Origin of the sequence: Algoriella xinjiangensis (genome assembly GCF_900115015.1) — a bacterium.
Classification (GTDB): domain Bacteria; phylum Bacteroidota; class Bacteroidia; order Flavobacteriales; family Weeksellaceae; genus Empedobacter; species Empedobacter xinjiangensis.
The window spans coordinates 173,015-230,685 of record NZ_FOUZ01000003.1 but is presented as its reverse complement, the minus strand read 5'-3'; the positions used below and the strand labels follow the sequence as shown (position 1 = coordinate 230,685).

Sequence of the window (57,671 nt, the reverse complement as noted above, 5' to 3'; positions counted from 1 at the left end):
ATAGAAATCGTTTCATTTTAATGTTTTGACCAAATTAATCAATTTTATTTGACGTAATAAACTTTTTGAGCTGTTCTTTTGCTTGTAAACTTTCAGGAAAACGCGTTACATTTAACTCAAAATAATATTTTGCAAGCTCATTTTTATTCTGTTTCATCAAATAATTCGCTACTAAATTAATGTATGTTTCCGAAGGTTGGAAAGTATAATTTAATCGTTTAGAAAACTTTTCAAATGATGATTCAATTAAATTAGATTGACTTGGAACAGCTTTTATATTGATGCGATAACCATCAAATATCCAACGTAAAAAATCTATAGAACCAATCATTGGAATAGATCCATGTTCTTCATCTGCATATTGCTTATAATTATAGTTTATCGATTGATTATTTGACGTTTTAATCAATTCATTAACTGCTCTAATTCCTTCATAATGTCCTTTTAAATCTCCATTATTCTGTTTTTCACCAACTTGAGTAATCATCAAAAAATGATTTTTAAAATCAACTAATTTTACGTTTTGATACAACTTTTTTAATTCAAAATCATTAAACCATATACTTGGATCATGTGCAACATACGCATTAAATGTTTCCGGATAATTGTACATCGTTTTTAATGCAAAATAACCACCTAACGAATGCCCAATTAACATTTTAAAATCATTAACACGGTAATTATTTTCTACAAAAGGAAATAATTCTGATTGAATAAAATTTAAAAAATTAACATCATTTACATGGGTAAAATCTTTTGAACGATCACCATTTTTATTGGTAATTCCAACAATAATAAATTCAGGAATTTCTTGATAATGTCCAGTTTCAAACTTATTCACAACTCCTGTTAAAAACGTAAAGTTTGCTTCAGCATCTAAAACATAAATAACAGGATAATTAACTTTTTGTAAGTTTGGGTTTGAATACGATTCGGGAAGATTAACCCAAATTTCGCGATTAGTATTTAATTTTTTCGAATTGATAATATTAATATCGGCGATAGTTAATTTTTCTTGTGCAAAAAGAATTTGTGTCAAAAAAATGAAACACAAATAAAGTATTTTCTTCATTCTATATGTTTTGATAAAAATAACTATTTAGAATTATTCTACACAAAGATTTTTATCATAAAAAAACGACCTCATCAAGAAGTCGTTTTACCGATATAATAATCATAAATACCTGAATAGTATAAATTAAAAAGATGCAACCTAACATCATCATTTTTTAATTTTGTTTTCATAATCTTTTCTTTGATTGTTTCTGTATAATTGAGTAATTGTTGATGTGTGATATTAAAGTATACAATAGATAGTGAGTATATTTTAAATTCTAATTTAGGACATTTTTAAGCTAAAAAAAATATAAAAACCTATTTATTTCAATTTAAGCTATCCAAGTTCTTTTAATTTTATAAACAACCCATTTATTATTTACTTTTTTTAACCATACATCATATCCTTGTCCACATAATTTTCCACACAAAGCACCAACACGTAAAAAACCTTTATCTAAATTTTCATTAAAAACAATTCGTTTAAATTCTACGACGAAATAAATGTCTTTTGGTATAAATTCTTTCTCTTCATCATAGGTTAATAACTCTTTCAACAATGATTTATGATTAGATGTAAAATATATTTTATTTTTTTTATCAAAATTTTCAAACTCTTTAGGAAAAACAGCAATAGAAGAATCTTGTCTTTCCCATTTAGTTTTGTATCCATTTTCTTTAACAATACTGATATATGAATTTTTACTAATAGGCATAATTGTATCAAATATCAATGTAGTTTTTGTAAGATTAAGCACACTATCTTTTAATCTTTTATTGTAAATAGGATCATCAAGCTCCTGATATATATCTAAATGTAAAGAATCCAATAAAACTGGTAAGAAATCTTTAAAAGCTTTAATTTCTTCAGATTTATTTGATTTTTCGGAACAACCAATTATCAATATCAGAAAGGTTATAAATAAAATTGTATTTCTTTTCATAAGACCTTTTTAAATTTATTTTTAAGATACAAAAACTTTATTGTTTAATAATCTGATATAATTTATTAAACCTTTACACGATAAAAAAACGACCTCATCAAGAAGTCGTTTTATATATTTTATTCACTTGTGGGAAGCTGAAATAAATTCAGCTTGACAACTCAGAATGTCATATTAAAATTATAATTAGCTAAAAATATTCCATTTTAGACCTAACTGAAATTTAAAATCTCTGTACGGAACATTTGGCGCCGCAAAATAATCGGGTTGTTTTGTAAACGAAGCATTAATATGTTCGCCACGAATGTAGAAACGCATATTCTGAACTTTGAAATTGATGAATATATCTAGAATTGGATAACCTCCAATTTCTTGCATAGTTGCAGGATCTTGCAAAGCAAATTCGTTAATTACCGGAATATAGCGCAAACCGTTATATTTTGTGAAATAAGTCGCGTTAATACCAGCTTGTAATTGTGCTTTTTTATTGAATAATTCTCCTTGCCAATACAATGTTTCGCGAATCAAGAAATCTGGCAAAGGCATATATGTTTCATTCTTAGTTACTTTTTGATACTGCGCTGTAGACACCAAATTAATCTTTCCGAATTGTAAATGATTAATTCCTTTTATCTTAAAATAATTTACGTTATCACTTAATTGTTTATATATCAAATCTTGATCTAAATAAACATGATTATCAATATTATAAAGCGAACCTTCTACCGATGTATTTACTTTTTCTAAATTAAGTTTTGCAAATAATTTCTGTGTATTTTCTGTTTCAAATTGATGTGCATAATTAAAATCTTCGAAAAAACTTTGGTTATAAATCTGATTCAACGATGGAATTTTAGATTGTATCAAAGCTCCCGCAGACAACGTATAACCGTTTATAGGTGTAATATCCAAAACGGCGTCTACATTGTAGACACTTTTGTAATTATCGCCTTGTAAATACTCTACATTACCGTAAAGTTTTAATTTTTCATTCCAATCAAAATTTACTTTTCCAACAACTCCAAACAGATTTTCTTCGATTTGTTTTGGATTAATAACATTTCTTGAAACTAAGTTTTGATAATTTGAATCAAAAATTTGATAATTTAAAGCTTCATCCGAAAAAACGCGTAAGTTCTGAAACTTAACACCAGCTTCTATTTGCACACGATCTGTCCATTGGAAACCTGCAGTTGTTACGTTATAAAAATCGGTCGACGCTTTTTGATTACTTTTTGCTAATCTTGTTAAAATTTCGGTATCGTATAATTCTCCAACTGGCGAAGAATCTTCGTATCTAAACTTTTGTTTTTCGTACGAAATTGTGTTTTTAATAACGATTGGATTGTAAAAAGTAGAATCTTTTGCATTCATTCTTTTCAAAATACCATACGACGCATTCATCTCGATACGACGCGCATCAAACATTGATTTTGCCGTTTGCGAATTTACTGGAATGTTGCGCACATTGGTCATTCTACGATCATCTTGCAAAATAAAATCGTTGATATCTTTTATTCCTCCGTTCTCATTATTATTTAGCCTTTGTGCCGCATAATGCCACCACAATTTGAAACGCTCACTTTTTGTTTTATAGTTTGATGAAAAAACAAATGTGTTATTTTGCGCTTTTTCATTACGATAATGACCTTCTGAAATTAATCCACGATAATGAAATGTGTAATTAAATTGTTTGTTGATGTTATGCGAAAATGTTGATGATAAAAAACTTCCTTCTTTTACTCCGTTTTCGTAAACAAATTCGGTATAAGGCGTTTTTACATCGTAATATTTGATATCCGAAGCACGGTAATAATTGTATTTTTTACCCGTTGGCAACAAACTTGTCGAAAATGGTTGATCTTGATATTCTAAATCAGTAACAGCACCTCCTACGTTCGGAAAAAATAGTTTTCCAAAAGCGTCGCGTCTTATAAAATTTTGGTTGTAGTAATTTTTGATATTTAAAGTTGTATCAATAATTTCTGGCTTTTGACCGTTGTTCCAAAATTTATAATCTGTAATTTTTGTTTTAAAATTTATGATAGAATCGTTAGCTGAAGATCCTTTAAGTGGTTTCAATATTCTTTGAACTGAATCTTGTTGTGCTTGCGCTATAACAGTTCCTAATAAAAATAGACCAATGATTGTTTTTTTCATCCTCTTGAATAAATCGTTACAAAAGTAAACTAAAATTGATAGATATAAAAAACCCACTTATTTCTAAGTGGGTTAAATGTTTTAACAAAAATAATTTTAGTTATTTCCAAAGAGGATGTTGAACTGCCAATTCATTAATTATAAGTTGACTATTTGAGTATGGAAAAACAAAGTACTTACTACCAGCAGGAACGTCACAGTTTCCTGGACAATTGGTTCCTTTAGCTATTGGTAAATTATAACGTTTTAAATCCAAAAATCGTTGACCTTCTCCAAAAAACTCTTTGTTTCGTTCAGTTAAAATATCAGACAGCAAATTTGCACCTGTATAAGTATTTCCTTTTCTAGATAAAGCAAATTCATTTAGTTTTAATAATGCTTCAGTATTATTGCCTAATTGATACAAAGCTTCTATTCTATTTAAATATGCTTCAGAAAATCTTAGAATTTTATTATTTCTAGTATAATTACCTCCACTAGAAGCTCTTTCAAATTTTTTCATCCAATATCCTTTTGGATTATCTTCTGTTGGTACAGATTGATTTGTTAACAATACTCTTCTTGCATCTGTACTCTCAAAAGTTTTATAAAAACTTTCTTTTGCTAATAATCCTTTTTTAGATCCAGTTCTACTATAAAAAACACTTAGTGATAAATTTACACCTGGATTATTTTGACTATTTAGGTCTAATTCCCAAACTGTTTCTGGTTGATTTTCTGCTAATTCATCATTATTAGATGCAAAATAATTTTCGTATTTATCATTTGTAATTGGAGCAAATGATGCAGGAGAATTATTAACTATTTCATTAGATAAATTAAATGCTAATTGCGCATCACCTTGATTTTGTCTTGTTAAATAAACTCTTGACAACAATAATTTAGCAGCAGTTTTACTTGCATAAATTTTAGAACTTGGTACTGCATTTGTATTTTCTATTGCATAATTTAAATCCTCAATAATTAATTTATAAACATCTGCTACAGAAGATCGTGCTATTTTATTATCCGCATTATATGGATAACCTGCAATTGGAACTCCTAATTCTTGAAATTGCCCAGATTTTGGAGATGATGCATAATAATTTAATAAATTAAAATAATTTATTGCTCTTAAAAAACGTGCTTCTCCTTTGTATTGTTTATTTAATTGAGTGTCTTCTAACTCATTATTAATAACAAATCCTGTATTTTGAATAGCATCATAGGCTGATCTATAAAAACTAATTTCTCCTGTGTTATTAGGATCATAATTCATAATAACAAGACTTGTAAATCCACCGTTGTGTTTGTTACTCCTGAAGAATGTATCTCCTAGTAAATCTCCAAAGTAAAAAAAGTTTGCGCCATATAATGAACTAGATGATGTTTTTAAATAACTTCCTAAAAGAAATTTATTTACATCATTTTCTGTTTTTATTGCATCATCTAACGTTTCCTCGTAGGGAGGTTTCAAATCTAAGATATCATCACTACACGAATTAAATAAGTTTAGTGCTAAAATACCGACTATAGTAAATATTGTTTTTTTCATTTAAATAAATTTTAAAAATCTAACGACATACCAATTGATAAACTCTTAATGATAGGTGTTGTATAATTAAATACCCCTTTTCCTTCAAAAGACCACGCGTTTTCGATTGATTCTGGATCAAAGTTTAGATCTTTATCAAATGCGTATGTCCACATATTAAATCCTTTTACATAGAACACTAAATTTTTAACACCTGTTTGTTGTTTAAATTTATCACCAAACGAATAAGCTAATTTTACTTCTTTTAATCGGATATGATCTCCTTTACGCATCCATCTATCAGACTCTAAGCGGCTATTGTTCGGATTATTTAACTGTGGTTTTGGATTTGCTGCATCTGTATTTTCGGGTGTCCAATAATCCATTGCATCTGCAATTTGGTTTCGACCTGGGAAATTTCCGTCATTATAAAAGAATGAGTGATAACCATTATGTACATAAAAATCAAATTGTCCTGTAAACAATACACTTAATGAAACTCCTTTGTAAGAAAAGGTATTTGATAAACCTACTAGATATTTAGGAAATGCTGATTTTCCTAACCATGCTTTTTCTGCTTTACTTTTGTCTGTTGTAGTTGCAGTTTTTGTACCGTCAGTATACCAAGAACCTACTCCTAACTCACCTACATTTGGATCATTATTAGGTCCAGCCCATAACCATGTATAGTATTCTCCTAATAATTTACCAGCAGATAAGGCAGTCATGTCAGAGATAAGATAGATGTCTTCTTCGATGTTTAATTTCTCAATTTTATTAATATTTCGAGAAAAGTTTCCGTTAATATCCCATTTAAACTCTTTTCTAAATGGAGAACTTGTTAAAGTAACTTCAAAACCCTTGTTTGATATATCTGAAACATTTGCGATATAGCTTGTAGGATTCCCAGATTCTGATTTTGTTACTGCATTAAACAAAGCTCCTTCTGTTTGTTTGTCATAATAAGAGAAAGAGATGTCTAAGGCATTTTTATACAAACTCATCTCAAATCCAACATCTAATTGTTTTGAAATCTCCCAATCTAAATTAGCGTTTCCTGATGATGAAATTTGTGAAAAGAAATTATCTCCATATGGATATGGTGTTGTTGTAGATGATGAAACTAATGAATAATAATCATATTGTCTACCCCACATATCGGCAAATGGCACGTTACCTAAACGACCATAACTTGCCTTTAAAATTAAGTTATTAACAACTGATGATCCTTTTAAAAATTCTTCTTTACCTACATTCCAAGTACCCCCTAATGACCAGAATAAACCTCCTCTGTTCTTTTTAGGTAAAACTGAAACTCTATCATATCTAAACTGTCCTGCAAAAGTAAATTTGTTATTGTAGACATAACTTAATTTAGAAAAATAAGAATCTTGTCTCCATTTATAAAACGTTCCCGCTCCTGTTGTTACATCTACAAATTTATCTGGATCTGAATATTGAAAATCTGGAATAGGTTCTGAGAAATCTCGTCCTTGTCTTTGTCCTAATTTATATTCGTGATCTTGATAATCCGTTCCAATTGCAAAATCAAAATCATGTATATCATTAAATTTCTTTCTGAATGACAACGTGTTTGTCCAGTTCCAGTCCCAAATTCTAGTATCACCTGTCTGCATTAATCCATTTTGAGCAATACCATCTCCATACTTTGGATTCCACCAAACTACTTCATCCATTATTTGTCTTTGCCCTCCAAATACAGTATTAAAAGTAAGATATCGAAGAAATTTATATTCAGCAGTAAAAGATCCTAAATAAGTGTCTACTTTTCCTTTTAAATAGTTATTATTTAGATTTCCGATAGGATTAAAACCTTCTGTTACTTCTCCTAAATTAGTTTGATTATATGTACCATCCGCATTATAAATTGGCTTACTTGAAGGTATAAATAATGACGATAACCATGGATTTGCCGAAGCATTTGCATCAGGAATTGTTTTTCTTTTAACACCTGTATAATTTATAGAAAATCCATATTTTAAATTTTCTGTTATCTTTTGATCAAATGCAAGAATTGCACTCTTTCTATCAAAATCTGTTGTTTGAATTAGTGGTTTATTCTTGTAATAAGTTAAACCTGCTCTGTACGAAATACCATTTGTACCACCTGCTACAGAAAAATTATACGTATTTACAAAAGATTGATTACGTTGTACTGCTTTTCTCCAATCCGTTTCTTTACCATCCCAACCAGCATCTTTATCTGTTATAAACTTAGCTGTTGCATCTTCTAAAGAATTAAATGTTGTTCCTAAAGCTTGTTGAGAATTAAAATATATCTGCCCTCCATATTGGTGATATTGATTGGCATTCATCATATTAATTTTATCAAAAGCGATATCTTGTATGGCCATATCCGAAGAATAATTAAAACGTGGCTTTTGACCAAATTTACCTTTCTTTGTTGTAATCATAATTACACCATTTGCTCCACGTGCACCATATAATGCTGTTGCAGAAGCGTCTTTAAGAACGGTAACATTTTCAATCATATTTGGATCAATAGAAGACAAAGGATTCCATGACTCCATCAAACTTGCATTATCTGCTCCTTTACCAACCACAATACCATCTACAACGTATAATGGATTTGGAGTTCCTAAAATAGACCCAACTCCACGAATCACAATCATATTAGATGACCCTGGATCTCCGCTGGCTGTAGAATAATTAAGTCCTGCAACACGACCATTTAAAACCTCATCTACAGATGAAACTGGTGTACTCTCAAAATTATCTCTTGAAACAATTGTATAAGAACCTACTTTTTGAGCAGGATCAAGTTTAATTCCTCCAATAAGGTTTACAGTTTGTAATTCAATATTATCTGCATCAGATTTAGAAAAACGTACTACCCCTAAATTAGTTGAAGTAACTTTTACTATATTCTCTTTTCCATTAGAATCAATAATCTTAAGTATATCGCCAACTTTGGCATCTACATTAAAATTACCTTCTCCGTCTGTGTAAACTTTTACTCCAGTACTCTTTACAACAACTTCCGCTTCTTCAACTGGAAAATTATTAGAATCTCGTAAGACTCCTGAGACCTGAGCATAAGTCAATCCTCCCATCATAAATAATGACAGGACACTTAAAGATGTAAATCTTTTCCTCATTTATGTTAATTTTTAGTGCTAATTATTACAAATATGTGAAATATTCTTAAACTTTACAAATGTTTTGTTAAAAAATCAATTCCAATTTTGAATATTTAGAAATAAAAAAAACCGCTTAAAAAGCGGTTTTTTATTTATATGAGAATAAAATTACTTTAAAAAGTATAACTTGTTCCTTCGGATCCGTCTTTTAATTGGATTCCTAAAGCGCTTAATTGATCGCGAATTTGATCTGATAAAGCCCAGTTTTTATCTACACGCGCTTGATTACGCATTTCGATTAGCATCTTAACAACACCATCTAATTTATCAGAATTTACGTTTGTATTTTCTGTCTGCAATCCTAAAACGTCAAACACAAAACCATGCATTATTGTTTTTAATCGTGTAAGATCTTCAGCAGAAATATCTTCTGAATTATCTTTTATAGAATTAATCATTTTAACTGCATCAAATAAATGTGCAATTAAAATTGGCGTATTAAAATCATCGTCCATTGCAGTGTAAAGCTTTTGCTCTAAATCTGCAATATGAACTGTAGATGTATTTTTTGGTTGAAGAATTTCTAAGGTTTTTATCGCTTCTACTAAACGTGTAAATCCTTTTTCGCTAGCTAACATTGCATCATTCGAAATATCTAAAACACTGCGATAATGTGCTTGTAAGAAACAAAAACGAACAACACTTGGATGAAAAGCTTTCTCAAAAAAATCGTTTTCTCCATCTACCAATTGCATTGGTAAAATGTAGTTTCCTGTCGATTTACTCATACGCTGACCATTCATTGTCAACATATTAGCGTGTAGCCAATATTTTACAGGTTCGTGACCATTAGATCCTTTTGCCTGTGCTATTTCGCATTCGTGGTGAGGGAATTTTAAATCCATTCCTCCTCCATGAATATCAAAATAATCACCAAGATATTTTGTACTCATTACTGTACATTCTAGGTGCCAACCTGGAAAACCATCTCCCCAAGGAGAATTCCAACGCATAATGTGTGCAGGCGAAGCGTTTTTCCACAGTGCAAAATCTACTGGATTTTTCTTCTCTCCTTGCCCATCTAAATCGCGCGAATTACTGATTAATTCATCAATATTACGGTTACTTAATTCACCATAATCTAATCCCTTCTTATTGTAGGCTTCTACATCAAAATAAACTGATCCATTTACTTCATAAGCAAATCCTAAATCAATTAATTTTTCTGCTAAAGCAATTTGCTCTAAAATATGTCCCGTTGCTGTAGGCTCTATTGTTGGCGGTAATAAATTAAATTTTTCTAAAACTTTATGAAAATCAACAGTATATTTCTGTACAATTTCCATTGGTTCTAATTTCTCTAATTTAGATTGTTTTACAAAACGATCATTTTCTACATTTCCGTCATCAGTTAAATGCCCAGCATCTGTAATATTACGAACGTAACGTACTTTATATCCTAAAAATTTCAGGTAACGATAGATCATATCGAAAGACATAAACGTACGCACATTTCCTAAATGCACATTACTATAAACCGTAGGTCCACAAACATACATCCCAATATTATCTAAATTAATTGGTTCGAATGTTTCCTTTTGTCCTGATAAGGAATTATGTACTTTTAATTGATGTTCTTTTACCATCTATTTTGGGTTTATATTTTTTAGACGTTGAAAGCAGTTTTCATTCCAATATAGGCAATCAACTCTTTTCTTAATTGTTCACTTTCTTTAAATGCACCACCATATTCGGCAGTCACCGTGCTCGATTCGATATCTTTGATACCACGCGAATTTACACACAAATGTTTTGCATCTATAATACAAGCCACATCATCTGTTCCTAATGCATCTTGCATTGCTTTTACAATTTGCATTGTTAAACGCTCTTGTACTTGTGGTCTTTTCGAATAATACTCAACAATACGATTCATTTTAGACAAACCGATTACTTTTCCTTTCGAAATGTAAGCCACATGCGCACGTCCAACAATTGGTAAAAAATGATGTTCGCAAGTCGAATAAACCACGATATCCTTTTCAACCAACATTTGATTGTACTTATATTTATTTTCAAAAGTCGACATTCCTGGTTTTCTTTCAGGAAGTAAACCGCCAAAAATTTCGTTTACAAACATTTTTGCAACACGTTTTGGGGTTCCTTTCAAACTATCGTCTGTTAAATCCAAACCTAAAGTTTCCATGATTTTACGAAAATCTCCCTCAATCATTTTCACTTTTTCTTCTGCAGACAACTCAAATGCATCAGCTTTTAAAGGCGTTTCTAAATTAGCTGAGAAATGGTCGTCTTCCATTTCGTCATGAAGATGTTTATCACACATTACATAAAAATTTATGCAAATTTATAAAAGTTAGTCTTATAAAACCTTATCAAACATCAAATATTACTTTAGAAATGATTTCTATCTTTTATCTAATCAAGGAAAAGTTTATCTTTGAATTGACACAAAATCAAAAAAATGATCAAAAAGACTTACGGAATCGATTTCCTTTCTTTTGAGGACTACAAAGGAATTAAGCAAGGAAACATCGAAATTGAATTGAATGAAGAAAGCAAAAAACAAATCTTAAAATCGCAACAAAATGTTGCTAAAATAGTTGCTTCTGGACAAACAGTTTATGGTATCAATACTGGATTTGGTCCATTATGCGACACTAAAATATCCGAAGAAGAAACACGCCAATTACAGCACAATTTACTTATAAGCCATGCCGTTGGTGTAGGAAACCCTATCAAAAAAGAATATTCTAAAACTATGTTAATTGCCAAAGCGCATGCATTATCAAAAGGCTATTCTGGTGTAACATTAGAGGTTGTAGAACGTATTTTGTTAATGGTAGAAAAAGATATTATACCAGTTGTTCCCGAAAAAGGATCGGTTGGTGCATCTGGAGATTTAGCACCATTATCTCACTTATTTTTGCCATTATTGGGCGAAGGAAAAGTGTGGGAAGGTGATAAAATTATCACGACAAAAGAAGCTTTAGCAAAACATAATTTAGAGCCTTTGCATTTATCTGCCAAAGAAGGTTTGGGATTAATAAATGGAACACAATTTATTTTATCTCATGCGTTAAATGGGTTAGAAAAATTTGAATATTTATTAAACTTAGCAGACGTTTCTGGTGCTTTATCATTAGAAGCTTACGAAGGTTCGCCAAGTCCGTTTAGAGAAGAATTACACCAAATTCGTCCATTTAAAGGAACTTTATTGGTTGCAGAAAGAATCAGAAAATTATTAAAAGAATCAGAAATTGCTTATTCGCATCAAGATTGCGGACGCGTACAAGATCCATATTCTTTACGTTGTATGCCGCAAGTACACGGAGCTTCTCGCAATGCCTATTTTCACTTAAAAGAATTAGCTGAAACCGAATTAAATTCTGTTACAGACAACCCTATTGTAATTTCGGATGAAGAAGCAATTTCGGGTGGTAATTTCCACGGACAACCATTAGCAATGGCACTAGATTACGCAACTGTAGCAGCTTCCGAATTAGGAAATATTTCAGATCGTCGTTCATATTTATTATTAGAAGGAAAATATGGTTTACCTAAATTATTAACAGAAAGTTCTGGTTTAAATTCTGGTTTCATGATTCCTCAATACACAACTGCGGCACTTTGTACAGAAAACAAAACATTGTGTTTTCCTGCTTCGGCCGATTCTATTCCAACATCACTAGGACAAGAAGATCATGTTTCGATGGGAAGTATTTCAGGACGAAAATTCAATCAAGTTTTAGAAAATGTAGAACGAATTTTAGCAATAGAATTAATGTACGCTTGCCAAGGTTTAGAGTTTAGAAGACCTAAAAAATCAAGTCCATATTTAGAAGAAGTTTTTGCAGCAGTACGTTCTGTTTGTCCAAAATTAGAAGAAGATCGATTAATTGGAGATGACATCAACAATATTATTGATTTGCTACAAACAGACGATTTTATAAAATTAATCATGAGATCATAAAATAAATTTGTGAAGCTGAACGAAATTCAGCTTCACATTTTAGAATTTAGCATGATGCGATTCTGAAATAAGTAAGATTCTTCGAGTAGCTCAAAATGACAAACAAAATATATGTTCAAATTCGATAAAAAATCATTTTGCATTGCAATCATCATCTTTATAATAGAAGTTTTGATAGCGCTCTACATTCACGATCAAATTATCAGACCATTTGTTGGCGATATTTTGGTGGTTATTTTTATCTATTATTTTATCAAAGCTTTTCTTAGAATTCAACCAATTTACATCGCCATTTTTACCTTACTATTTTCTTTTTTCGTAGAAATTTTACAGTATTTTAATTTTGTCGAATTAATAGGTTTAGGTCACAATAAAGCTGCACGAATCATTATCGGAACTTCGTTTTCTTGGATTGATTTATTGTGCTACTTTATTGGTTTTATCCTTTTATTTTTCATCGATAAAGATTTGAGAAAAAACGATGTTACAATAACTTAAAAACTTTGTCATGTAGAACTTGTTTCAACATCTCATCATAATAAAAAAATAAAACACACAAAAAATGACATTTCAAGACCAAATAAAACAAGGAATTCCTTCAAAATTACCATCCATAAAACCTTTAAATACTCAATTCAGTCACGCCCCAAAACGTAAAGAAATATTATCTGAAGAAGAGAAAAAACTGGCAATTAAAAACGCCTTGCGTTATTTTGAACCACAGTTTCATGCCGAATTAATTCCTGAATTTAAAGACGAATTACAAAAATACGGTCGTATTTACATGTATCGTTTACGTCCAGATTATGAGATGTATGCGCATCCAATTACAGATTATCCAGGTGCGTGCGATCAAGCAAAAGCAATTCAGTTAATGATTCAAAATAACTTGGATCCTGCTGTGGCACAACATCCCGAAGAATTAATTACCTATGGTGGAAATGGTGCTGTTTTCCAAAACTGGGCACAATATCTTTTGACGATGAAATATTTGTCTGAAATGACAGATGAACAAACTTTGGTGATGTATTCTGGTCATCCGATGGGTTTATTTCCTTCGCACAAAAATGCACCAAGAGTTGTGGTAACTAATGGAATGATGATTCCTAATTACTCGAAACCAGATGATTGGGAAAAATTTAATGCATTAGGTGTTTCTCAATATGGACAAATGACTGCCGGAAGTTATATGTACATTGGGCCACAAGGAATTGTACACGGAACAACAATTACAGTTTTAAATGGTTGTCGAAAAATTAGCGAAGATGGCACGGCTGGAAAATTATTTGTAACAGCAGGTCTTGGCGGTATGAGTGGCGCTCAACCCAAAGCAGGAAATATTGCTGGCGTTATCTCGGTAACGGCAGAAGTCAATCCTGCAGCGACTTACAAGCGTCATGAGCAAGGTTGGGTAGACCAAGTGATTACAGATTTAGATGAATTAGTAACACGCGTTAAAAAAGCAAAAGCTGATAAAGAAGTAGTTTCTATCGCTTACGACGGAAATATCGTGGATGTTTGGGAAAAATTTGATCAAGAAGATGTTTATATCGATTTAGGATCAGATCAAACTTCTTTGCACAATCCTTGGGCTGGTGGTTATTATCCAGTTGGATTAACGGTGGAAGAATCCAATCAAATGATGGGCGAAAATCCTGATTTATTCAAAGAAAAAGTACAAGAAACCTTACGTCGTCATGCGGCAGCGGTCAATAAACATACAGCAAAAGGAACGTATTTCTTCGATTACGGAAATGCCTTTTTATTAGAAGCTTCTCGCGCAGGTGCAGATGTGATGGCTGAAAATGGTATCGATTTTAAATATCCTTCTTATGTTCAAGATATTATGGGACCGATGTGTTTCGATTTTGGATTTGGACCATTCCGTTGGGTTTGTGCTTCAGGAAAGCCAGAAGATTTACAAAAAACCGACGAAATTGCGTGTCAAGTTTTAGAAGAAATCATGAAATCTTCGCCAAGAGAAATTCAGCAACAAATGCAAGATAATATCACTTGGATTAAAGGTGCGCAAGAAAATAAATTGGTGGTGGGTTCTCAAGCCCGAATTTTATATGCAGATGCCGAAGGTCGTATCAAAATTGCCAAAGCATTTAACGATGCAATTGCGAATGGTACAATTGGAGCGGTAGTTTTAGGCCGTGATCATCATGATGTCTCGGGAACGGATTCTCCTTTCCGTGAGACCTCTAACATTTATGATGGTTCAAAATTCACAGCAGATATGGCAATTCATAATGTAATTGGCGATAGTTTTCGTGGCGCAACTTGGGTTTCTATTCACAACGGCGGCGGCGTTGGTTGGGGAGAAGTAATCAACGGTGGTTTCGGAATGTTATTAGACGGAACACAAGATGCCGAAAACCGTCTGAAATCTATGTTACATTGGGATGTAAATAATGGAATTGCGCGCCGTTCTTGGGCAAGAAATGATGAAGCTATTTTTGCCATAAAACGTGCGATGGAAGCAGAACCTTTGTTGAAAGTTACTTTGCCGAATATTGTAGACGAAAATTTGTTGTAAATTATCAATAAAAATGCAAAATAAAGTTGTTTGGATTACGGGAGCTTCTTCGGGAATTGGAGAAGCTTTGGCTTACAAATTTTCTAAGGAAAAATACAATGTCATCATTTCTTCTCGAAATGAAATCGCTTTACAAAAAGTGAAAGAACAATGTGTTTTTTCAGAGAATATTAAAATTTTACCTTTGGATTTAGAAGATTTAGACTCTTTAAACAACAAAGCAAATGAAGCTTGGGAACTATTTGGTAAAATAGATATTCTCATCAATAATGGTGGAATTTCTCAACGCAGTTTAGCTTTAGAAACTAATCTAGAAACCGAACAACGTATTATGAGAATTGATTTTTGGGGAACTGTGGTTCTCTCAAAATCAATTCTTCCTAAAATGATTGCAAATAATGGCGGTCAAATTGTAACCGTAACAAGTCTTGTCGGAAAATTCGGTACAAAATTCCGTTCTTCTTATTCAGCTGCAAAACATGCTTTGCATGGTTATTTCGATTCGTTAAGATCTGAAGTTTGGGACAAAAATATTTCTGTAACCATCGTTTGTCCAGGTTTTATCAATACCAATGTTTCTATAAATGCATTAGTTGGTAATGGTAAAAACCAAGGAACAATGGACGATGCGCAAGTAAAAGGAATGCATGTAGATGTTTTCGCTGAGAAAATGTATAACGCAATTTCGTCTAAAAAAGAAGAAGTTTATATTGGCGGAAAAGAAATTTATGGTGTTTATATCAAACGTTTTTTTCCTCGATTATTCTCTAAAATGATGCGTAAACAAAAGGTAACTTAAAAATGTTTTTCGCAAACTTAATGTGATTCTGAAATGAATTCAGGATGACTACTGAATTTAATATAAAATCTTGTCATGTTGAACTCGTTTCAACATCTCATCATAACAAAACAACATGTGATCCTGAAATGAATTCAGGATGACTACTGGATTTAATACAAAACCTCGTCATGTTGAACTCGTTTTAACATCTCATCATCATAAAACAACATGTGATTCTGAAACAAGTTCAGAATGACGTACGATATTTATCAAACTGAATTTTACTCAAATCTTGTCAAGCTGAATTTAGTTCAGCTTCTCATCATAAAAAACCAATATATTTCCTAAAACAAGCTCTTCATTATAAAAGCTATCAATATGAATTTATACTATGTCTACATCTTAACAAATAAGTATAGGACCGTATTTTATATTGGTGTTACAAATAATCTTTCGAAAAGGATTATCGAGCATAAAGAAAATAACGGAAGTATTTTTACTAAAAAATATAATGTACATTCATTAATCTATTTCGAAGAATTTTCTTCTATTCATGAAGCCATAGCAAGAGAAAAACAATTGAAAAATTGGAAACGTGAATGGAAAATTAATTTGATTAAGCAATTTAATCCAACTTTAAAAGATATAAATATTTTTGAATGACTGACTTCTTGATGTGATCCTGAAATGAATTCAGGATGACTACTTGATTTAATATAAAATCTTGTCATGTTGAACTTGTTTCAACATCTCATCATCATAAAGCAACATGTGATCCTGAAATAAATTCAGGATGACTACTGAATTTAATATAAAATATTGTCATGTTGAACTCGTTTCAACATCTCATCATCATAAAGCAACATGTGATTCTGAAATAAGTTCAGAATGACTACTGAATTTAATATAAAATCTTGTCATGTTGAACTCGCTTCAACATCTCATCATCATAAAATAACATGTGATTCTGAAATAAATTCAGGATGACTATTGGATTTAATATAAAATCTCGTCATGTTGAACTCGTTTCAACATCTCATCATCATAAAGCAACATGTGATTCTGAAATGAATTCAGGATGACTACTGAATTTAATATAAAACCTCGTCATGTTGAACTCGTTTCAACATCTCATCATCATAAAACAACATGTGATTCTGAAATGAATTCAGAATGACGCATAAAACTAATTACCTTACATCAAGATTATTGGTTTTAGCTCCTTGTAAATTTGTGTAAATAAATCATACCATTATGAACACAAAAAAAATAGAAATAGTCGTTGCGCCAAAAGAACCACACTTTGTAGGTGATGGCTTTAGAGTTCACAACTTCATTCCAAGTGGATTTCATTTAGACATGAAAAGAATGGATCCATTTATTATGTTAGATTATAATTCAAAATTTAATTTTCCTGCAACTGACATTCCAAAAGGTGTTGGCGTGCATCCGCATCGTGGTTTCGAAACCGTAACTATTGCGTACCAAGGCAGTGTTTCACATCATGATAGCGCTGGTGGTGGCGGAACAATTCACCAAGGTGATGTGCAATGGATGACTGCCGCTTCGGGAGTTTTACACAAAGAGTATCATGCAGAAGAATTTTATAAAAAAGGAGGAATCTTTCAAATGGTTCAGCTTTGGATAAATTTACCTGCAAAGGATAAAATGAGTGCGCCAAAATATCAAGCAATCGAGCATAAAAATATACCGACTGTTGAAGTAGAAAACGGAACGATAGAAGTTATTGCTGGAGAATATAATCAAACAAAAGGTGCAGCTTCTACATTTTCGCCTGTTAATATGTTGAATGCAAAATTGACTAGTGGTGGAAAAGCTAGCTTTAATTTTCCTGCTCATTACAACACGGCTTTATTAGTGATTGAAGGTGAAATAAAGGTAAATAACGAAGAAATTGTACCTACAGATCATTTATTACTTTTTGCAAACGAAGGAGAAAATTTTGAGATTGAAGCAACAGGAAATAGTGTGGTATTAATTTTGAGTGGAGAACCTCTTAACGAACCAATTGCTTCTTATGGACCTTTTGTGATGAATACACAAGACGAAATTCGCGCCGCTTTTGATGATTTCAATAACGGGAAATTTGGTACATTAGAAAACTAATCATTCAACTATAAATAAAAAAACAAGATGGAAATTAAACAAATTGATGACAAAAAAAACGGTGCTTTTGTTGCAGTTGATGGCGATAAAAGAGCTGGAGAAATGGCTTATGTTTGGGCTGGAGCAGACAAAATAATTATTGACCATACAGAAGTTGATGAAGCTTATGGTGGACAAGGAGTCGGAAAAAATTTATTAATCCAATTGGTTGATTGGGCAAGAAAAGATAATGTAAAAGTTATACCATTGTGTCCTTTTGCAAAAGCACAATTCGAAAAAGATCCAGAAATAAGAGACGTATTATCATAAAAAAAGGCAATCAATTGATTGCCTTTTTTGTTATTTAATATCCTACAATTGTATCATCTCCTCGCGGATCTGCACCACCTTGATAGGTTTTATCTGGATTTACTAAAATTCCATCTACTCGTCCATAAGGCTTACGTTCTTTCAAATTATAGCCTTTTTGCTGCAAAGCTTCGCGCACATTTGTCGAGATTGCTTTTGGTTCATAATCCACTTGATCTGGCAACCATTGATGATGAAAACGAGGTGCTGCAACCGCTTCTTGCATCGTCATATTAAAATCAATCACATTCAAAATAGTTTGAAAAACCGATGTTATAATTGTAGAACCTCCTGGCGTACCGACAACCATAAACAATTTACCATCTTTCTCTAAAATTGAAGGTGTCATAGAGCTTAACATTCGTTTAGAAGGCTCAATTGCATTGGCTTTTCCACCAACTAAACCGTACATATTTGGCGTTCCTGGTTTTACAGAAAAATCATCCATTTCATTATTCAATAAAAAACCTGCATCATTTACAACAACCAAAGAACCGTACGAACCGTTTAACGTTGTTGTAACCGAAGCTGCATTTCCGTCTTTGTCCACAATCACATAATGTGTTGTTTCCATCGATTCTTTTCCTATAATTTCTCCTGCTTTGATTGACGAACTTGGTGTTGCTTTATCAAACGAAAAATCTTTCATTCGGTTTACATTATAAGTTTTATTCAATAATTGTGCTTGCGGAACTTTCACAAAATCTGGATCGCCCAAATGTTCTGCGCGATCTGCATACACACGACGTTCTGCTTCTACAATTGTTTGAATACTTTTTTCTGATTGAAAACCCCATTTGTTTAACGGATAATCTTCTACTGACTGAAACAAAGAAATCAGCGCAATTCCTCCACTTGAAGGCGGCGGCATCGAAATAATTTTATAGCCTTTGTACAATCCCGAAACTGGCGTTCGCCAAACCGAATGATAATCTGCTAAATCTTTCTTCGAAATAATTCCGTTTCCACGATTCATTTCTTTTACAATTAAATCAGCCGTTTTTCCTTCGTAAAATCCTTTACGACCTTTTTGCTGAATTAATTTTAGTGTTTTTGCTAAATCTGCTTGAATCAATAAATCACCTTCAACCCAATTAACTTTTGACGTTAATGCATTTGTTTTAGCATTTAATCGTACAAAATCGTTGTGTTTATTTGTTAATTCGCTGGCTTGTTGTTTGGTAATTTTAAACCCTTTTTGTGCTAAATTAATTGCAGGCGCCACCAACTCTTTCCAACTTAATTTACCATATTTTTCGTGTGCTTTTACCATTCCATCCACTGTTCCTGGTACACCTGCAGCCAATTGTCCGTACAAACTAAGATCTGTAATTGCATTACCATCTTTGTCCCAATACATATCTTCTTTTGCATTAAGCGGTGCTTTTTCTCTAAAATCTAATGCATCTGTATTTCCTTTTGCATCGCGGTAAACTAAAAATCCGCCGCCGCCAATATTACCCGCATTTGGATAAACAACCGCCAAAGCAAACTGTACAGCGATTGAAGCATCAATTGCATTTCCACCTTTTTTTAGAATATCAATTCCGACTTTTGAAGCTTCGGGATGAGCCGTAACCACCATTCCATTTTTAAACGATTCTTGTGCAAAACCACTTAAAACCGTAAAAAATGTGAGTATAAATAATGAATATTTTTTCATGAATATTTTTGATTTAAAACAAAATTACCAAACCTTTATCAATTGATAAGGGTTTGGTAAAAATTAAAAACAATAGATTTTATAAACTTAAAGCTAAACGTGCAAATGCAAATCGTCCGCCTGTACCAAATTGTTGCCCAGTTCTTGAATACAAGAAATATCCTGCACCACGTAAACTACCAACATTTGTTTTATCAGGATAAATATCTAACAAATTATTTGCACCAATAGTTACTGAGATATTTTTGTTAACGGCATAACCAAAACTTAAATCTGTGATTACTTTTCCACCAAAAGTCTGCGCATCTGCCAAATTATTTGTTGCACCATCAACTTCTCCAAAATACACGTTTCGTAAATACACGTTCCATTTATCTAAACTATAATTCAACGATAAATTAACTTTTGTACGCGGAACCGCCGATTCTAGGTAAATACGACTAGAACGATCAAAATAAGTTGCTTCTTTTCCTTTTAGTAAATCTGACGCATGTACATCGCCAACAACATTTGTTTTATTGAAAGTTGCTGATAAATCTGCTCTCAATTTCCCTAAACCAAACTTTTCTTGATACGTTAAAACGACATCTATACCTTTGGTTTCGGTATCAATTGCGTTTGCAAAAAAACGTGCAGAAGTTGCGTTTGCTTGTTGCAACAATTCGTAAATTTCTTTGTCTTGCGTTGTCGCATTTGTTGCATTGCTACCTGTAAAAGTTCCTGTATAAATGATGCGATCATCAATTCGGATGAAATAACCATCTACACTTAACTTAAATTTTCCCCAATTTGCAGTAAAACCAGCCGAAACACTTTTTGATTTTTCTTCGTTCAATTCTGGTATTCCTAATAATTTTGCTGCACGGCTATCATTTGTAAATGTTCCTGAATTAGAAATTGAGCCATCTAAAAATAAACTTGATGTAGCACTAAAATACATTTGATGTAAAGATGGCGCTCTAAATCCTGTACTTGCAGCGGCTCTTAACACATAGTTTCCTAATTTATATCGTGTTGATAATTTACCATTCAACGTTGAGCCAAAATCTGAATAATCTTCGTAACGAACTGCTGCTGCAACTAACCAATTTTTGGTAAAATTAAATTCTGTATCCAAATAAGCTGCAACAGAATGTCTGCTTGCATCTACTTCATTAGCGGGTAAAAATCCAGGAAAAGCTTGTGCTCCGCCTGCAAAAGCAGAACCATTTGCAGCAAATAATGTGTTGATATTTCCATTAAAATCCGGAACATAAATTGGCTGTCCATTTGTACCAACACCTATCTGACGAACTTTACCATAATTTGTATAAGACGATTCTTCGCCTGCTACAATTTTATAGTTTTCGTAACGAAATTCTGCTCCAAAAGCAACATTAATCCCTGCTAATGCATTATCAAAATAACGAGAAAAATCTAGGTTGGTTGTATTTTGAGTGAATCGATATCCACCAGCTTCGAAAGAAGTTGGAGAAGAATCTAACATAGAGGCATTGACTGTATTTTTAACGCCAAAATCAATTGTATTGTTACCGTAAGTATTTGAAAAATCAACTTTCCAATCGCCAATTTCGCTTCGGATACCCGCGGCTAAAGAACGATCGTAATTATTCGTTTCGATTAAAGGCATATAACCATTTGGAAAAATAGTTGCAACATTTTGATTTAATTGCGCTGGTTGACGACGAAAAGCCGCCGACTCTCCCAAACGATAATTTAAACCTCCAAAAGCATAAATTTCTGTTTTATCTGAAACTGGAAAAAGTGAATTTAAAAAGATTGCTCCACCTTCGTTTTTAGATTGTCCGATACGCGAAACATAATCGCCACGAGTTTCGCCACGACGTTGTAATTCGGCATCTGTAATATCTACTCCAGTTGGATTTGGGTATAAATCTGGTCGATTATAATCAGAAAAAATTGTTCCTGTAAATTCTTTTTGACGATTAAAAGGTTGACGTTTATCGTACGATCCAGATAAGTTTACAAAACCACCTTTGTCGCCAACTTTTACTCCATAATTTACATTTGCTTGAAAAGTTTCGCCATCAAAATTATCTTCTGCATTACGCGAAAGATTTCCGCCATACGTAATATTTGCTCTTACTTTATCAGTCGAATCATCTAACACAATGTTGATAACACCTGCAATCGCATCCGAACCATATTGCGCCGCTGCACCATCGCGCAAAATCTCGATACGTTTGATTGCCGAAGTTGGAATCGCATTTAAATCTGTACCCACAGAACCTTTACCAAAAGAACCATTAATATTGATTAAAGACGTTGTATGACGACGTTTTCCATTAATCAAAACCAAAACTTGATCTGGACCAAGACCTCTTAACGATGCTGGATCGATATGATCTGTACCATCTGAAATAACTTGCGTATTTGAGCTGAAAGAAGGTGCAACGTAGTTTAAAATCTGGTTTAATGAAACCTGACCAACATCTTTTGTCACTTCTTTGATATCAATTACATCGACCGGTGTTGAAGAATCTAACTGCGTACGCCCAATACTTCGCGAACCAATCAAAACCACTTCGCTAAGATCTGTTTGATTCAAAAAGAAATCTAAATCAACTTCTTGTTCATCTATAATTGTAACCGTTTGCTCATTTGTTGGCTCTCCGACTTTTGTTACGACAATATTATAATTTCCTGGATTTACTAAAACTTCGTAAAATCCGTTTGCATCCGTTGTTGTATTAATTGCTGTTCCTTTTACATTAACCGTTGCATTGGCTATTGGACCATTGGCGTCTTCTACAATACCATGCACTTTTACTTGTTGTGCAAATAATACCGAACCGCCAAACAAACTGGCTAATAAAAATAGTTTATTGAGAGTGTATTTATTTTTTATCATATCATTATCTTAAAGTCTAGCAAATTTATAGACTTTATAGATTATAAACCAAGTCTTAATTGAATAAACTAAAACAAAACTTTAAAATAATGTTAAATTAGAATTGTATTCTGTATTTAATTAATTTATTAGAATACTTTTCATACAATATAAAACTATACAAATTATTATTCACAAAAAAAGGGACTCAATTGAGTCCCTTTTATATGATATGAAATTAGATTTACTTTAATTTCTTTTTAACTTCTACTGTTTCGTAAGCTTCGATGATGTCATATTCTTTGATGTCATTAAAGTTTTTGATGTTTAAACCACATTCATAACCTTTAGCAACTTCTTTTACGTCATCTTTGAAACGTTTCAATGAAGCTAATTCACCTTCGTGAATAACTACACCATCACGAATGATACGGATACTAGAGTTTCTGTAAACTTTACCATCAATAACCATACATCCAGCAATTGTTCCAACTTTCGTTACTTTAAATGTTTCACGAACTTCGATATTACCTGTAACTTGCTCTTTTAACTCTGGAGATAACATACCTTCCATCGCTTCTTTGATTTCGTCGATAGCAGCGTAGATAATCGAGTAAGTTCTGATTTCTACTTCTTCTTTATCTGCGATTTCACGAGCAGAAACACCTGGACGAACGTTAAATCCGATAATAATTGCATCAGAAGCAGAAGCTAATAATACGTCAGATTCTGTAATTTGTCCAACACCTTTATGTAAGATATTAACGATGATTTCTTCTGTAGAAAGTTTTTGTAATGAATCTGTTAATGCTTCAACAGAACCATCCACATCTCCTTTCAAGATAATATTTAACTCTTTAAAGTCACCTAAAGCAATACGACGTCCAATCTCATCAAGCGTAATGTGTTTCTGTGTACGAATAGTTTGCTCGCGTTGTAATTGATCTCTACGAGATGCAATTTGTTTCGCTTCACGTTCGTCTTCGTATACTTTAAACTTATCACCTGCTGCTGGTGCACCGTCTAAACCTAAAACTGTAACTGGTGTAGATGGACCTGCTTTTAGTACATTTTTACCACGTTCGTCTAACATTGCACGTACTTTACCGTGGTGAGATCCTGCTAATACATAATCTCCAATGCTTAAAGTTCCTGTTTGTACAATAATTGTAGATACATATCCACGTCCTTTATCTAATGCAGCTTCTACAACTGTACCAGATGCTTTACGGTTTGGATTAGCTTTAAGGTCTAATACTTCAGCTTCTAATAATACTTTTTCTAATAAATCTTCAACTCCTAAACCAGATTTAGCTGAAATTTCTTGAGATTGGTATGTTCCACCCCAATCTTCTACCAAGATATTCATTTGAGCTAATTGCTCTTTTACTTTTTCTGGATTAGCACCTTGTTTATCAATTTTATTGATTGCGAATACCATTGGTACTCCGGCTGCTTGAGCGTGAGAAATTGCTTCTCGTGTTTGTGGCATGATTTGATCATCCGCCGCAATAACGATAATTGCAATATCTGTTACTTGAGCTCCACGAGCACGCATCGCTGTAAAGGCCTCGTGACCAGGAGTATCTAAAAACGCTACACGTTTTCCACTAGGTAAAGTTACGTTGTACGCACCAATATGTTGTGTAATACCACCAGATTCACCAGCAATTACGTTTGCTTTACGTACATAATCTAATAACGATGTTTTACCGTGATCTACGTGTCCCATAACCGTTACGATTGGTGCACGAGTTACTAAATCTTCTTCTGCATCGATTTCTTCTTCTTCTGTAGAAATTTCTTCTTCTGCATTAGAGAATTTCGCTTCAAATCCGAAATCATCTGCTACTAATTGAATCGTATCAGCTTCTAAACGTTGGTTCATGGTAACCATGATTCCTAAAGACATACAAGCAGAAATAATTTCTGTTACAGAAACGTCCATTAACGAAGCTAATTCGTTAACTGTTACAAATTCTGTTACTTGTAATGTTTTGTCTCTGTCGATCGCTTCTTGCTCTAATTCAGCATATTCACGACGTTCTTTACGTTTATCTCTTCTATGTTTTGCACCTTTTGCTCCCTTACCTTTGTTAGTAAGTTTGTCTAAAGTGTCTTTAATTTGTTTTTTAACATCTTCGTCAGAAAGTTCTGCTGGAGGTACACGTTGTCCACCTCTGTAGTTTGTTATTGGACGATTGTTTCCTGTTCCTGGGCGATTGTTATTTGCTCCTCCAGGTCTATTGTTTCCTCCAGGTCTGTTATTACCAGCACCTGCTCCACCACCTTGACGGTTATTGTTATTACCTCCTTGGTGATTTGTGTTTCCTCCTTGACGGTTGTTGTTACCACCTTGGTGATTTGTATTACCACCTTGACGGTTGTTATTGTTTGCGTTATCGCCAGTTTTTGCTACATCTTCTGGTTTAACGTTTTTCTGAATACGCTTGCGCTTCTTTTTGTCAGCTGCACTATTCCCACCTTTTTGGTTCCCTTTTTTATCTTCAGGTTTTTTCTTATCAAATTTTGATAAGTCAATTTTTGTTCCTGTAAAATTAGGTCCATCTAATTTTGTATAAACGGTCTCAATTTTTTGAGATTCAGGCGCTACTTCTTCAATTTCTTCTTTCTTCACTTCAGGCTTCGCTTCCGATTTAATTTCAGGTTTTTTAACCTCTTCCACCTTTTTAGGTTCTTCTTTCTTCACCTCTTTTTTAACTTCCACCTTTGGTGTTTCCGCCTTTTTAGGTTCTGCTTGCTCTTTTTTAGGAGCTGGAGAATCTTGCTTTTTAGGTTTACCCGTATTATTTATTTTATCAAGATCAATTACCTTAATCACTTTAGGACCTTTTGTTTCCACTGGTGCTTCTTTCGGTTTTTCTTCAGCTTTTGGAGCTGGAGTTTCCTCTTTCTTGATTTCTTCTTTTTTCACTTCTTCCTTAGCTACAGCTTTTTCTTGCTTTGCTTTTGGTTTTAAAGCATCTAAATCTATTTTACCAACAGTTTTAGGACCTTCCAATTCAACTTTAGTCGTTTGTGTAATTTCTGGTTTTTCTGCAACTACAGTTTTTTCTGTAGGTGTAGGTTTCTCTATTACAACAGGTTTTTCGGCTGCCGCTTTTGCGTCTGCTTCTTTCTTTTCTGCTGCTTTGATATCAGAAATTTTGTTAATGACTACTTCACCGGAAGCTTGCTTTTGTTTCGCATCAGACCGGAACTCATTAACTAAAATATCATAAGTTGGCACATCGATTTTAGAGTTTGGGTTTTTTTCTACAGTTTGACCTTTGGCTTCTAAAAAATCAACAGCTCTATCTATTGATATATTTAATTCTTTTAATACTTTACTTAATCTTATTTCCGGCATATGAAACTAATCTCTTATTTTATATAATGTTTTGCAAATTTACAAATTGTTTATGACTTGAGAATGAATTAATCTTCAAACTCTTCTTTTAACACACGAATTACGTCTAAAATTGTTTCCTCTTCTAGGTCAGTTCGTTTTACTAAGTCATCTACGTCTTGTTCTAAAATACTTTTTGCAGTATCTAATCCTATGGCGCTAAATGCGTCAATTACCCAAGAATCGATTTCGTCAGAGAATTCTCTTAACTCTACATCTTCATCTTGTACTCCTTCTCTAAAAATATCAATTTCCATTCCAACAAGTTTAGAAGCTAAACGTACGTTATAACCTCCTTTACCAATTGCTTTAGAAACTTCGTCTGCATTTACATGTACTAACGCTTTGTTACGCTCTTCGTCAATCTCTATATTTGCGATTTTAGCTGGGCTTAATGCACGTTGTATATATAAACTTTGGTTGCTTGTATAATTGATTACATCGATATTCTCGTTGCGTAATTCGCGAACGATTGAGTGAATACGAGAACCTTTCATACCAACACAAGCTCCTACAGGATCAATACGATCGTCGTAAGATTCTACTGCAACTTTTGCTTTATCTCCAGGGATACGAACTACATTTTTGATTGTAATTAATCCGTCTAAAATTTCTGGAATTTCTTGTTCAAATAATTTCTCTAAGAATTTTGGTGATGTTCTTGATAAAATAATTTGAGGTTTTGCGCCTCTTAATTTTACATCATCAACAATTGCACGCAATGTTTCTCCTTTTCTGAAAAAATCTGATGGTATTTGATTTTCTTTTGGTAAAATCATTTCGTTTTGATCATCATCCATGATTATCACGTGTTTGTGACGTACATAGTGAATTTCTCCTGAAATAACTTCTCCTATTAATCCTTTAAATTTTTCGTATAAGTTAGAGTTATCATGCTCCATAACTTTAGAAACCAATGTTTGGCGTAAAGTTAAAATGGCACGACGACCTAATGCTTCGATCGGAATTTTTTCCGAAACTTCTTCACCTACTTCAAAATCTGGTTCAATTTTACGTGCTTCAGCTAATTCGATATCTGTTGCATCGTCTTCAGAAAAACCGTCTTCTACAACAATACGGTTATGCCAAATTTCTAAATCTCCTTTGTCAGGATTTACAATAATGTCAAAGTTATCATCAGAACCATATTTCTTTTTCAATACACTTTTTAAGGCTTCTTCTAGGATAGCCATAAGTGTAATACGGTCGATATTCTTATCGTCTTTAAAATCTCCAAAAGACTCGATTAATGCAAGATTGTCCATTACATTTTAAATTTTTAAAAGGTGACTTTTATTATCGCTTTCTTAATGTCAGCGTACTTTATTTTTTCTTCTTTTTCTACTGTAATTTTACCTTTTCCTACTGGTTTTGGTTCGCGTGCTTCCCAAAAAAGGATCACACCTTCTTCGTCTGCTTCAACAATTTCGCCTTCTATCACTTTATCATTCAATGTTGCTTCTAATGTACGACCAACATTTTTTGCGAATTGACGAGGCATTGTCAAATTACTACCAACACCAGGAGAAGAAACTTCTAAAGAAAAATCATCATCTTCACGATCAAGATTATTTTCTACGTAGCGGCTAATTCTTACAATTTCTTCAATAGGAACACCTTCGTCTCCGTCTATTAAAATAGATATTTTATTTTCTGGAGAGATTTTCCAATCGATAAGAAACAATGCCGGATTTTCCGCGATTGCTTCTTCTATGAGCTGTTTTACTTTATCTGAATCCATATACAACGAAAAAGAGAGCTATAACCAGCCCTCCTCCTTTTACTTCCTTAAATTCTTTGCAAATATATGCCATTTTTTTTTATTGACCTAATTTCAATCATTTAATCTCTATTAATTCATTAATTGCCAAACAAAAATTCCTATAAATATTAAAGTCAAAATAATATCATAACCTGTTGTCAAAATAAATCCTGCAAAAGATCCAAAGGCCGATTTTAAAGCAACTTTTGGTTCTGCCGCACTAAATGCTAATTCGCCTAAAAACGCACCAACAAATGGCCCAACTATAAACCCAATTGGTGGAAAAAATAAACCGACAATTAAACCGACAATAGATCCCCAAATACCATATTTGGTACCGCCAAGTTTTTTGGTCATATAAATTGGGAGCAGATAATCTAACAAAGCACCAATTAATACAAATAATCCTACAATAATTATTGTTCCCCAACCGTAGCTACAATCTCCACTAAATTTAAAAACCAATAAGCCAATCAAAGCCAATGGTGCGCCGGGTAAAACGGGTAAAAATGCACCTATTAATCCGACTACAAGTAAAATTCCGCTAATGATATTTAGTACCGAATCGTTATCCATATTATTTCTATTTTTAAAAATGTAACTTTGTACAATAAACAATTTTCTGCTTAAAATTTATGAAACTGCAAGTGCAAGATAAATCTTTTTATGAAGAATTTTCCGATGGTGTAAAATTTTTTTTCAATCAACAATTTAAAATTGATTTGTCCGAAAATCTTTTTAATTTTTTGGAAATAGTTGCTTGGATTGCAATTCTTTTTGTGATTGATTTTGTTTTGAGAGCTATTATTTTTCCGATTCTTAAAAAAATGACGAAAATAACTCAAAATAATTGGTTCAATTTCTTGTACAAAAACAAAGTTTTTACATCAACCATTCATCTTATACCACTAAGTTTTGCATTGAGCATGAATATTCTTTTGTTTAAAGATGATGGAAGTGTTTTTTATACCGTTCAAAAAATAACACAACTTATTACGCTTATCGTTTTTACCCAATTGATTTTTCGCTTTATCAATACTATAATCGATGTGTATAACGAAGAAAATAGTTATACCACAATTGGTGTGCGAACATTTGGACAGATGTTAAAATTTATCATTACATTTTTTTCTATCCTTTCTGGAATAATGATTCTTTTTACAGTCGATCAAAATACAATTATCACTGTTTTAGGAGCATTAACGGCTGCCGTTTTATTAATTTTTCGTGACGCTATTTTCGGATTTGTTTCGGGATTGCAGATTTCCTATTCAAAAATTGTAAAAGTTGGCGATTGGATTACAATTTCGAAAGGTGATATTGAAGGAACTGTAAAAGAAATTAATATCAATTTAGTAAAAATTGAAAAGTTTGATAAATCTATCGCAACTGTGCCAACTGTCGATTTGGTTTCCTCGCAAGTAACCAATCACATGCCGATGATGGCAACGGGAACACGACAAATTAAACGTTCTATTTCGTTTAACGTTAATTCGTTTAAATTTTGCGATGAAGAAATGTTAAATCAATTCGAAAAAATAACTTTAATCAATCACTATATTCTCTCAAAACGAGAAGAAATCACTCTTTTTAATCAAAATGTAACAAATTCTGAAATTGATATTAATGGTCGAAATCTGACTAATATTGGTGTATTCAGAATTTATGTTGAAAATTATTTAAAAAGTTTAAACACAATTTCTCAAAATGATTCAATTATTGTAAAACAACTTCCAGTTTCGCCTTTGGGCATGCCTTTGGAAATTGGTTGTTTTACGACAACTTCGAGTAATTTAGAATTTGAACGAATTCAATCCGATATTTTTGATCATTTATTAACTGCTTGTCGTAAATTTGAGTTAGAAATTATGCAATCAATTTCATTATCAGATATCAAAAAATTATAATACAAAAACAATGACCAAATTAAGTGTTAATATAAATAAAATTGCCACTATACGTAATGCGCGTGGTGGAAATACACCAAATTTAGTAGAAGCTGCGATTAAAATTCAAGAATTTGGTGGACAAGGAATTACAATTCATCCACGTCCAGACGAACGTCATATTCGTTACCAAGATGTTTACGATTTGAAACCTGTTGTAACAACAGAATTTAATATAGAAGGTAAACCTGTTGATAGTTTTATAGAATTGGTTTTAAAATCGAAACCAGAGCAAGTAACCTTGGTTCCGGATGCCGAAGATGCTATAACTTCTAACGCAGGTTGGGATACAATAAAGCATTTTGATTATTTGACAGAAGTAATCAAAACATTTAAAGAAGCAGGAATCAGAACATCTATTTTCTTAGATCCAAATCCAGCTTTAATAGAATCTGCTGCAAGAACTGGCGCGGATAGAATTGAATTGTACACAGAAGAATTTGCAACACAATATGGTTTAGGAAATTTAGCAGCGATTAATCCGTATAAAGAAACTACAAAATTGGCTTTAGCAAATGGATTAGGAGTAAATGCGGGACATGATTTAAGCTTAAAAAATATCGAATATTTTATTCGAGAAATTCCAGAAATTGCAGAAGTTTCTATTGGACATGCCTTAATTTCTGAAGCTTTATATTTAGGTTTAGAAAACACAATTCAAACTTATTTACGTAAAATAGAATTGGCAAATCTTTAGAAAATGGTAGAAATCTTACACAGTAAAATTGTAGGTTCGGGCGAAAAACATTTGTTGGTTTTTCATGGTTTGTTCGGTCAATTGGATAATTGGAACACCATAGGAAAACATTTTGGCGAATATTTTACGACTCATCTTATCGATTTACGAAATCATGGACGAAGCTTTCATAGCGATGATTCTTCGTTAGCAGCAATGACGCAAGATATTGTGAATTATTTAGACGCAAACAATATACAAAAAGCGCATCTTTTAGGACATTCTTTAGGTGGACGAATTGTGATTGATTTCGCGATGATTCATCAAGATAGATTAGATCATTTGATTGTAGCTGATATGGCGCCAAAAGCGTATCAACCACATCATAACGCAATTTTTAAGGCACTAAAATCGGTTAATTTTGATGAAGTTGAATCTCGCAAAGATGTTGAAACAATTTTAAGTCAATATATTCCTGAAGTTGGTGTTCGTCAATTTTTATTAAAAAACGTTTACAATGCCGAAAATGGTAAATATGCATTTCGCTTTAATTTGCCTGTTTTAGATAAATTTTACCAAGAAATGATTGGGCAAGATTTATTACAAGGCGAGTTTGATGGTCCAACATTATTTTTAGGTGGCGCGAATTCTAATTACATTTTGCCAGAAGATGAAATGATGATAAAAGAACGTTTTCCGAAAGCAATTATCAAAAAAATTGCAAATGCAGGACATTGGATTCATGCAGAAAATCCAAAAGATTTTACAGCAGAAATTTTAGATTTTTTGTTGAATAAATAAAATACAAAAGGTAGATCATTGATCTACCTTTTTAATGCTCTATATTTTTTTACTTCAAACGAAATAATGTCGTCTTTTATAAATTTTTGAGTAGAATATGCAAGTAATTCTATGTTTTCATAAGAAAATCTGACTAAATAATCTCTTCCCTGAAATTTAGTTTCGATTACTTTTCCTCTAAAATTTCCGTTATCAGAAATCTCAATTTCTTCGGGATAAATAACAACCGAAGTCGTTGTGTTGATTGATAATTTTGGAGATTCATCGTTTCTCAACACATTTACATAACCAAACAATCGCGTTACATACTCGGAAGCAGGAAAATTTCGCACATTTTCTACTTTATCAAATTGAATCATATTTCCGTTTTGAAGCACAAGAATTTTATCCGAAGTATAAAATGCATCACTCAAATCGTGAGTTGTAAAAATTACTGTAATTTGATGCGCTTTACACCAATTCATAATTTTTTCTCGAATTGATAATTTTAAAGTTTGATCAAGATTAGAAAAAGGTTCGTCTAACAATAAAATCGCTGGTTGTTGCGCCAAAGCACGCGCTAACGAAACACGTTGACGCTGACCTCCACTTAATTTATTTGGAAAAATGTGTTTAAAATCGGTTAACTCGACCACATCCAATGCTTCATAAATATTTTTTTGTTTTAGCGCTAAATCAAAATTACTTAAGAATTTTCCGACATTTTCGCCAACCGTCACAAAATCTAATAAATCATAATCTTGCGCCACATATTTCATCATTTTATGCCCTGGAATCAGGTTATACAATGGTCCTTTTAATTTTTTATCACCATATTTTATTTCTCCTTCATTAAAATCTAACAAACCGTAAATCAACTTCAATAATGTTGATTTTCCGCTTCCACTCTCGCCTATTACACTAATTACTTCTCCCTTTTGTACAGCGAAATTTATATTGTTTAATACATTTTCGGTAAATCCTGGATAATTATAATTAAGATTGTCAATCTTTAGCACAATTGAATAAATTTTGATTATTTTTGGTTAAAGATATTTAGAATTATTCAAAATGATTTTAATATTTATTTCATTAATTGATATAAGTCAATATAAACTATCAATTTAAGTTATAATTTTGTCTCAAATAAAAAAACGATATGAAAAAATTATTTTTAGGTTTAGCTGTTGTTTCTGCTGTTGCATTAACATCTTGTGGTGGAAATACAGATACTGTAAAAACGACAGAAGCGCAAGAAGGTGCAACATCTACAGAAGGTGCTGTAGATTATAATGTAGACACTGCAACGTCTGTTGTAAACTGGAAAGGTGGAAAAACTTTTGACGATATCAACAAACCTGAAGAAGGACATTACGGTGTTGTAAAATTAAAAGAAGGAACTGTAAAAGTAAATAATGGTGTTTTAGAAGCTGGTAAATTTGTTGCAGATTTTACTTCTTTTGAATCTAAAGATTTAGATGCTGATGCAGAAAGCAAAGGAAAATTAGATGGACACTTAAAATCTGCTGATTTTTTAGATGTTGAAAAATTCCCGACTGCAACTTTCGAAATTACAGCTGTAAAACCTGTTGAAGGTGGAGATTACAATTCTGAAGTTTCAGGAAATTTAGACTTCCGTGGAACTCCTAAAAATGTAACTTTTAAAGCAAACGTAACTGTTGATGCAAATGGAGTTACAATTAAATCGGAAGAATTCGGTATCAACCGTAAAGATTTCGGAATTACTTTCGTTGGTGGAGGTGGATCTATCGTAAAAGACGAAGTATTATTACAAGTTGATTTAACAGCTAAACCAGCTACTGCTGAAGCTACAAAATAATAAGTTTTTATAACTTATAAATACAAGCCATACATGCAAATGTGTGGCTTTTTTTGGCAATATGTTAAAAAAAAACATTTCTTCGTCATTTTTTCTATGAAAATTAAACGAACTTAATTATATTCGTACTCATAATTAATAACATACATTAACAAAACAATGAAAACAATTAAGTTCTTCCATTCGGACGAAACATTGAATTACAAAATTGAAAAATCATTATGCAAAGTCGTTTTTCAAGGAAATAAAAAATGTTTATTGGTAGAAATCCATTCCAATGATGACTTAGAACATGTGGAGGCAGACTCATTACAAAATGAATTTCCTCAACTTTCTCTCTTTATCGACGATTTTCCGTTAGATGTAGAATCTGTAGAACAATTAAATGGTAAAAAAGTATCGATACCTTACGGTTTTGCTGAAGAAGAAGACGAAGATGGCGATCCTGTTGACGTTTACTACACATCATTAAATGTTTCTGAAGAAGATTACGAAACGGTAAACAACGAATTAACATTTAGCGTAAACGACAAAGGAATTTTAACCTTAAATTGGAAAGGAGAAGTACAAGATTTTACAAATAATGATGGTGGAGATTTACCATTTGAAGTAGATTGTACATTTGAAGAATTTGAATTTAACGAAGACGATTTCGAATAATTTTTCGAATAAAACCATAAAAATAAAAGGCTCTCAGAAATGAGAGCCTTTGTTATTCTATTAATTTTTAAAATTATCTTCCTTTCATAAAAATCCAAGCTAATAATCCCCAACCAACAACCATTAACAAACCACCAAGTGGCGTAATTGGTCCTAAAAATTTGAGATTAGCGCCCCAATGATCTGCAAATGACAGTAAATAAATACTTACAGAAAATACAAATGTACCTGCAATTAAACACCATGTTGCAGAACGCTCTAAAGTAGTATTAAACTGAAAATACATTCCGATTGCTAATAACGCAATGGCGTGATACATTTGGTAACGAACACCAACTTCAAAACTTGCTAATTTTTCGTCTGGCAAAAATTTCTTAAATGCATGAGCACCAAATGCTCCTAAAATAATCGCGATCATTCCGTACAAAGACGCAATTGTTAATACAATGTTTTTCATGTTCTATTTTTTTTATTTACTCGGATTTCTTTTTTCCTGCTACAAAATCTTTCAAATAATACGGCTCAAAATAAGCCACATCTTCTACTAAATTCTGATTAAATTTATCTTCTGCAAGTTGACACATATATTTTGCTGAAGGAAAAATTTGTATAAATGTTGCATCTAAATGACGCAAAGTTTCTTCACATTTTTCTGCTCCATCACCTACAAAAACAATCTTTTTTCCTTGTAATTCTTCAAAAGAAGTTTCATCAATTACTTTTGCTTCGGTGTCGGTTAATTGCTTTCCAAAATTATCGTATTGCGCCGTATAAACCTCCATTCTGCGCGCATCAATCATCGGAATAATCAAATCATATCCTTGATTAATTTGAGATTCTGCCAATATCTGTAACGAATTAATTGCCAACAAAGGCAAATCTAATCCATACGCAAAACCTTTTGCAGACGAAACGCCTATACGCAAACCCGTATACGAACCGGGACCTTTGGATACACAAATTGCATCTAAATCTTTCAATTTAATTTCTGCACCGTCAAGACACCACTCAATAAACTGATTTAGTTTTTCGCCGTGTGCAAAACTTTCTTCATTTTCTTCAACCAAACATAGTTGAACGCCATCTTTGGCAATCGAAACCGAACAATTTTTTGTTGAAGTTTCTATATTTAAGATTGTTGCCATGTTGCAAAGATACAGCACGAAATTTAGATTGACTTTGTTTGAAAAGATGATTTTCGAATAGTTTTCTAAAAAAAGTAGAAACTAAATATGGTTATTGTTAAAGATAAGATTCTAAAACGAATTTGGATTGATGCAGAAAACTTATGAAACCAAATTTATCTTAGTTTCACGCTTCTTAATCAAGAATCTGTATAAAATTTGAAGTATTTTATTAATTAGAATCTAATGTAATTGGAACTCCAGCATAAAAATCTAACACTTTTTGTTTAAAAATGTAATTGTATTTTGCTTGTAACATTTGCGATTCCGAAACCATCATATCATTTCGAGAACGATTAAAATCGTACAAATTAATGACACCAGCATTGTATGATTTTTGTGCAAAATCATACGAAATTTTTGCATATTTAACGGCTTCTTTAGACGAATCGTAAGACGCAAAAGAACTGTTTACTTCGAAATAAGCAGATTGTACATTTTTTTGAATTTCTTGTTTAGATTGTAAGAAATTATTCTGCGCTAAATCTTGGTTAATCAACGCTTTTTGAATATTAATTTTATACGAATATTGATTCCAAATCGGAATAACAACACTTACACCAAAAACGCCCGTTACATTATGTCCCAATTGTGTAAACAACGCATCTTGTTGCAATCTTTTGTTAAAATATTGCATGTAATTTGTTCCTAAATTAAAACTTCCCGTAATTTTTGGAAACAATGAAGTTCGTGCAATTTCTGTTGATTTTGCAGCAGATTCTATTTGTAATTCTGCATATTTAACGGCTGGTTGAGAATTGTAAGCCGTTTCTAAAACATCTTCTAAATTATACAATTGCGAGTTAATATTCTCTGGTAATTTAACGTCTACAACTCTAAAATTTCTGTAGTCATCTAACTGCAACAACATCGCTAAATTAAATAAAGCACGTTCTATTTCTATCTGAGAATTTACAACTTCTCTTGTGTTAGATGCAACTTCGGCTTCGGCCTGCGCAACGATAGATTGTGCGATTGTACCTGCTTTAAACTTTTTACGATTTTGATCTAACAATTGCTTCGAAATATCCAAATTACCAACTGCAACTTGTTTCAATTCTTTGTTTAATAAAACGGCTAAATAGTAATTTGCAATCTGCAACGAAATATCATTTACAGTAATTTCTGTCTGTACTTTAGCTGCTTTTAAATCTATATCTGCTTTATCTTTATTTAACTGCACAACACCACCGCTGTAGATATTAATACTAGATTGCGCACCAAACGAATGTCCAAATTGATAATATCCTTTCTCAATAACCGGATTATACGTTCCAATTGTAAAATTGGTGTCCACATAGCCAGAAACCGTCGGTAACCAAGCATTGTACATCAACTCTTTGTCTTTATTAAAAAGTTCTTCGTTGATTTTATTTTGTTGAACCGTCAAGTTATTTGTATTTGCATACATAATACATTGCTCTATTGTCCAATCTTCTTGGGCAAAAGAGTAAATTGATCCTAAAAATGTTAGCGCAAATAATAGACGTTTCATATAATTGTTAGTCAGAAAAATTAAAGATATAAAATAAGTCGAATTTCTGTAACAAATGTTACGAAATTCGACTTAAAATATTAAAATAATAATTTATTTAATCTTTTATTTTAGATGCAACCGCAAATTCTTCTGCAAATGCAGCAATTCTTGTTGCAACTTCTTCTTCGTCAGTTGCTCTTAAATATGAACTTGACATAGAGATTAAGATTTGATGAAAAAAGCGTTTCATATCATCTTGTGTCATTTCTTTTGTCCATAAATCAATGCGTAAAGCTTCTTTAGATTTATCGTCCCAAACAGATAATAACATTGCTTTTGTTTCTTCGTGACTAATTCCACCATCTGGTGCATTCCAAGTCATTTTTTCTGGTACGTTATTTTCATCTAACTCGATGTCAACTGAAATATTTGTTGTTCTCATATAATTCTATTCTTACTATTATTTTATAAAATGATACGTTTCTCCATTAATGGATTTCGTAGTATAATTTGTTGTATTATCTCCCTCTAAAGCTGGTTTATATTTAGAATCTTTAAATATTTTTGCTCCATCCATATCTTCCAACAACGCTTTAAGCTCTACTTTTGGATTCTCTTTTAAATAATTTCTGATAATTTGCCAACCAATCCAAGCCGCAATTCTACCTGGTGATTCCTGCTCAATTTCGTTATTAAATTTTGAAAAAGGTGCAACACTCAAAAATCGTTTTTGTAACGAAGCATCCGAACTAAAAACATAATTTTGCTCGACAAAAAAGTTCCAAATCTGACCTTCATTCGCTATACACCACTGGATTTGTTGAGGCGTATAACCCATTTTATATTCATCGGGCGTATCAGTTAACAAAGCATCTTGCAAAATTAATTTTTTACCTTCATAAATCATCTTATCAATAAACTGCTGATTTCTTGGACTAAATGTTACAATATTATTTGCAATTGCATCTACAGATTGTGCTGGCAAACGATTAATATCCATGTTTACACGCATATATCGCTCTACACCAATACTATCATATAATTTACTTTTTGGACCAAGATAAGCATCCATCGCAATAAACATCAAACCTGCTTGTTGACTGTACATCACAGGATAATCTAAATTTTGTAAACCCGAAGAATACGTATAAATAGTTGGTAATTTATATTCAGGAAAATAATGTTGATAACGCTGAAACATTGGTGTTAACGCACTATTTAATTGCGTGAAATCTCCAAATACTTTTTTAGATTGACCATAAATACTTAACTCCGTTTTTTCGCGGCGTTGTTTTTCCCAAGTTGCATCGGGCGTTTTGGCATCAAAAAAGAAAGGATAATTTTGGCGTAAAGTTGTTAATGGAATTGTGTCATTAAAAAAATCTGCACTAATGTCCTGTATTTTTAATTGAACCGTTTGTTCTTTAACATCCACATCCCAAGTTTTCTCTTTTTTACACGCAGTAAATAAAATTAAACTCGCAAAAGCCAAGCGATATACAAATTTCATTGTTTGGTTATTTAGCAAACAAAAATAAGAAATTATCTGCACAATTGGCAACCTTAAAAAATTTGATTGAAACTGTGTTTCATAAAAAGTACTTTTTAAGATAATCGTTATATTTGAGATAAAATAAATACTATGCAAACTGAAAAAGTTGTACAATATATTGTTTCTTGGTTGAAAGATTATTTAGAAACCTCACATCAAAAAGGATTTGTAATTGGAATTTCGGGTGGAATAGATTCTGCTGTAACCTCAACACTTTGTGCTATGACAGGTTATCCGTTGTTAAATCTTGAAATGCCAATTCATCAAGAAAAAAATCAAGCCGATCGTGCAAAAAAACACATCGAATGGTTAAAAAATAATTTTACATCGCCAATAGATTCGTTAGAAGTTGATTTGACAGCATCTTTTGATGCGCTAAAAAATGCTTTACCCGAAACGGAAGCTAGCGATAAAGTAAATTTAGCTTTAGCCAATACGCGCGCGCGTTTGCGTATGACAACACTTTATTATTTTGCAGGATTACACAATTATTTAGTTGCTGGAACTGGAAATAAGGTGGAAGATTTTGGGGTTGGTTTTTATACAAAATATGGCGATGGCGGAGTAGATCTTAGTCCGATTGCAGATTTAATGAAATCGGAAGTGTATAAAATTGCCGAATTTTTGGGAATTAATACCGATATACAAAAAGCAAAACCAACCGATGGTTTATTTGGTGATGATCGCTCGGATGAAGATCAATTAGGAGCAAATTACGATGAATTGGAATGGGCGATGAAAATGAAAGAAACTGGACACACAACGGACGAATTTTCGGGTAGAGAAAAAGAAGTGTTTGATATTTATTCGCGATTAAATCGAATTAATCAACACAAAATGGTTCCGATTCCGGTTTGTGATATTCCAGATGAATTGATGAATTAAGTTAGCTTCTTGATTCACAAAATTCATAAAACATTAGTCATTCTGAACTTATTTTAGAAACTTACTTTATTATTATGAGGATAATATTAAAAGAAAAAACTCAGGAAAATTAATTTTCCTGAGTTTTTTTATGTTGTAAATAATATGTTACTAAAACGTATACGATTGTTATTCCAGACAAGTTTGCCATTAAATCTACAAAGTCAAAACTTCGGTGTAAAAAGGTTAAAATTCCTTGTAAAATTTCAATCAGAAAACTGATTAGAAAAGGAATTACAATTAAACGAAGATCGACTATTTTGTAGGTTAAAAACAATAAAATTGTCATTAAACCAAACATCCCACAATGTACAGCTTTGTCTAAATTATCAATCTCAAAAAAGACTTCTAATTGCTCTATTGTACTAAGTTTTGTAAAGTTTTCTTGCGGAAGTAGCGTCAGATAAAACACCAACGCTACATACGCATAAAATATTATTTTTTTTGTCTTATGCACCGATCAATTCACCGTAAGCCGCAGCATCTAATAAAGCTTCTACTTGAGCTACATCTTCTACTTTTACTTTAATAATCCACCCTTTTCCGTAAGGATCAGTGTTGATTAATTCTGGTTCACCTTCTAAATCTGTGTTAAATTCTACGATTTCTCCACCAATTGGCATAAATAAATCTGAAACTGTTTTTACAGCTTCTACTGTTCCGAAAACTTCTTCTTGTCCTAAAGTTTCTCCTTCAGTTTCTACATCAACGTAAACGATGTCTCCTAACTCTCCTTGTGCAAATGCTGTAATACCAATTGTAGCAACGTCACCTTCTAACGAAATCCACTCGTGATCTTTACTGTACTTTAAATTGTTTGGAATGCTCATAATTGTTTTGTTTTATTGTTTTTAATTTCCGAATGTAAATGTAGCACTAAATCCGGCACGAATTTGAGAAATTGGAAAAGCTGTTGAAATTTTATACTCGCTCATCATCTGATCCCAATAGAATCTCAAATTTAGACTTTTGCTTACATTATAATCTGCTGTTAACTTAAATGTTATTATTCTCTGACCTCCAGTAATTTGAGAATCTCCATTAATTCCTGTTGGTAATGTTGTATCAATTGGATCATCATAACTATAAATAATTTTTCTGATGACTGTTTGATTATCACGTAACGAGAAATCTCCACGAATATTTAAATCTCCTTTTACCGTTTTTTGATTTCCTTGGTAACGAATCTTCATTTTGAAATCCTTAAAAATATAACCAAAACCAAGTATAAACTCTGATCCATAATCTTCAGAAAAAGTATAATTGGTTGTACTTAACGAAATCATACGATCGCGGTTATATTGTGCACGCACTTGCATACTGTTACGGAATGTTAAATCTACTCCTAACAATGGCGAAAAAGATTCGATCATTGTAACTGCACCATATAAATTTCGTGTGTATAAATTCCCATTCAAATCTGTTCCAGTTACCGATCCGCCACCAACTACGCCAGCATCTAACATATAGTTTGGATTAGATTGTACGCCCGTAACCGTGTAAGTTGAATTATAAGCACTCGAAATTTCTACATTATCAAAGTATTTGTTGATAATCGGAATTGATTTTAATCCAGTATACGTAATTCTCCAGTTCGGAATTGGAATTGTGCGGTTGTATCCTAATTTAGAAGAACCTGCATCTTTACCTTCTATTGCCGAAACAAATGCTGGCAAAAGTACGTCCGAACTTTTATCGCTATATCCAGTATAATATCCTAACTGATCGACAGAAGTAGTACCATTGGCTCTACCTAATCGTCCAGAAATTATTTTTGTATTTTCTATAAATTGATTAAAAATTGCATCTCCATCTGTAAATGCAGTTTTAAAACTTACGGTTGATATATTAAGATTTGTTAATTCGTCTATGTATTGATTTTTGAATCTAAATTTTTCATTAACAATTTCATATTGATTAAAACTTGTGTGATACAAACGACGATCTTTCATTCGTTTTGCATTCAAGTCAATTCGTAAATCTGGAATTGGTTCAATCAACGCAGTTGCATTAAAATCTGATCCTTTTGTTACCTGATATGCATCTGTCATTAATTCGTCACCAACAACTAATCCGTTTTCTACCAACTGACGTTTTATATCAAACTGAGTTCCGTATACAAATCCTAAAGATGGTCCGTTTTTACCATCAACACCAAAGAAACCTGGCTCGTACAATAATCCTGGCACTACTGCACCATTACGTTGATTATAGTTAAAGTTTGCACGTTTTAACGACGATAAAACCATCCAACCATAATCTTTTGCTGTAAACTTATTCTTAAACTTATAAGCTGATTTCTTGTTACGACGATTTTTCTTCGCAAACAATTCAGTATAAACATTGTTTAACGAATCTATCTCAGAACGACGACCTTTTAGGATTGAATCGAAACGTTTGTATCCTTTAAATTCTGGATAAAATTTCGTGAAATCTAAATCTCCAATTAAATTAATCGAATTAGAATTTTGTCCCGTTCCGCGACCTAAATCTGCAGCTCGCATAATAGGATCACCATTATTGTCATAAATAGGCACTCCATTAACATCTAAAACTTCCGTTTCTATGTTTCGCAATGCTGTAGAAGACGCCATCCAGTTATAATTAGATGTAAATCCAACCTCCAAATTAATCCAATTTAAATACGGGAAGAATTTTAAAGGTAACTTATAATTGATTTGAAATTGTTGATCATATTGCACCGGACGACCTATTGTAAATAGATTTTGCCAAATCAAATTTTGATCTGCTTGCTGAAAAGTTGTTCCATCATTCAATGTCATTGTAGATGATGTTAAATCTAATCGCAACGATTTTGTCAAATCAAAACCTAAATTATATTGCCAGTTAAACAAGAAATTATTACTGTACGTTGGTCGAATAAGCGTTGATCCACTTCCGCCAAGATATTGACTGATATCGCGATATTGTCTTTCGCTATATGTACGTGCAACCTCTGTTCTAAAAGAAAAACGTGTTGGTAATGGATTAATATTAAACTCGCGAACAAATTGTAAATATTTACCAGATTCTTCGCCTGGTTGTACTTTTCTCCATTTTTTGAAAGGCTCGTACGATTTTCCTCTAAAGCCGAAATTATAATTTACAGATGCGCGTAATTGCTGATTAACATTGTACTGCGTATAAATATCGCGGTAATAATTATCCGAATACATCATCGAAACTGAGAAGTTTGATGGATCGTAAAAACGAATCGGATTGTTATTTGTTGTCGATCTAACTTTTCTTACATTGTTAAATGCAAAACTTTTGAACTGCGTATATGTACGTACAACTTTTTCTAATTCTGCTTTGTTTGGCGCTTCATCAAAAATAATATCATTGTCTAATGGATTATATTTTGGATCGACAAAACTTTCTTGAATCGTGAAATTGAATGGAACTTCCATTCCCCATTTCTTCGGTAAAAATTTATCTAATTTTACTTCTGCATTTAAAGCATATTGCAAAGCTTCGTCTTGATTACGTCCCGCTGGTCCTTGATCTAAAGCACCAAAACCAACCGAACTTGTACTACCAGAAACTTGTACATTTGCAAAATCTCCTAAATTAAATTGAATATTTGCTGCGGCTGCATAACCACCTTTGTTATCAATTTCGCTTAAACGCAATTCATTCACCCAAAGTAAAACTTCTTTATCCGAAGAACCCGAAGTATTACGCACCCCAATCATGATAGACGATACATTTCCTAACGTTGGTCGTCCTTTTACATAAACTGTTTTGTTTGGATTTTCTGTATCAAACGGAAAATTATAACGCTGTAATGTACTAAAACCGTCCGAATCTCTTTGTTTTTTAGCATCTGTAAATAAATCAGTTGTTAAATTAATAAAGTTATCATCTGGCCAAATAGAACTTTCTGTTGTTGCACTTTCTGGCGTATATTTTATTGGCATTTCATATTCGTAGTAGTTATCGGTATAATCACTACCTAAACGAATAAATAATTTTGTACCATTATCAATTTCGTTACTTGTTTTGTTTAATAAGTTTTGAGCAGATACAAACATTTCTAATTTTTTGTATCGTCTTAAATCTAAATTAGTATTCTTAAAAATTGCTTTTGATGTACTTCCTGGCTTAAACTTCGCTTTCAACGTCATCGAAGCTTCGTTTTGCGATTGATATCCCGATGCACCTTGTGTTTGCTCGCGGTAAACACCTGGCGGAATCATATAACGAGGTTTATCTGTCCCGTTACGTTCAATACTTACTTCACCAATTTCTAAATCGTCAATATTTTTATCTTCTTCGGCTCCTTCTTGGTTACTTACAATTAAAGGATAAATATTTTTTGGATATCTTCTCCATTCAGATCGAACCAAATCAAATGTACCAAAACGAAGTGTTGTTTCTTCCTCAAAACCACGCATCACAACACGCATAAAACGTGCAGCTGTTAATACGCTTTCTGCTTGCGAAATAGACGCATCGTTGTTTAATTCTTCTACACCATCGCCATCAATATCCAAGTCAAAATTATCAACTGGAATACGAACTTGGTACCATTTGACATCATGTTGCGATTTGTCAGGAAATTCTCCTTTAACCGTTTTTCTTGCAACAATAAATTTATTGTCTTGATCTTCTAAACTTTGTCTGGTAATTTTTAACGAATACTGATTATAGTTTTCTGTTTGATCTAAATTATAATCACCATTAATATCTTCTACATCTGGTGTTAAAGATGAAGCGTGAAGTGGATTATCTGTAGAATTATTTCCTTGTGGATTTCTAAAGAAACGGTAACGGTCTTGCACTGTATTTCCGATAGATGCTCCTCTAAAACGATCATCTAAAAAGAAAACATAATTATCATTCGCAGGATCTAATTCTCCTGTAATTAAATTGTTTGTCGAAATACCATATAAAGATGCTTCTTCTGCATCATTTAAACCATTAAAACCTAAATCTTGTTCTTTACGCGCTGCACCTTCGGTATCAAACGCATATAAAATAGGATTTAGTTGTGGTTGTTTTCCCCAATTAGTTTTTGTTGTAACAGCTCCGTTTGCCGAATGTGGCATTCCGTTTTCGTACATCATTTCGCCATCTTTCAATACATCTTCAGAAACGTTTCCTAAATGTACCAAAAGTTCTCCATCGCCTCCATTACCGTCTGCATAAGGATCCATCATCCAAAATTCGATGTATTCTACATTCGAATCTTTGAAGTTAGAAACTGATATTGGGCGCATCATTGCTCCCCAATTTTTTGTATCGCTAGAATTTGGATTAACGTTATACGGTCCTCTTTCTTCTGGATAAAAAGTCATGTCTAATGTGCTGATGTACGAATTTGTACCAGCCATAACATCGCGTTGATCAAAAAGCTCTTTTAATTTTACACGACGCGCTCTGTGATTAGACATTTGCTGATCCGTTAATGGTGAGCTTCCGCCTAAACCATAAAAACGAGGATCAATTGTATACCATGAAAGCATTTTACGACCATTGTTAAAAGTTAGGTCGTTATTTTTCATTCCATTCGGGAAAAATGGGTGATAACTATTTGGATAACCAGCTGGTTTACCTGGCGTAGAACCAAATTTCCACGAGCCTATATCCAATAAACTGATACGAGATTGCGATTCTTCGAAATCATCGATATACGAATAACCACTTGTTACTTTGTTGATTCCTGGCATTAAATAAGCCGCTTCTGCCTGAACACTAATGTTAGACATTTGGTCTGTTTTAATTCCCGGAATTTTATTTGTTAAACGAGTTAACCACTCAGCTTCTGAGTTATATTGTGTATTAAGTCCGAAAATTGTATTGTTTACAGGCTCCGAACCAAATTGTGTTTTTTGCGTTACTGGACGTTCTTGGTAATTGATTAATGTACCGCCTAACATAAATTTATCACTAAATTTATGCTCGACATTAATTCCCATGAAACGTTTTTTCTGAAGATTAAACGTCGATTGATTTTCTAAACTAACATTGATTGATGCGCCAGAATTTTTAAGTTGTTCGTTGATGATTTTTACACGACCCAACTGATAATCTACCGTATAATCTACACCTTCTGTCAAAGTTGCACCACCAGAAGTTACTTTTACAGAACCTTGTGGTACGTTAAATGCACCCAACGGAATACCGTCTGTTACAGTTCCTTTATATCGTCCTTCTAATGTATATCGATTGGCTAATTTTTCTCCAGATAAAGTATTTGGTAATTGCTTATATATTTGATTAAAAACATATTCAGGATTTTGTCCTTTTAATTTACCATCCAAATATTTACCAAAAGGTTCTACCGTTGTAAAAACAATATTTCCTCTTTCTGTATCAATTGTAATACCTTGTTGAAAATCGAATAGACCATCACCTTTTGTTCCATCAGGATTTTGTTGTAATTGTCCATTCGAATTCAATCTATCCATGTTTAAAGCTTGGATTAACGATTGATCTGCAATTGCAGAATTAGGAAGATAATTTAGAGTTCCAGAAGAATTTTCGCTGTTGTCTTTAAAATTAACATTCAACATAAAATCTTCACTCGAAACACCATAAGCATTTAACGAATAAATATTTTTCATCATCAAATCCCACATTGGCGAAGCAACATTAACTGCCGAATTTGGCTTGATTAATTTTGCAATAAGTGGACCCGAATTAGTATCAGACATTTGACCAACTTGGTACACTTTTGTTGGATCGCTGCTTAATGTATATTGAAATGATACTGCTAATAAATCTTCACCATCTACCAAAGGTGTGTTTAACGAAACGTAACCTAATTTTGGGTAAAATGTATATTCAGAAGCATCAAGTTTTCTAACATTTTCGTTTACGACAAAATTTTCTCCGTCTTGAAATTGTTGTCCATTAAATGAATAACTATTCAGAAAACCTCTAGCTTGACTTATGCTTTGAAAATTTTGATTAACAAGATTATCGTAAAGTTGATTGTTACTATTATTAGGAACAGAATTGCTTTCGGCAACATCACGAATCGCGATAACCGAACGTCTATTTGGTTGATTTCCTCCAGATTTATCAATTTTCCAAACTTCTACTCGCGTAATATTAATATTACTGTTAATTGCTGGATAATTAGATAATGCTCTGTCGTAAGAATTTCTAAAATATTGACCTAAGAAAAAGTGTCGGTTATATTCATATTTTTCTGCCGCAACTTTAAAATCAGTCATTACACCACCGCCTTGTACAACTATATTTTTAGCCTCCGAACGTTGTTCCGAGAAAACTGCTGTTACATTTGTACGACCAAATTTTAAATCCGTTCTAACTCCAAAAAGAGATTGCGCACCAGTAATTAATGATGTGCTTAATGGCATCGAGATATTTCCTAACTCTACGTTTTGTAAAATATCATCTTCTCCACCAAAAGGATCAGATTTGTTACCCAAGGCTTTTCTCCATTGTAATTTCATTTGATTCTCAAAACCAAAACCAGCTTGAGTATCATAATTTACTTTCATTTGGAGATTTTCGCCGACTTTTCCCAAAATACTCATTTGCATACGTTGGTTAAGATCCATTGTAAGCGTTTGACGGTTTTGTGGTAAAAGCATTGGATTGTCTATCTTTTGCAAGAAAACGCCCAAATCTAAATTAACGTAACCTTGTGGAATCAGTTGTATTTCTGATCCTCCAAAAATGGTTTCGAATGCTTTAGATTTTACACGAAAACTTGGTAAAATACTTCCCTCTTTTTTCTGTTCTTTATCTCCAAAACGTTGTTCACGGTAAAACTGATCGTTTGTTTGTGATTTTGTTCGGAAATAACTTTTCATATCTTGATTCTGAACCAGAGTAAGATATTCTTGTCGCGTTAAATAAATTGGATCAGAGACTAAACTTGTTCCAATTTGAGGATATAAGATATATTGACGCGTAATTGCATCATATTGAACATCGTATTTTACTTGATTATCTAAAAATAACCCACCTTTTTGATCTCGGATAGGAAACTTTAGAGTATCACTTTCTTGCGCCATAACATCGCTTGCTATTCCCATTGCAAAAAGGAAACACAAAGCGGCTATGGTAGAGCCTTTACGAATAGATTTTGGTTCGCGGTGAATCTTCATTAAATTTTCTTCAAGGTTTCTTTTACTAAGAATTCTACGTCTGCATCTGGATTATCTTGTACAATTTTATCCATTATTTTTTCTGCAGTCTTTTTAGGAATTCCTAAAACTTCTAAAGCAGATAACGCTTCATTCTTAGATTTATTTTTAACCGACCCTGAATTAACATCTTGAATTAAGTTTTGATCCAATTTATCTTTCAAATCAATGATGATTCTTTGTGCTGTTTTTGCACCAATTCCTTTTACACTTTGCAATACTTTTACATCTTCTGTTGCAATTGCAGTTGCAATTTCTTTTGAAGATAATGTAGAAATCATCATCATTCCCGATGCTGGACCAACACCGTTAACGCTAATTAATTTCTGAAAAATTTCGCGTTCTAATTTTGTTGCAAATCCATAAAGTAAATGCGCATCTTCGCGAACAATTAAATGTGTAAAAATTGTAACTGCTTCTTCGTGTTCTAAAGTTGAATATGTATTTAGAGAAATGTTGACCCAATATCCTACGCCATTGCAATCTATTACAGCATTTGTTGGATAAATCTCGATTAATTTACCTCTTAATTGTGTTATCATTTTGAAGTTTATTTAGTTACACCACATAACGTGATAACGCCAAAAATACAATTTATTTTGAAAGGATGAAAAGTTTTAGAATGATGGATTTTTAATTAAAATTTAGTGTAGAAATATAGTGTTAGAATGAAGTAAGTGTATCTTTCTTAATTCTCATTTAAATTAATAAATATCTTGTTTTTAAATAGAAAATAAAACATTACTACACTTATTGTAAAAAGTAATACTAATTGATAATTTAAAATAAATTTTTGTGATGTAAAATATATAAAAATAAATATTTCGAGTATAATAAATATTATATTAAAAATTATTTTGAAAACTTTTTTGAGTTTAAATGAAAAATAAATAAGAAGTGAAAAAACTATAAAATTCAAAATAGGAAAAAATAATATTATCCAAAAATAAAAGAAAAAATCTTCAATTTTTTTTATTTTATCAATTCTGAAAATTGAAAAATTTTGATCAATTATTGTACTTATTAAAAAAAAATAAAATATTTTAATATAAAATAGATTCCAATTTGTTTCATGTTCTTATAAATTTTCTAATAGAGATTAAATATATAAGTTGATAATAATTCTTTAAAATAAAATTGATTCTTACTACATCGTATGATCATCCATTCCGTTTAGCTGTAAAGCAGCTTTAGATGGAGAAATGTAAGGTATATTAAGTTCTAATCCGCGAAGAATAAATAAAATTCCTAATATCAATGTGATTATTGGTAAAACTTTCAGAATAGTTTGACGTTGTTTTACGGATAAAAAATTTCCGAATAAAACGGTTGCAAACATCAATGGTAATGTTCCTAAACCAAAGAAAAACATAAACAATGCGCTTTTGTAAACAGATCCTAAACCTATTGCTGCGGTTAAAGATGCATAAACCATTCCGCATGGCAATAAACCGTTAAGTAAACCGATGATATAAAGTGATGATGAGTCTTTTTTGATTAAATATTTTCCCAAAGAAATTTTAACCTTAACCATCAATGCATTTATTGGCTGAAGTTGTGTTGCGCCGTTTTCATAGAATTTTGGAATCATGACCATAATAATCATCAAAACACCAATCAAAATACTTAGATAATTTTGTAAACCTACAAATTTGAACGATTCGCCAATTAATCCTAAAATGGCACCAAGAATTGTGTATGTTGTTACGCGACCAAGTTGGTACGTTAAGTTACGAAGTGTAAATTTTAATTTGTCTTGAGATTCTAACCCAAGTGATAATGCAATAGGGCCACACATCCCCACGCAATGCAGGGATGATGTAAGACCTATAGAAAGTGCTATTATGATTATTGTGAAATCCATCGAATGGACTTTTTAATCAAATATGTTTGGTTATTTTCTTTCCAGCTCAATGTTAACTCGTAAACGCCGTCTACTAATTTAACTGATGGAAGTAAAAAATTCTTTTTGTCTGATAATTTTATCACTGTTTTTACGTCTTTTGTTTCGTCGTCGTTACGTAATAAAAATATATCGCCCGAAAAATCTGCTGTTGTAGTTGCCGGAAATTGAAATAAAAATCCGTTGGCTTGCAAAATAATTTCTGGTTTTTCTTTTAAAGCATTTGCACGTTTTTCTGCATTAATTTCATCCTGAAAATGAATCTCTTTTTCATAGTAATTTTCGGTTACCATACCGCCTGTATCACCTGCAAAATATAACAATGATAAAATGAATATCATAAAACATCCTAATGCTATTGCTACATAATGTCCCCAATTTAATTTCATTTTTTTAATATTTAAATGGAGCTGAGAAGCTCGTTTCGTATTTATCGATTACTTTTCCTTTGTTATTTATTAAACCTATTACAACTTTTTCTTTGTAAGATTTAACTGCACTTGTCGGAACTTTTAAATAAAATTTTCCTTGAACGATTTGACCTTTTTCTAAGTTTAATTTATTTTCACCTTCATACATTTCTATTTTAGAATTTGGATGAGATAAAAGTTTTAACGTTACAACTTGGTCTTTATTTGTCTTGTTGTACAACGTATATTCAAACTGATTGACATAATATTTTCCTTCTACTTTATAATCTGTTCCCGGAACTTTTAAGTATTTTGATTCTACATCTGGTCGAGAAAATAAGAAAACTGTCATTGCTGCAATCAAAAGCAATAATGCAACTGTGTATGCTGCTAATCGTTTTGTAAATTTAAATTTTTCTCCTTTCTTAATATCATCTTCCGAAGCATAACGAATTAGTCCTGTTGGTAAACCAACTTTCAACATTACATCGTCACAAGCGTCAATACAAGCTGTACAGTTTACACATTCTAATTGTATACCATCGCGAATATCAATTCCGGTAGGACAAACTGCCACACATTGTCCACAGTCAATACAATCTCCTTTACCTTCGGCTTTACGGTCTTCATTTTTTCTGAATTTCGCACGACCTTCTGTTCCTTCTCCTCGTTTAAAATCATACGCAACATTAATTGTATGCGAATCGATTAAAACACCTTGAAAACGTCCGTAAGGACAAACCAATGTACATGCTTGTTCGCGGAACCATGCGAATACAAAGTAAAACATTGCCGAGAAAAATATTAATCCGAATAATGTACCAAGATGATCTACTGGTCCATCTTGGATTAATGCATATAATGCATCAGCGCCTATTATGTAAGCTAAAAATACATTTGCTATGATGAAGGATAAAATGGCGAAAATTGTCCATTTTAATAATTTTTTACGAATTTTTTCTTCGTCCCAATCTTGTTTATCTAAACGAATTTGTTTGGCACGATCACCTTCAATTGCATATTCTATTTTACGGAAAACCATTTCTAAAAAGATGGTTTGCGGACAAACCCAGCCACAAAACAATCGTCCATAAGCCATCGTAAATAATACGATGAAAATGATGGTTGTAATCATTCCTAAAGCCAACAAGAAAAAGTCGGATGTAAAGAATGGAAAACCAAAAATAACGAATTGGCTGTTTAATACATCAAATTTAAATAATGGATTACCGTTTGGTAATTTTATAAATGGAGTAACAATTAAGATGGTTAACAAAACATAACTTACGTAAGTTCTGTAGTTGGTAAATTTACCACGTGGTTTTTTAGGATAAACCCATTTTCGTTTACCCGATTTTTCCATTGTTCCAATTGACGAACGAACATCTTCTTTCATCTGATCATTCTCTTTTAAATAATCATCTAAATGAAATTCATCTCTTGGTTCTGAATTAGGTGCACTCATTTTACGAATTTTATATCTCTAACAAATTTACGACTAAAAAAAGGAAGAGAGCTTATAAATAAGCTCTCTTCCTAATGATATTTGTATGTAAAACAATTTATTTTTGTTTCCATGCTTCCATTAAATCTCCCTGCGGAGCTGCTGCTCCTTCCGCTACTGTTTTAGTAGGTTCTTTTTGGTTGATAAAATAAACATAAGAAGCTACTTTTTCGATTGCTAAACCTGATAACTCTTTGCGTTGACCAAAGGCACGCATTTGAGGGTTATGAGGAGAACCGTCATAAACAATATGATAAATGTTTTTGAATAAGCTATCTTCTACATGATTTACCCAATAGTCGTCAGTTAAGTTTGGTCCAATACCTCCTTTACCTCCTTCCATGTGACATTGTACACAATTTTGAGCAAATATTTTTGCTCCTTGCTCTACAATTGCTGGATCGTTAGATTTGTTAACTGCGCCTGTGATATCAATATCATTTGCAACAGCCCAAATACTATCCACTTTGTCTTTGTAAGTCATTTCTTCTTGGTATTCCGTGTCTGCATGTGCAAAGTCTGTAAAACTATATGCCATTACATAAACAATCATAAATACTACTCCGAAATAGAATAAAGATAACCACCATTGAGGTAAAGCGTTGTCTAACTCTTTGATTCCATCAAAACCGTGGTCTAAGATAATTGCTTCTTCTTCTTGATCTGATTGCTTTTTCGCTGCACTACCAAATAATTTTTTGAAGTAACCAATTTTACTATCTTCCAAGTATTTATTTTGTTCTTCTTGTGATAGTCTTTTAAATCTTTCTGCTTCAACAACTTTGTTTAAAGCATTGATGATTAAAAGCATCACAATAGCAACTGCTAATACCGCCCAGAAGATTCCTTGTACAAAAACATGTTTCAAATGCTCTAACAAGTTATGGATCATTCCTTGGAAACCTGGTTCTGGCACCACATCTACTGGCGTTACCATTGTAAACGCTAAGATTACTGCTAATAGCGTTAATGGAATAAATATATAAGCCGGGGTACGTTGTCTCATTTTGTATTATTTTTTTCGTTCTCTTCTGATTCTAAATCTAGTGCGGCAGACTCGTTATCTTTATAATAACCTTTTGGTTTTTTTGCAACTCGGATAAATATCGTTACAAAAACGGTTACGAATCCGATTAAAATTAAGGTCTGCAACAAAGATGCATACTCATACTGAGATAGGAATTCTTTATAATATTTTAACATTAGTTACTTGCTGTCTCAATTTGGTCAGCTTTAATATCTACTCCTAAACGTTGTAAGAAAGCGATTAATGCTGTAATCTCACGATCTCTCAATGGTACAAATTCTTTACCTTGTGCTTTTGCTTCAGCTTCTTTTTTAGCATATAACTCTTTTAAGTCAGATGCATCTTTAAAGATACTTGTTTCAATAGCAAGTGCTTGTTTGTCCATAGAAATTTTCATACTATCAAAATCTTCGTCTTGGTAAGGAACTCCTAATGCAACCATAGATTTCATTTTATCACGTGTTAACTCGCGGTCTAATTTGTTTTCAATTAACCATGGGTAACGAGGCATGATAGATCCGTCTGATGTAGAACGTGGATTCCACATGTGTTTGTAATGCCAAGCGTCTGGATTTTTACCTCCTTCGCGGTGTAAATCTGGACCTGTACGTTTAGATCCCCATAAGAATGGGTGATCGTATACAAATTCTCCAGCTTTAGAGTATTCACCATAACGTTTTACCTCATCACGGAATGGACGAACCATTTGTGTGTGACATGCGTTACAACCTTCTCTAATATATAAATCACGACCTTCTAACTCTAATGGTGTGTAAGGTTTTACACTTGCGATTGTTGGTACGTTTGATTTAATTACAATTGTTGGTACAATTTCTACTAAACCACCAACAGCCAATGTTAATACAGCACCTATTGTTAATACGATTGGTGTTCTCTCAATCCAAGAGTGTACGCCTTCTCCTTGTGTACGAGCTGCCGTTTTTGGCGCTAATGCAGGAGCTTCTGCTTCTTCATTATTTACAAATGATCCAGCTTTTACTGTTTTAACAACATTGATAATCATTAAAATTGATCCAATCAAATATAATGTACCACCAAATGCGCGTAATGGATATAACCATTGTTTAAGAATTGTAACTGTTTGTAAAAAGTTACCATATTCTAATGTTCCGTCTGCTGCAAATTGTTTCCACATTAAACCTTGTGTCCAACCAGCAACATACATTGGGATAACCCAAAATAAGATACCAAATGTACCAATCCAGAAGTGAGCATTAGCCATCTTAACAGATGCTAATTTTGTATTAAAAAGTTTTGGTACTAAATAATAAATCATACCAAATGCGATAAATCCATTCCATCCTAACGTTCCTACGTGTACGTGAGCAGGTACCCAGTCTGTAAAGTGACCAATCTTATTTAATGTTTTTGTAGCTAGCAATGGACCTTCAAATGTGGCCATACCATAACATGTTAAAGCTACAACAAAGAATTTCAAAATAGGATTTTCTCTTACTTTATCCCAAGCTCCACGTAGTGTCAATAATCCATTTAACATACCTCCCCATGATGGTGCAATAAGCATAATTGAGAAACCTGTCCCTAATGCTTGTGCCCAACCTGGTAATGATGTATAAATCAAGTGGTGTGGACCAGCCCAAATATAAATGAAGATTAATGACCAGAAGTGAATAATAGACAATTTGTATGAGAATACTGGTCTATTTGCAGCTTTAGGTACAAAATAGTACATTAATCCTAAAATAGGTGTTGTAAGGAAAAATGCTACTGCATTATGTCCATACCACCATTGCACTAACGCATCTTGAACTCCTGAGTATAAAGAATACGATTTTGGAGCTGTTAAGCTGAAAGTAACTGGAATTTCCAAGTTATTGAATACATGTAACATTGTAATAGCCGCCCAAGTTCCGATATAGAACCAAATTGCTACATACAAGTGACGTACACGACGTTTAGAAATTGTGAAGAACATTTGAACTCCAAACAATACCCAAACTAACGCGATCAAAATATCAATTGGCCATTCATGCTCAGCATACTCTTTAGAAGTGTTGTATCCTAAGATAAATGTTACAAATGATAATACAATAAATAATTGCCATCCCCAGAAAACGATCCAGCTTAAAACATCGCTGTACATTCTGGTTTTCAACAACCTTTGCATTGAATAATAAGCTCCAGTAAAGAAAGAGTTTCCAACAAAGGCGAATACCGCAAATGTTGTGTGAATCATTCTTAATCTACCAAAACCAAGTTTTCCTTGCGAGTTGACTAACCCTTGGATGTTTCCTCCAATTGTACCGTCATCCGATCCGAAGATATATTCGGGTAACGTAGGAAAAAACAACAAAGTTGCTACCAACACACCAAAGAAAAATGCCATAACTGCCCAAAACAATGTGGCATAAAGGAAATACTTTACGATCTTATTGTCGTAACTAAAAGTCTGCATTTGCATTATGAGTCGATTTTATCTTGTGTTTTTTTATCATCTTTTAACATTCTCACTGCTGGAGATTCGTCTTCATCAAACTGTCCTTTCTTATACCCTAAAAAGAATAAAAAAAGAAAAATTGCCCCCAAAGAGACACTTACCAATATCATTAATAATAATATCCCCATAGCCGTACAAAATTACAAAGCCGTAAGTTCTTATCACAATGATTTTGGTCACAGCAGTATCTATATCTCTAATTTAAAATCAATCTAAATTCCATTTTGTTAATTTATCTGCAATTCGCGTACTTGCGGTTGCAAAAATTAACACAGAAATAGAACTTATCGGCATCAATATTGCCGCTACAACAGGCTGTAAATAACCAGTTACAGCAAAACTAAGACCGACTATATTATACATAAAACTGATAAAGAATGCGATCTTTACAAATTTCATTGTTGTTTTAGATAATTTCAAAAAATTTGGAATTGCTTCAAAACTTTTTGCATCTAAAATACCATCACACGAAGGCGAAAAACTATTAATGTCTTCAGAAATTGAAATTCCAACTGTACTTTGTTTCAATGCACCAGCGTCATTCAGCCCATCTCCCAACATCAAAACCTTTTTACCTTCCAATTCTAACTGCTTAATGTACTCTAACTTATCAGATGGTGATTGATTAAAGATTAATTTCGCATTTGCTGGAAAAACAGTTTCTAAATATCTTTTTTCAGAATCATTATCTCCCGACAAAACGTGTAATTGATAGTCATTCAACTCCTTCAACAAATCATTTAAACCTCTTCGGTATCGATTTGTGTACGCAAATTTACCAAAAACTTCGTCATCAATTGCAATAAATACTTGAGATTGATTTAATGTATTTTCATTAAAAACTGTATTGACAAAAGTACGCGAACCAACTTTTACACGATGACCATCAACTTCGCCTTGTTGTCCTTTTCCTACAATTTCTTCGTAATTATGAATTGGTAAATGATCATCCACTTCCATCTTTTTATAGAGCGTGCGACTTAATGGATGATTAGAATTTCTAATTAATGCTTTTACCAACTGTTTTTGGTAATCTGTTAACTCTTTTCCTTCATATTTTACTTGTGCTTCGTCGCTTTCTGTAATTGTTCCCGTTTTATCAAAAACAACATCTGTAATTCGCTCCATTCGCTCGACAGTCGATGTATTTTTAACATAAAACTTCTTGTTTCCGAAAATACGCATCATGTGTCCCAAAATAAATGGCGACGACAAACCAAGCGCACATGGACAAGCAATTATCAAAATAGCTGTTACAACATCTAAAACTTTAGACGAATCGTGATAAAACCAATAAACCGCAGAAATAACCGCGATACAAAGAATTATAATGGTAAAATAATGACTGATTTTATTGGTTAGCGCATTTAACTCTGATTCTTCTTTCTGAAAAGCATCGTTATTCCACAATTGCGTTAAATAACTTTGGTTAACATCCGAAATTATTTCTAACTCAATTGCATGACCAGATTGTTTTCCTCCAGCAAAAATTTTATCACCTGCTTTTTTCGGAATTAATCTTGCTTCGCCCGTTACAAACGAATTATCAATCATCGCTTCGCCTTTCATTAAAATAGCATCTGCGGGAATAATTTCTTCGTTTCTGATTAATATACGATCACCTTTTTTTAATTCGGATAATAAAATTGGTTGTTCGTGTCCATCAACCATTTTGGCAACTGCAATTGGATAAAACGATTTATAATCGCGATCAAAAGCCAACGCTTGCATGGTTTGTTGTTGAAACCATTTACCAGTTAACATCAAAAATAGCAACATCGCCAATGTATCAAAATAACCTGGTGAAATATCAAAAATGATATCGTAAGTTGATTTGAACATAATCACGATAATTCCTAACGCAATTGGCACATCTATATTAATGTATTTGTTTTTTATACCTTGCCACGCAGACACAAAATAATCTGTAGAAGAATAAAAGAAAACAGGTAATGACAAGGCAAACATCAACCATCTAAAATAGCCTTTGTTTTGGTCTAACCATTGTTCTTTTACTTCGCCAAAAACCTCTACATATTCGGGAAAAGAAAGCAACATAATATTACCGAAGCAAAAACCTGCAATTACAAGTTTGCTAACCAGCGCTCTGTCTACTTTACTTTTCTTCTTTTTATCTAAAGTTTTAAGATTTATAGATGGTTTGTACCCCAAATTTGTAATAAATCTGGCTAAATCGCCCAATTGTAGATTTTCTTCGCGAAAAGTAACTTGAACCGTTTTTTGCGTAAAATTTACATTAGACGAAATAATATTTGGATTGATTGTATTTAAACTTTCTAACAACCAAACACACGAAGTACAGTGCATAACTGGCACATAAAAGGAGACAACAGTAATACCGTCATCAGAAAAATCGACAACTTTATCAAAGATTTCTTTTGTATTTAAGAAATCAAATTGATGATTACTTTTGGCATCCGGACGCACACCTGCGTTACGATTAAGATCATAATAATCTTTTAAATCGTTTACATTTAAAATTTCATAAACAGTTTTACAACCCTGACAGCAAAAGTCCTTTTCATCGAACTGAATAACCTCTTCTTCAATTCGTTGACCGCAATGAAAACAATTCTCTTCCATACTATTTTACAAAAATACTTTCCTTTTAGCAGAATTAACGTTAACTTTGTATGAATTAAGTCATAAACTATTAGGAGATGTCAGAGTTTAATGAGAATGTAGAGTCGATTAAAGCGATGTTTGATAACCCAGAGTCTTTTGGGGTTTTTAGTAAAGAGGAATTATTGGAGTTTGAGCAAGAGAAAAAGATTTTTAACCTAAAAAAAGGGGACGAAATTATCCAAGAAGGTAATACACCGAAAGGAATCTACTGCGTAATGAAAGGAACAGCCAAACTTTTCAAAATAGGTTTTAACGGCAAAGAGCAAAT

The 57,671-nt window shown here is 32.6% G+C and carries 46 protein-coding genes (2 of these 46 running past the window's edge); 14 read left to right on the top strand and 32 right to left on the bottom strand.

Annotated elements, in window-relative coordinates; genetic code table 11:
* The 8 genes from BM072_RS04160 to folE form a co-directional block, all read right to left on the bottom strand.
* Positions 1-16: the start of a DUF2891 domain-containing protein gene (locus BM072_RS04160; protein WP_092906848.1), read on the bottom strand. It extends 1,046 nt beyond the left edge of the window; 16 of the gene's 1,062 nt are visible here — the first part of the coding sequence; the start codon lies at positions 14-16; its stop codon lies beyond the left edge, outside the window.
* Between the two features lie 18 nt (positions 17-34).
* Positions 35-1,072, bottom strand: coding sequence for an alpha/beta hydrolase (locus BM072_RS04155; RefSeq protein ID WP_092906846.1), 1,038 nt, complete (start codon positions 1,070-1,072; stop codon positions 35-37).
* Positions 1,073-1,388: 316 nt separating this feature from the next.
* On the bottom strand, positions 1,389-2,000 hold the full coding sequence (locus BM072_RS04150) for a hypothetical protein (RefSeq protein ID WP_092906844.1): 612 nt from the start codon (positions 1,998-2,000) through the stop codon (positions 1,389-1,391).
* 186 nt (positions 2,001-2,186) lie between these two features.
* The gene (locus tag BM072_RS04145; protein WP_092906842.1) at positions 2,187-4,160 is read right to left on the bottom strand and encodes a putative porin; all 1,974 of its coding nucleotides are present in this window, start codon (positions 4,158-4,160) and stop codon (positions 2,187-2,189) included.
* 100 nt (positions 4,161-4,260) lie between these two features.
* Entirely contained in the window at positions 4,261-5,694 is a 1,434-nt protein-coding gene (locus BM072_RS04140; RefSeq protein WP_092906840.1) for a RagB/SusD family nutrient uptake outer membrane protein, read from the bottom strand.
* Between the two features lie 11 nt (positions 5,695-5,705).
* Positions 5,706-8,813, bottom strand: a complete 3,108-nt coding sequence (locus BM072_RS04135) for a SusC/RagA family TonB-linked outer membrane protein (protein ID WP_092906838.1) — start codon at positions 8,811-8,813, stop codon at positions 5,706-5,708.
* 155 nt (positions 8,814-8,968) lie between these two features.
* Positions 8,969-10,441: a cysteine--tRNA ligase gene (cysS, locus tag BM072_RS04130; RefSeq protein WP_092906836.1), complete on the bottom strand. Its 1,473-nt coding sequence runs from the start codon at positions 10,439-10,441 to the stop codon at positions 8,969-8,971.
* A gap of 20 nt (positions 10,442-10,461) precedes the next feature.
* Positions 10,462-11,139, bottom strand: a complete 678-nt coding sequence (gene folE / locus BM072_RS04125) for a GTP cyclohydrolase I FolE (protein WP_092906834.1) — start codon at positions 11,137-11,139, stop codon at positions 10,462-10,464.
* 138 nt (positions 11,140-11,277) lie between these two features.
* Between folE and hutH the strand changes: the two genes are divergently transcribed.
* The 7 genes from hutH (at position 11,278) to BM072_RS04090 (ending at position 18,545) form a co-directional block, all read left to right on the top strand.
* The gene (gene hutH / locus BM072_RS04120) at positions 11,278-12,786 is read left to right on the top strand and encodes a histidine ammonia-lyase (protein WP_092906832.1); all 1,509 of its coding nucleotides are present in this window, start codon (positions 11,278-11,280) and stop codon (positions 12,784-12,786) included.
* A 111-nt stretch (positions 12,787-12,897) separates the two neighbouring features.
* Positions 12,898-13,284, top strand: coding sequence for a ribosomal maturation YjgA family protein (locus BM072_RS04115; RefSeq protein WP_092906830.1), 387 nt, complete (start codon positions 12,898-12,900; stop codon positions 13,282-13,284).
* Between the two features lie 64 nt (positions 13,285-13,348).
* The gene (locus BM072_RS04110) at positions 13,349-15,328 is read left to right on the top strand and encodes a urocanate hydratase (protein WP_092906828.1); all 1,980 of its coding nucleotides are present in this window, start codon (positions 13,349-13,351) and stop codon (positions 15,326-15,328) included.
* A 13-nt stretch (positions 15,329-15,341) separates the two neighbouring features.
* Complete coding sequence (locus BM072_RS04105) at positions 15,342-16,127, top strand: SDR family oxidoreductase (RefSeq protein WP_092906826.1); 786 nt, start codon at positions 15,342-15,344, stop codon at positions 16,125-16,127.
* A 360-nt stretch (positions 16,128-16,487) separates the two neighbouring features.
* Complete coding sequence (locus tag BM072_RS04100; RefSeq protein ID WP_092906824.1) at positions 16,488-16,772, top strand: GIY-YIG nuclease family protein; 285 nt, start codon at positions 16,488-16,490, stop codon at positions 16,770-16,772.
* Positions 16,773-17,363: 591 nt separating this feature from the next.
* The gene (locus BM072_RS04095) at positions 17,364-18,236 is read left to right on the top strand and encodes a pirin family protein (RefSeq protein ID WP_092906822.1); all 873 of its coding nucleotides are present in this window, start codon (positions 17,364-17,366) and stop codon (positions 18,234-18,236) included.
* A 27-nt stretch (positions 18,237-18,263) separates the two neighbouring features.
* Entirely contained in the window at positions 18,264-18,545 is a 282-nt protein-coding gene (locus BM072_RS04090) for a GNAT family N-acetyltransferase (RefSeq protein ID WP_092906820.1), read from the top strand.
* 34 nt (positions 18,546-18,579) lie between these two features.
* Here the strand turns inward: BM072_RS04090 and ggt are convergent, their stop codons facing one another.
* The 6 genes from ggt to BM072_RS04060 all read right to left on the bottom strand — a co-directional run bounded on the left by ggt (position 18,580) and on the right by BM072_RS04060 (position 28,845).
* Positions 18,580-20,247 (bottom strand): gamma-glutamyltransferase, encoded by a 1,668-nt coding sequence (gene ggt / locus BM072_RS04085; protein WP_092906818.1) that lies wholly within the window; start codon positions 20,245-20,247, stop codon positions 18,580-18,582.
* Positions 20,248-20,326: 79 nt separating this feature from the next.
* Positions 20,327-23,119, bottom strand: a complete 2,793-nt coding sequence (locus tag BM072_RS04080) for a TonB-dependent receptor (RefSeq protein ID WP_092906816.1) — start codon at positions 23,117-23,119, stop codon at positions 20,327-20,329.
* 223 nt (positions 23,120-23,342) lie between these two features.
* Entirely contained in the window at positions 23,343-26,468 is a 3,126-nt protein-coding gene (infB, locus tag BM072_RS04075; protein ID WP_092906814.1) for a translation initiation factor IF-2, read from the bottom strand.
* 68 nt (positions 26,469-26,536) lie between these two features.
* Positions 26,537-27,772, bottom strand: a complete 1,236-nt coding sequence (nusA, locus tag BM072_RS04070; RefSeq protein WP_092906812.1) for a transcription termination factor NusA — start codon at positions 27,770-27,772, stop codon at positions 26,537-26,539.
* Between the two features lie 14 nt (positions 27,773-27,786).
* Positions 27,787-28,248, bottom strand: a complete 462-nt coding sequence (gene rimP / locus BM072_RS04065) for a ribosome assembly cofactor RimP (protein WP_092906810.1) — start codon at positions 28,246-28,248, stop codon at positions 27,787-27,789.
* Positions 28,249-28,359: 111 nt separating this feature from the next.
* Positions 28,360-28,845: a DUF456 domain-containing protein gene (locus tag BM072_RS04060; protein ID WP_092906808.1), complete on the bottom strand. Its 486-nt coding sequence runs from the start codon at positions 28,843-28,845 to the stop codon at positions 28,360-28,362.
* A 59-nt stretch (positions 28,846-28,904) separates the two neighbouring features.
* Between BM072_RS04060 and BM072_RS04055 the strand changes: the two genes are divergently transcribed.
* Genes BM072_RS04055 through BM072_RS04045 form a run of 3 tightly spaced genes read left to right on the top strand, consistent with a single transcriptional unit; the run spans position 28,905 to position 31,692 of the window.
* Positions 28,905-30,176, top strand: a complete 1,272-nt coding sequence (locus tag BM072_RS04055; protein ID WP_245752050.1) for a mechanosensitive ion channel family protein — start codon at positions 28,905-28,907, stop codon at positions 30,174-30,176.
* Positions 30,177-30,186: 10 nt separating this feature from the next.
* Positions 30,187-30,912, top strand: a complete 726-nt coding sequence (locus BM072_RS04050; RefSeq protein ID WP_092906806.1) for a pyridoxine 5'-phosphate synthase — start codon at positions 30,187-30,189, stop codon at positions 30,910-30,912.
* 3 nt (positions 30,913-30,915) lie between these two features.
* A complete protein-coding gene (locus BM072_RS04045) occupies positions 30,916-31,692 on the top strand; it encodes an alpha/beta fold hydrolase (RefSeq protein WP_092906804.1) in 777 nt (258 codons plus the stop codon).
* Between the two features lie 23 nt (positions 31,693-31,715).
* On the opposite strand, the gene BM072_RS04040 is transcribed toward BM072_RS04045, so the two are convergent.
* Positions 31,716-32,690, bottom strand: a complete 975-nt coding sequence (locus tag BM072_RS04040) for an ABC transporter ATP-binding protein (RefSeq protein ID WP_092906802.1) — start codon at positions 32,688-32,690, stop codon at positions 31,716-31,718.
* A gap of 140 nt (positions 32,691-32,830) precedes the next feature.
* Between BM072_RS04040 and BM072_RS04035 the strand changes: the two genes are divergently transcribed.
* Together BM072_RS04035 and BM072_RS04030 are read left to right on the top strand one after the other, a co-directional pair.
* Positions 32,831-33,511, top strand: a complete 681-nt coding sequence (locus BM072_RS04035; protein ID WP_092906800.1) for a YceI family protein — start codon at positions 32,831-32,833, stop codon at positions 33,509-33,511.
* A gap of 159 nt (positions 33,512-33,670) precedes the next feature.
* A complete protein-coding gene (locus tag BM072_RS04030; RefSeq protein ID WP_092906798.1) occupies positions 33,671-34,171 on the top strand; it encodes a hypothetical protein in 501 nt (166 codons plus the stop codon).
* 73 nt (positions 34,172-34,244) lie between these two features.
* Here the strand turns inward: BM072_RS04030 and BM072_RS04025 are convergent, their stop codons facing one another.
* From BM072_RS04025 to gldB, 5 genes are all read right to left on the bottom strand, one after another.
* Positions 34,245-34,628, bottom strand: coding sequence for a DUF423 domain-containing protein (locus BM072_RS04025; protein WP_092906796.1), 384 nt, complete (start codon positions 34,626-34,628; stop codon positions 34,245-34,247).
* Between the two features lie 16 nt (positions 34,629-34,644).
* On the bottom strand, positions 34,645-35,316 hold the full coding sequence (tsaB, locus tag BM072_RS04020) for a tRNA (adenosine(37)-N6)-threonylcarbamoyltransferase complex dimerization subunit type 1 TsaB (RefSeq protein WP_092906794.1): 672 nt from the start codon (positions 35,314-35,316) through the stop codon (positions 34,645-34,647).
* A 211-nt stretch (positions 35,317-35,527) separates the two neighbouring features.
* Entirely contained in the window at positions 35,528-36,850 is a 1,323-nt protein-coding gene (locus BM072_RS04015) for a TolC family protein (protein WP_092906792.1), read from the bottom strand.
* A gap of 97 nt (positions 36,851-36,947) precedes the next feature.
* A complete protein-coding gene (gene gldC / locus BM072_RS04010) occupies positions 36,948-37,274 on the bottom strand; it encodes a gliding motility protein GldC (RefSeq protein WP_092906790.1) in 327 nt (108 codons plus the stop codon).
* 18 nt (positions 37,275-37,292) lie between these two features.
* Positions 37,293-38,342 (bottom strand): gliding motility lipoprotein GldB, encoded by a 1,050-nt coding sequence (gene gldB, locus BM072_RS04005; RefSeq protein WP_092906789.1) that lies wholly within the window; start codon positions 38,340-38,342, stop codon positions 37,293-37,295.
* A gap of 132 nt (positions 38,343-38,474) precedes the next feature.
* Here gldB and nadE point away from each other — a divergent pair, with 132 nt between their 5' ends.
* On the top strand, positions 38,475-39,269 hold the full coding sequence (nadE, locus tag BM072_RS04000) for an NAD(+) synthase (protein ID WP_092906787.1): 795 nt from the start codon (positions 38,475-38,477) through the stop codon (positions 39,267-39,269).
* Positions 39,270-39,378: 109 nt separating this feature from the next.
* Here the strand turns inward: nadE and BM072_RS03995 are convergent, their stop codons facing one another.
* The 12 genes from BM072_RS03995 to BM072_RS03940 form a co-directional block, all read right to left on the bottom strand.
* Complete coding sequence (locus BM072_RS03995) at positions 39,379-39,765, bottom strand: VanZ family protein (protein WP_092906785.1); 387 nt, start codon at positions 39,763-39,765, stop codon at positions 39,379-39,381.
* Positions 39,758-40,138, bottom strand: a complete 381-nt coding sequence (gene gcvH, locus BM072_RS03990; protein ID WP_092906783.1) for a glycine cleavage system protein GcvH — start codon at positions 40,136-40,138, stop codon at positions 39,758-39,760. The genes BM072_RS03995 and gcvH overlap by 8 nt, the downstream gene beginning before the upstream one ends.
* Positions 40,139-40,159: 21 nt before the next feature.
* Positions 40,160-47,395 carry a T9SS outer membrane translocon Sov/SprA gene (gene sov / locus BM072_RS03985; RefSeq protein WP_092906781.1) on the bottom strand — a complete coding sequence of 2,412 codons (7,236 nt, stop codon included), beginning with the start codon at positions 47,393-47,395 and terminating at the stop codon, positions 40,160-40,162.
* Complete coding sequence (ruvA, locus tag BM072_RS03980; RefSeq protein WP_092906779.1) at positions 47,395-47,976, bottom strand: Holliday junction branch migration protein RuvA; 582 nt, start codon at positions 47,974-47,976, stop codon at positions 47,395-47,397. Before ruvA ends, sov begins: the two co-directional genes overlap by 1 nt.
* A gap of 605 nt (positions 47,977-48,581) precedes the next feature.
* A complete protein-coding gene (locus BM072_RS03975; RefSeq protein WP_092906777.1) occupies positions 48,582-49,298 on the bottom strand; it encodes a sulfite exporter TauE/SafE family protein in 717 nt (238 codons plus the stop codon).
* The gene (locus BM072_RS03970; RefSeq protein WP_092906775.1) at positions 49,283-49,726 is read right to left on the bottom strand and encodes a FixH family protein; all 444 of its coding nucleotides are present in this window, start codon (positions 49,724-49,726) and stop codon (positions 49,283-49,285) included. Before BM072_RS03970 ends, BM072_RS03975 begins: the two co-directional genes overlap by 16 nt.
* 4 nt (positions 49,727-49,730) lie before the next feature.
* A complete protein-coding gene (gene ccoG, locus BM072_RS03965; protein WP_092906773.1) occupies positions 49,731-51,212 on the bottom strand; it encodes a cytochrome c oxidase accessory protein CcoG in 1,482 nt (493 codons plus the stop codon).
* Between the two features lie 97 nt (positions 51,213-51,309).
* Positions 51,310-52,257 carry a cbb3-type cytochrome c oxidase N-terminal domain-containing protein gene (locus tag BM072_RS03960; protein ID WP_092906771.1) on the bottom strand — a complete coding sequence of 316 codons (948 nt, stop codon included), beginning with the start codon at positions 52,255-52,257 and terminating at the stop codon, positions 51,310-51,312.
* Positions 52,254-52,454 carry a hypothetical protein gene (locus BM072_RS03955; protein WP_092906769.1) on the bottom strand — a complete coding sequence of 67 codons (201 nt, stop codon included), beginning with the start codon at positions 52,452-52,454 and terminating at the stop codon, positions 52,254-52,256. Before BM072_RS03955 ends, BM072_RS03960 begins: the two co-directional genes overlap by 4 nt.
* A complete protein-coding gene (gene ccoO, locus BM072_RS03950) occupies positions 52,454-54,721 on the bottom strand; it encodes a cytochrome-c oxidase, cbb3-type subunit II (RefSeq protein WP_092906767.1) in 2,268 nt (755 codons plus the stop codon). Before ccoO ends, BM072_RS03955 begins: the two co-directional genes overlap by 1 nt.
* The gene (ccoS, locus tag BM072_RS03945; RefSeq protein WP_092906765.1) at positions 54,721-54,885 is read right to left on the bottom strand and encodes a cbb3-type cytochrome oxidase assembly protein CcoS; all 165 of its coding nucleotides are present in this window, start codon (positions 54,883-54,885) and stop codon (positions 54,721-54,723) included. Before ccoS ends, ccoO begins: the two co-directional genes overlap by 1 nt.
* Before the next feature lie 79 nt (positions 54,886-54,964).
* The gene (locus BM072_RS03940; protein WP_092906763.1) at positions 54,965-57,361 is read right to left on the bottom strand and encodes a heavy metal translocating P-type ATPase; all 2,397 of its coding nucleotides are present in this window, start codon (positions 57,359-57,361) and stop codon (positions 54,965-54,967) included.
* A 77-nt stretch (positions 57,362-57,438) separates the two neighbouring features.
* Between BM072_RS03940 and BM072_RS03935 the strand changes: the two genes are divergently transcribed.
* On the top strand, positions 57,439-57,671 hold the beginning of the coding sequence (locus tag BM072_RS03935) for a Crp/Fnr family transcriptional regulator (protein ID WP_092906761.1). It continues 475 nt past the right edge of the window; only the first 233 of its 708 coding nucleotides appear in the window; its start codon is at positions 57,439-57,441; its stop codon lies off the right edge, out of view.

Excerpts from the sequence above, each read along its gene's own strand:
- BM072_RS04155 (WP_092906846.1), bottom strand. The coding sequence starts at position 1,072 with ATGAAGAAAATACTTTATTTGTGTTTCATTTTTTTGACACAAATTCTT.
- BM072_RS04150 (WP_092906844.1), bottom strand. The coding sequence starts at position 2,000 with ATGAAAAGAAATACAATTTTATTTATAACCTTTCTGATATTGATAATT.
- BM072_RS04145 (WP_092906842.1), bottom strand. The coding sequence starts at position 4,160 with ATGAAAAAAACAATCATTGGTCTATTTTTATTAGGAACTGTTATAGCG.
- BM072_RS04140 (WP_092906840.1), bottom strand. The coding sequence starts at position 5,694 with ATGAAAAAAACAATATTTACTATAGTCGGTATTTTAGCACTAAACTTA.
- BM072_RS04135 (WP_092906838.1), bottom strand. The coding sequence starts at position 8,813 with ATGAGGAAAAGATTTACATCTTTAAGTGTCCTGTCATTATTTATGATG.
- cysS (WP_092906836.1), bottom strand. The coding sequence starts at position 10,441 with ATGGTAAAAGAACATCAATTAAAAGTACATAATTCCTTATCAGGACAA.
- folE (WP_092906834.1), bottom strand. The coding sequence starts at position 11,139 with ATGTGTGATAAACATCTTCATGACGAAATGGAAGACGACCATTTCTCA.
- hutH (WP_092906832.1), top strand. The coding sequence starts at position 11,278 with ATGATCAAAAAGACTTACGGAATCGATTTCCTTTCTTTTGAGGACTAC.
- BM072_RS04115 (WP_092906830.1), top strand. The coding sequence starts at position 12,898 with ATGTTCAAATTCGATAAAAAATCATTTTGCATTGCAATCATCATCTTT.
- BM072_RS04110 (WP_092906828.1), top strand. The coding sequence starts at position 13,349 with ATGACATTTCAAGACCAAATAAAACAAGGAATTCCTTCAAAATTACCA.
- BM072_RS04105 (WP_092906826.1), top strand. The coding sequence starts at position 15,342 with ATGCAAAATAAAGTTGTTTGGATTACGGGAGCTTCTTCGGGAATTGGA.
- BM072_RS04100 (WP_092906824.1), top strand. The coding sequence starts at position 16,488 with ATGAATTTATACTATGTCTACATCTTAACAAATAAGTATAGGACCGTA.
- BM072_RS04095 (WP_092906822.1), top strand. The coding sequence starts at position 17,364 with ATGAACACAAAAAAAATAGAAATAGTCGTTGCGCCAAAAGAACCACAC.
- BM072_RS04090 (WP_092906820.1), top strand. The coding sequence starts at position 18,264 with ATGGAAATTAAACAAATTGATGACAAAAAAAACGGTGCTTTTGTTGCA.
- ggt (WP_092906818.1), bottom strand. The coding sequence starts at position 20,247 with ATGAAAAAATATTCATTATTTATACTCACATTTTTTACGGTTTTAAGT.
- BM072_RS04080 (WP_092906816.1), bottom strand. The coding sequence starts at position 23,119 with ATGATAAAAAATAAATACACTCTCAATAAACTATTTTTATTAGCCAGT.
- infB (WP_092906814.1), bottom strand. The coding sequence starts at position 26,468 with ATGCCGGAAATAAGATTAAGTAAAGTATTAAAAGAATTAAATATATCA.
- nusA (WP_092906812.1), bottom strand. The coding sequence starts at position 27,772 with ATGGACAATCTTGCATTAATCGAGTCTTTTGGAGATTTTAAAGACGAT.
- rimP (WP_092906810.1), bottom strand. The coding sequence starts at position 28,248 with ATGGATTCAGATAAAGTAAAACAGCTCATAGAAGAAGCAATCGCGGAA.
- BM072_RS04060 (WP_092906808.1), bottom strand. The coding sequence starts at position 28,845 with ATGGATAACGATTCGGTACTAAATATCATTAGCGGAATTTTACTTGTA.
- BM072_RS04055 (WP_245752050.1), top strand. The coding sequence starts at position 28,905 with ATGAAACTGCAAGTGCAAGATAAATCTTTTTATGAAGAATTTTCCGAT.
- BM072_RS04050 (WP_092906806.1), top strand. The coding sequence starts at position 30,187 with ATGACCAAATTAAGTGTTAATATAAATAAAATTGCCACTATACGTAAT.
- BM072_RS04045 (WP_092906804.1), top strand. The coding sequence starts at position 30,916 with ATGGTAGAAATCTTACACAGTAAAATTGTAGGTTCGGGCGAAAAACAT.
- BM072_RS04035 (WP_092906800.1), top strand. The coding sequence starts at position 32,831 with ATGAAAAAATTATTTTTAGGTTTAGCTGTTGTTTCTGCTGTTGCATTA.
- BM072_RS04030 (WP_092906798.1), top strand. The coding sequence starts at position 33,671 with ATGAAAACAATTAAGTTCTTCCATTCGGACGAAACATTGAATTACAAA.
- BM072_RS04025 (WP_092906796.1), bottom strand. The coding sequence starts at position 34,628 with ATGAAAAACATTGTATTAACAATTGCGTCTTTGTACGGAATGATCGCG.
- tsaB (WP_092906794.1), bottom strand. The coding sequence starts at position 35,316 with ATGGCAACAATCTTAAATATAGAAACTTCAACAAAAAATTGTTCGGTT.
- BM072_RS04015 (WP_092906792.1), bottom strand. The coding sequence starts at position 36,850 with ATGAAACGTCTATTATTTGCGCTAACATTTTTAGGATCAATTTACTCT.
- gldC (WP_092906790.1), bottom strand. The coding sequence starts at position 37,274 with ATGAGAACAACAAATATTTCAGTTGACATCGAGTTAGATGAAAATAAC.
- gldB (WP_092906789.1), bottom strand. The coding sequence starts at position 38,342 with ATGAAATTTGTATATCGCTTGGCTTTTGCGAGTTTAATTTTATTTACT.
- nadE (WP_092906787.1), top strand. The coding sequence starts at position 38,475 with ATGCAAACTGAAAAAGTTGTACAATATATTGTTTCTTGGTTGAAAGAT.
- gcvH (WP_092906783.1), bottom strand. The coding sequence starts at position 40,138 with ATGAGCATTCCAAACAATTTAAAGTACAGTAAAGATCACGAGTGGATT.
- sov (WP_092906781.1), bottom strand. The coding sequence starts at position 47,395 with ATGAAGATTCACCGCGAACCAAAATCTATTCGTAAAGGCTCTACCATA.
- ruvA (WP_092906779.1), bottom strand. The coding sequence starts at position 47,976 with ATGATAACACAATTAAGAGGTAAATTAATCGAGATTTATCCAACAAAT.
- BM072_RS03975 (WP_092906777.1), bottom strand. The coding sequence starts at position 49,298 with ATGGATTTCACAATAATCATAATAGCACTTTCTATAGGTCTTACATCA.
- BM072_RS03970 (WP_092906775.1), bottom strand. The coding sequence starts at position 49,726 with ATGAAATTAAATTGGGGACATTATGTAGCAATAGCATTAGGATGTTTT.
- ccoG (WP_092906773.1), bottom strand. The coding sequence starts at position 51,212 with ATGAGTGCACCTAATTCAGAACCAAGAGATGAATTTCATTTAGATGAT.
- BM072_RS03960 (WP_092906771.1), bottom strand. The coding sequence starts at position 52,257 with ATGAGACAACGTACCCCGGCTTATATATTTATTCCATTAACGCTATTA.
- BM072_RS03955 (WP_092906769.1), bottom strand. The coding sequence starts at position 52,454 with ATGTTAAAATATTATAAAGAATTCCTATCTCAGTATGAGTATGCATCT.
- ccoO (WP_092906767.1), bottom strand. The coding sequence starts at position 54,721 with ATGCAAATGCAGACTTTTAGTTACGACAATAAGATCGTAAAGTATTTC.
- ccoS (WP_092906765.1), bottom strand. The coding sequence starts at position 54,885 with ATGGGGATATTATTATTAATGATATTGGTAAGTGTCTCTTTGGGGGCA.
- BM072_RS03940 (WP_092906763.1), bottom strand. The coding sequence starts at position 57,361 with ATGGAAGAGAATTGTTTTCATTGCGGTCAACGAATTGAAGAAGAGGTT.